This is a genomic window from Pseudoalteromonas luteoviolacea S2607 (assembly GCF_001625575.1).
Lineage (GTDB): Bacteria > Pseudomonadota > Gammaproteobacteria > Enterobacterales > Alteromonadaceae > Pseudoalteromonas > Pseudoalteromonas luteoviolacea_E.
In genome coordinates, this window is record NZ_AUXV01000034.1 from 115,344 (window position 1) to 173,014 (window position 57,671).

The 57,671-nt window shown below is 43.3% G+C and carries 57 protein-coding genes, 5 tRNA genes and 1 riboswitch (2 of these 63 cut by a window edge); of the genes, 11 read left to right on the forward strand and 51 right to left on the reverse strand.

Annotated elements, in window-relative coordinates:
* The 19 genes from dnaB to orn all read right to left on the reverse strand — a co-directional run.
* On the reverse strand, positions 1-1,220 hold the 5' portion of the coding sequence (gene dnaB / locus N480_RS15500; RefSeq protein ID WP_063373383.1) for a replicative DNA helicase. Its footprint begins 160 nt before the window's first position; 1,220 of the gene's 1,380 nt are visible here — the first part of the coding sequence; the start codon lies at positions 1,218-1,220; the stop codon falls past the left edge of the window.
* Between the two features lie 128 nt (positions 1,221-1,348).
* The gene (locus N480_RS15505) at positions 1,349-2,290 is read right to left on the reverse strand and encodes a DUF4097 family beta strand repeat-containing protein (protein ID WP_155732871.1); all 942 of its coding nucleotides are present in this window, start codon (positions 2,288-2,290) and stop codon (positions 1,349-1,351) included.
* 25 nt (positions 2,291-2,315) lie between these two features.
* Positions 2,316-2,822, reverse strand: a complete 507-nt coding sequence (locus tag N480_RS15510; protein ID WP_063373502.1) for a hypothetical protein — start codon at positions 2,820-2,822, stop codon at positions 2,316-2,318.
* A complete protein-coding gene (locus N480_RS15515; RefSeq protein ID WP_063373385.1) occupies positions 2,815-3,366 on the reverse strand; it encodes an RNA polymerase sigma factor in 552 nt (183 codons plus the stop codon). The genes N480_RS15510 and N480_RS15515 overlap by 8 nt, the downstream gene beginning before the upstream one ends.
* A 263-nt stretch (positions 3,367-3,629) precedes the next feature.
* Positions 3,630-5,444, reverse strand: coding sequence for a DUF7305 domain-containing protein (locus tag N480_RS15520; protein ID WP_063373386.1), 1,815 nt, complete (start codon positions 5,442-5,444; stop codon positions 3,630-3,632).
* Positions 5,445-5,456: 12 nt separating this feature from the next.
* Positions 5,457-6,020 carry a PilW family protein gene (locus N480_RS15525; RefSeq protein WP_063373387.1) on the reverse strand — a complete coding sequence of 188 codons (564 nt, stop codon included), beginning with the start codon at positions 6,018-6,020 and terminating at the stop codon, positions 5,457-5,459.
* Complete coding sequence (locus N480_RS15530; RefSeq protein ID WP_231101432.1) at positions 5,968-6,432, reverse strand: type IV pilus modification PilV family protein; 465 nt, start codon at positions 6,430-6,432, stop codon at positions 5,968-5,970. The genes N480_RS15525 and N480_RS15530 overlap by 53 nt, the downstream gene beginning before the upstream one ends.
* Entirely contained in the window at positions 6,432-6,893 is a 462-nt protein-coding gene (locus N480_RS15535; protein WP_063373389.1) for a GspH/FimT family pseudopilin, read from the reverse strand. The genes N480_RS15530 and N480_RS15535 overlap by 1 nt, the downstream gene beginning before the upstream one ends.
* Positions 6,880-7,299: a type IV pilin protein gene (locus tag N480_RS15540; protein ID WP_063373390.1), complete on the reverse strand. Its 420-nt coding sequence runs from the start codon at positions 7,297-7,299 to the stop codon at positions 6,880-6,882. The genes N480_RS15535 and N480_RS15540 overlap by 14 nt, the downstream gene beginning before the upstream one ends.
* 352 nt (positions 7,300-7,651) lie before the next feature.
* A complete protein-coding gene (gene rplI / locus N480_RS15545) occupies positions 7,652-8,104 on the reverse strand; it encodes a 50S ribosomal protein L9 (protein WP_063373391.1) in 453 nt (150 codons plus the stop codon).
* 36 nt (positions 8,105-8,140) lie between these two features.
* On the reverse strand, positions 8,141-8,368 hold the full coding sequence (gene rpsR, locus N480_RS15550; RefSeq protein ID WP_005493466.1) for a 30S ribosomal protein S18: 228 nt from the start codon (positions 8,366-8,368) through the stop codon (positions 8,141-8,143).
* Positions 8,369-8,379: 11 nt separating this feature from the next.
* Positions 8,380-8,709 carry a primosomal replication protein N gene (gene priB, locus N480_RS15555; protein ID WP_063373392.1) on the reverse strand — a complete coding sequence of 110 codons (330 nt, stop codon included), beginning with the start codon at positions 8,707-8,709 and terminating at the stop codon, positions 8,380-8,382.
* A 37-nt stretch (positions 8,710-8,746) separates the two neighbouring features.
* Positions 8,747-9,088, reverse strand: a complete 342-nt coding sequence (gene rpsF / locus N480_RS15560) for a 30S ribosomal protein S6 (RefSeq protein ID WP_023400735.1) — start codon at positions 9,086-9,088, stop codon at positions 8,747-8,749.
* A 197-nt stretch (positions 9,089-9,285) separates the two neighbouring features.
* Positions 9,286-9,361, reverse strand: a tRNA-Gly gene (locus tag N480_RS15565).
* 123 nt (positions 9,362-9,484) lie between these two features.
* Positions 9,485-9,560 (reverse strand) — tRNA-Gly (locus tag N480_RS15570).
* A gap of 47 nt (positions 9,561-9,607) precedes the next feature.
* Positions 9,608-9,683: transfer RNA gene (locus N480_RS15575), tRNA-Gly, on the reverse strand.
* Between the two features lie 46 nt (positions 9,684-9,729).
* Positions 9,730-9,805 (reverse strand) — tRNA-Gly (locus tag N480_RS15580).
* 174 nt (positions 9,806-9,979) lie between these two features.
* Positions 9,980-10,055 (reverse strand) — tRNA-Gly (locus tag N480_RS15585).
* Positions 10,056-10,228: 173 nt separating this feature from the next.
* Positions 10,229-10,774: an oligoribonuclease gene (gene orn / locus N480_RS15590; RefSeq protein ID WP_063373393.1), complete on the reverse strand. Its 546-nt coding sequence runs from the start codon at positions 10,772-10,774 to the stop codon at positions 10,229-10,231.
* Between the two features lie 174 nt (positions 10,775-10,948).
* Between orn and rsgA the strand changes: the two genes are divergently transcribed.
* Positions 10,949-12,001: a small ribosomal subunit biogenesis GTPase RsgA gene (gene rsgA / locus N480_RS15595; protein ID WP_063373503.1), complete on the forward strand. Its 1,053-nt coding sequence runs from the start codon at positions 10,949-10,951 to the stop codon at positions 11,999-12,001.
* 91 nt (positions 12,002-12,092) lie between these two features.
* A complete protein-coding gene (gene asd, locus N480_RS15600) occupies positions 12,093-12,959 on the forward strand; it encodes an archaetidylserine decarboxylase (RefSeq protein ID WP_063373394.1) in 867 nt (288 codons plus the stop codon).
* Between the two features lie 43 nt (positions 12,960-13,002).
* On the opposite strand, the gene N480_RS15605 is transcribed toward asd, so the two are convergent.
* The 8 genes from N480_RS15605 to N480_RS15640 all read right to left on the reverse strand — a co-directional run bounded on the left by N480_RS15605 (position 13,003) and on the right by N480_RS15640 (position 20,494).
* A complete protein-coding gene (locus tag N480_RS15605) occupies positions 13,003-13,758 on the reverse strand; it encodes a HesA/MoeB/ThiF family protein (RefSeq protein ID WP_063373395.1) in 756 nt (251 codons plus the stop codon).
* The gene (gene thiD, locus N480_RS15610) at positions 13,748-15,268 is read right to left on the reverse strand and encodes a bifunctional hydroxymethylpyrimidine kinase/phosphomethylpyrimidine kinase (protein WP_063373396.1); all 1,521 of its coding nucleotides are present in this window, start codon (positions 15,266-15,268) and stop codon (positions 13,748-13,750) included. The genes N480_RS15605 and thiD overlap by 11 nt, the downstream gene beginning before the upstream one ends.
* A gap of 18 nt (positions 15,269-15,286) precedes the next feature.
* The gene (locus N480_RS15615) at positions 15,287-16,069 is read right to left on the reverse strand and encodes a thiazole synthase (protein WP_063373397.1); all 783 of its coding nucleotides are present in this window, start codon (positions 16,067-16,069) and stop codon (positions 15,287-15,289) included.
* A complete protein-coding gene (gene thiS / locus N480_RS15620) occupies positions 16,070-16,267 on the reverse strand; it encodes a sulfur carrier protein ThiS (RefSeq protein WP_063373398.1) in 198 nt (65 codons plus the stop codon).
* Positions 16,264-17,286: an FAD-dependent oxidoreductase gene (locus N480_RS15625; protein WP_063373399.1), complete on the reverse strand. Its 1,023-nt coding sequence runs from the start codon at positions 17,284-17,286 to the stop codon at positions 16,264-16,266. Before N480_RS15625 ends, thiS begins: the two co-directional genes overlap by 4 nt.
* A 51-nt stretch (positions 17,287-17,337) precedes the next feature.
* The gene (thiC, locus tag N480_RS15630; protein WP_063373400.1) at positions 17,338-19,290 is read right to left on the reverse strand and encodes a phosphomethylpyrimidine synthase ThiC; all 1,953 of its coding nucleotides are present in this window, start codon (positions 19,288-19,290) and stop codon (positions 17,338-17,340) included.
* 174 nt (positions 19,291-19,464) lie between these two features.
* Positions 19,465-19,566, reverse strand: a riboswitch (TPP riboswitch).
* Positions 19,567-19,598: 32 nt separating this feature from the next.
* A complete protein-coding gene (locus N480_RS15635; RefSeq protein WP_063373401.1) occupies positions 19,599-20,006 on the reverse strand; it encodes an META domain-containing protein in 408 nt (135 codons plus the stop codon).
* A gap of 98 nt (positions 20,007-20,104) precedes the next feature.
* Complete coding sequence (locus N480_RS15640; RefSeq protein WP_063373402.1) at positions 20,105-20,494, reverse strand: acyl-CoA thioesterase; 390 nt, start codon at positions 20,492-20,494, stop codon at positions 20,105-20,107.
* Between the two features lie 107 nt (positions 20,495-20,601).
* Between N480_RS15640 and N480_RS15645 the strand changes: the two genes are divergently transcribed.
* Positions 20,602-22,716, forward strand: coding sequence for a TonB-dependent receptor (locus N480_RS15645; protein ID WP_063373403.1), 2,115 nt, complete (start codon positions 20,602-20,604; stop codon positions 22,714-22,716).
* Positions 22,717-22,760: 44 nt separating this feature from the next.
* On the opposite strand, the gene speD is transcribed toward N480_RS15645, so the two are convergent.
* The 8 genes from speD to N480_RS15685 form a co-directional block, all read right to left on the reverse strand.
* Complete coding sequence (speD, locus tag N480_RS15650; protein ID WP_063356831.1) at positions 22,761-23,570, reverse strand: adenosylmethionine decarboxylase; 810 nt, start codon at positions 23,568-23,570, stop codon at positions 22,761-22,763.
* 86 nt (positions 23,571-23,656) lie between these two features.
* Complete coding sequence (locus N480_RS15655; RefSeq protein ID WP_063373404.1) at positions 23,657-24,070, reverse strand: OsmC family protein; 414 nt, start codon at positions 24,068-24,070, stop codon at positions 23,657-23,659.
* A gap of 69 nt (positions 24,071-24,139) precedes the next feature.
* The gene (locus N480_RS15660) at positions 24,140-24,478 is read right to left on the reverse strand and encodes a DUF3802 family protein (RefSeq protein WP_172642397.1); all 339 of its coding nucleotides are present in this window, start codon (positions 24,476-24,478) and stop codon (positions 24,140-24,142) included.
* A 195-nt stretch (positions 24,479-24,673) separates the two neighbouring features.
* The gene (gene astD, locus N480_RS15665; protein WP_063373405.1) at positions 24,674-26,146 is read right to left on the reverse strand and encodes a succinylglutamate-semialdehyde dehydrogenase; all 1,473 of its coding nucleotides are present in this window, start codon (positions 26,144-26,146) and stop codon (positions 24,674-24,676) included.
* A gap of 13 nt (positions 26,147-26,159) precedes the next feature.
* Entirely contained in the window at positions 26,160-27,185 is a 1,026-nt protein-coding gene (astA, locus tag N480_RS15670) for an arginine N-succinyltransferase (protein ID WP_063373406.1), read from the reverse strand.
* Positions 27,186-27,274: 89 nt separating this feature from the next.
* Entirely contained in the window at positions 27,275-28,486 is a 1,212-nt protein-coding gene (locus tag N480_RS15675) for an aspartate aminotransferase family protein (RefSeq protein ID WP_063373407.1), read from the reverse strand.
* Positions 28,487-28,809: 323 nt separating this feature from the next.
* On the reverse strand, positions 28,810-29,985 hold the full coding sequence (locus N480_RS15680) for an HDOD domain-containing protein (protein WP_063373408.1): 1,176 nt from the start codon (positions 29,983-29,985) through the stop codon (positions 28,810-28,812).
* 44 nt (positions 29,986-30,029) lie between these two features.
* Positions 30,030-30,611: an anthranilate synthase component II gene (locus tag N480_RS15685; RefSeq protein WP_063373409.1), complete on the reverse strand. Its 582-nt coding sequence runs from the start codon at positions 30,609-30,611 to the stop codon at positions 30,030-30,032.
* A gap of 281 nt (positions 30,612-30,892) precedes the next feature.
* On the opposite strand from N480_RS15685, the gene N480_RS25395 reads away from it, so the two are divergent.
* On the forward strand, positions 30,893-31,042 hold the full coding sequence (locus N480_RS25395) for a hypothetical protein (protein ID WP_155732867.1): 150 nt from the start codon (positions 30,893-30,895) through the stop codon (positions 31,040-31,042).
* 48 nt (positions 31,043-31,090) lie between these two features.
* On the opposite strand, the gene N480_RS15690 is transcribed toward N480_RS25395, so the two are convergent.
* The 4 genes from N480_RS15690 to N480_RS15705 all read right to left on the reverse strand — a co-directional run bounded on the left by N480_RS15690 (position 31,091) and on the right by N480_RS15705 (position 34,129).
* Positions 31,091-31,606, reverse strand: coding sequence for a DUF2489 domain-containing protein (locus tag N480_RS15690; protein ID WP_063373410.1), 516 nt, complete (start codon positions 31,604-31,606; stop codon positions 31,091-31,093).
* Complete coding sequence (yihI, locus tag N480_RS15695) at positions 31,603-32,181, reverse strand: Der GTPase-activating protein YihI (protein ID WP_063373411.1); 579 nt, start codon at positions 32,179-32,181, stop codon at positions 31,603-31,605. Before yihI ends, N480_RS15690 begins: the two co-directional genes overlap by 4 nt.
* A 27-nt stretch (positions 32,182-32,208) precedes the next feature.
* Positions 32,209-32,859 (reverse strand): class I SAM-dependent methyltransferase, encoded by a 651-nt coding sequence (locus N480_RS15700; protein ID WP_063373412.1) that lies wholly within the window; start codon positions 32,857-32,859, stop codon positions 32,209-32,211.
* 637 nt (positions 32,860-33,496) lie between these two features.
* Positions 33,497-34,129 (reverse strand): c-type cytochrome, encoded by a 633-nt coding sequence (locus N480_RS15705; RefSeq protein WP_063373413.1) that lies wholly within the window; start codon positions 34,127-34,129, stop codon positions 33,497-33,499.
* Positions 34,130-34,494: 365 nt separating this feature from the next.
* Between N480_RS15705 and yihA the strand changes: the two genes are divergently transcribed.
* The gene (gene yihA / locus N480_RS15710) at positions 34,495-35,133 is read left to right on the forward strand and encodes a ribosome biogenesis GTP-binding protein YihA/YsxC (RefSeq protein ID WP_063373414.1); all 639 of its coding nucleotides are present in this window, start codon (positions 34,495-34,497) and stop codon (positions 35,131-35,133) included.
* Here the strand turns inward: yihA and N480_RS15715 are convergent.
* The 3 genes from N480_RS15715 to polA all read right to left on the reverse strand — a co-directional run bounded on the left by N480_RS15715 (position 35,130) and on the right by polA (position 39,446).
* Positions 35,130-35,669, reverse strand: coding sequence for a DUF1285 domain-containing protein (locus N480_RS15715; protein WP_063373415.1), 540 nt, complete (start codon positions 35,667-35,669; stop codon positions 35,130-35,132). The genes yihA and N480_RS15715 overlap by 4 nt on opposite strands.
* Positions 35,662-36,225 carry a YceI family protein gene (locus tag N480_RS15720; RefSeq protein WP_063373416.1) on the reverse strand — a complete coding sequence of 188 codons (564 nt, stop codon included), beginning with the start codon at positions 36,223-36,225 and terminating at the stop codon, positions 35,662-35,664. Before N480_RS15720 ends, N480_RS15715 begins: the two co-directional genes overlap by 8 nt.
* A gap of 470 nt (positions 36,226-36,695) precedes the next feature.
* Entirely contained in the window at positions 36,696-39,446 is a 2,751-nt protein-coding gene (polA, locus tag N480_RS15725) for a DNA polymerase I (RefSeq protein WP_063373417.1), read from the reverse strand.
* A gap of 421 nt (positions 39,447-39,867) precedes the next feature.
* On the opposite strand from polA, the gene elbB reads away from it, so the two are divergent.
* The 3 genes from elbB (at position 39,868) to N480_RS15740 (ending at position 43,838) form a co-directional block, all read left to right on the forward strand.
* Entirely contained in the window at positions 39,868-40,521 is a 654-nt protein-coding gene (gene elbB / locus N480_RS15730) for an isoprenoid biosynthesis glyoxalase ElbB (protein ID WP_063373418.1), read from the forward strand.
* 194 nt (positions 40,522-40,715) lie between these two features.
* Positions 40,716-41,105 carry a c-type cytochrome gene (locus N480_RS15735; RefSeq protein ID WP_063373419.1) on the forward strand — a complete coding sequence of 130 codons (390 nt, stop codon included), beginning with the start codon at positions 40,716-40,718 and terminating at the stop codon, positions 41,103-41,105.
* Between the two features lie 159 nt (positions 41,106-41,264).
* Positions 41,265-43,838, forward strand: coding sequence for a diguanylate cyclase domain-containing protein (locus N480_RS15740; protein ID WP_063373420.1), 2,574 nt, complete (start codon positions 41,265-41,267; stop codon positions 43,836-43,838).
* Here the strand turns inward: N480_RS15740 and rep are convergent.
* Positions 43,827-45,839 carry a DNA helicase Rep gene (gene rep / locus N480_RS15745; protein WP_063373421.1) on the reverse strand — a complete coding sequence of 671 codons (2,013 nt, stop codon included), beginning with the start codon at positions 45,837-45,839 and terminating at the stop codon, positions 43,827-43,829. The two genes, N480_RS15740 and rep, sit on opposite strands and share 12 nt — an antisense overlap.
* A gap of 193 nt (positions 45,840-46,032) precedes the next feature.
* On the opposite strand from rep, the gene ubiK reads away from it, so the two are divergent.
* Entirely contained in the window at positions 46,033-46,299 is a 267-nt protein-coding gene (gene ubiK / locus N480_RS15750) for a ubiquinone biosynthesis accessory factor UbiK (RefSeq protein ID WP_063373422.1), read from the forward strand.
* Positions 46,300-46,378: 79 nt separating this feature from the next.
* On the opposite strand, the gene can is transcribed toward ubiK, so the two are convergent.
* From can to ilvG, 8 genes are all read right to left on the reverse strand, one after another.
* Positions 46,379-47,059, reverse strand: a complete 681-nt coding sequence (gene can / locus N480_RS15755; RefSeq protein WP_063373423.1) for a carbonate dehydratase — start codon at positions 47,057-47,059, stop codon at positions 46,379-46,381.
* A 19-nt stretch (positions 47,060-47,078) separates the two neighbouring features.
* On the reverse strand, positions 47,079-48,260 hold the full coding sequence (locus N480_RS15760) for a methyltransferase (RefSeq protein WP_063373424.1): 1,182 nt from the start codon (positions 48,258-48,260) through the stop codon (positions 47,079-47,081).
* A 95-nt stretch (positions 48,261-48,355) separates the two neighbouring features.
* Positions 48,356-49,408: an ABC transporter substrate-binding protein gene (locus N480_RS15765; protein WP_063373425.1), complete on the reverse strand. Its 1,053-nt coding sequence runs from the start codon at positions 49,406-49,408 to the stop codon at positions 48,356-48,358.
* 61 nt (positions 49,409-49,469) lie between these two features.
* A complete protein-coding gene (ilvA, locus tag N480_RS15770) occupies positions 49,470-51,011 on the reverse strand; it encodes a threonine ammonia-lyase, biosynthetic (protein ID WP_063373426.1) in 1,542 nt (513 codons plus the stop codon).
* Positions 51,012-51,013: 2 nt separating this feature from the next.
* Complete coding sequence (gene ilvD / locus N480_RS15775) at positions 51,014-52,870, reverse strand: dihydroxy-acid dehydratase (protein ID WP_063373427.1); 1,857 nt, start codon at positions 52,868-52,870, stop codon at positions 51,014-51,016.
* 76 nt (positions 52,871-52,946) lie between these two features.
* Complete coding sequence (locus tag N480_RS15780) at positions 52,947-53,870, reverse strand: branched-chain amino acid transaminase (protein WP_063373428.1); 924 nt, start codon at positions 53,868-53,870, stop codon at positions 52,947-52,949.
* A 21-nt stretch (positions 53,871-53,891) separates the two neighbouring features.
* Positions 53,892-54,134, reverse strand: coding sequence for an acetolactate synthase 2 small subunit (ilvM, locus tag N480_RS15785; RefSeq protein ID WP_063373429.1), 243 nt, complete (start codon positions 54,132-54,134; stop codon positions 53,892-53,894).
* Positions 54,131-55,780 carry an acetolactate synthase 2 catalytic subunit gene (gene ilvG / locus N480_RS15790; RefSeq protein ID WP_063373430.1) on the reverse strand — a complete coding sequence of 550 codons (1,650 nt, stop codon included), beginning with the start codon at positions 55,778-55,780 and terminating at the stop codon, positions 54,131-54,133. Before ilvG ends, ilvM begins: the two co-directional genes overlap by 4 nt.
* 516 nt (positions 55,781-56,296) lie before the next feature.
* Here ilvG and N480_RS15795 point away from each other — a divergent pair.
* The gene (locus N480_RS15795) at positions 56,297-57,175 is read left to right on the forward strand and encodes a TraB/GumN family protein (protein WP_231102268.1); all 879 of its coding nucleotides are present in this window, start codon (positions 56,297-56,299) and stop codon (positions 57,173-57,175) included.
* 128 nt (positions 57,176-57,303) lie between these two features.
* Positions 57,304-57,671, forward strand: partial view of a hypothetical protein gene (locus tag N480_RS15800; protein WP_063373431.1) — the 5' portion only. Its footprint extends 244 nt past the window's final position; the window shows 368 of its 612 coding nt (coding positions 1-368); its start codon is at positions 57,304-57,306; its stop codon lies off the right edge, out of view.

A 57,671-nucleotide genomic window follows, 5' to 3' on the forward strand; every position in this document is an offset into this window, starting at 1 on the left:
CGATAAATAAACATGATCAAATCGGCATCCTGCTCGATTGAACCGGATTCCCTCAAGTCAGAGTTTACTGGTCGCTTATCAGCACGTTGCTCTAGCGTACGGTTTAGCTGGGACAACGCAATAACAGGACACTCAAGCTCTTTTGCTAGGGCTTTCAATGAACGTGATATTTCCGCAATTTCTAAGGTACGGTTATCCGATAGACTTGGCACTCGCATGAGCTGCAAATAGTCCACCATGATCATACTAATACCACCATGGTCTCGCGCAATACGACGTGCTCTCGAGCGCACATCTGTTGGCGTTAGGCCTGATGCATCATCAATATACATCTGGCCTTTCTCCATCAATAACCCCATAGTGGATGAAAGCCTTGCCCAATCATCATCATCCAATTGGCCAGTTCTCACTTTGGTCTGGTTGATGCGACCCAAAGATGCCAACATCCTCATCATAATCTGTTCCGAGGGCATCTCTAATGAGTAAATGAGTACAGGCTTGTCTTGTGTCATCGCCGCATGCTCTGCCAAGTTCATCGCAAACGTGGTTTTACCCATTGAAGGACGCGCAGCAACGATTATGAGATCCGAAGGCTGCAAGCCCGCCGTCATTTTGTCCAAATCTGAATAACCCGAACTCACCCCAGTCACTCCATCCTGCGGAGACTGATAAAGCTCTTCAATTTTATCAATGGTTTTTTCCAAAATACTGTGAATATTTTGAGGACCTTCGGTGCTTTTACTGCGCTGTTCAGCAATCTTAAATACTTTACTCTCTGCTAAATCTAACAAATCGTGACTGGTGCGCCCCTCAGGATTAAAACCAGCCTCTGCGATTTCATTGGCAACAGAGATCATCTCTCTTACTACCGCCCTTTCACGCACAATACTTGCGTAGGCGTCAATGTTTGCGGCGCTGGGGGTATTTTTTGCTATCTCAGCTAAGTAGGCAAAACCACCGATTGAATCCAGTTGATTGTTCTTTTCAAGGTTCTCTGAAATAGTTATCAGATCGATTGGTTGACCAAGCTCAACGAGTTTAGTCATGGCCTCAAAAATCAGCTTATGTGTACGGGTGTAAAAGTCTTGAGCAACCACCAGCTCAGCAACACGGTCAAATGCTTGATTATCGAGCATTAAACCACCCAAAACAGACTGCTCTGCTTCGATTGAATGTGGAGGAACTTTTAGTGTATCGACTTGTTGATCAGGTTTGGCCATATTACGACAAAAACAAATGAGTGGATTTGTTATTGTAACCCTAAATCAAAAAAAACTGAATGCTGTTTGAGTGACAAGCTTTAAACAAAGAAAAGCAACAGCTCGGTTATTCGAGCTGTTGCTTAATTCTAATTCTTTTTCAGAGTAATACGACCGCTGACAGTATCAATCTCAATATCCGCATCACCACCCGCAACATTAAACTCCAGCTCGCGCGATGGGCCATACTTGGCTTTTTTCACTTCGTCACTGCTTAATTCATTGATAATTTTTCCGCCAGCATGGGCATCAATATCAAAACGCGCCGAAATATCACTCGGAAAGTATAAATCGACATCACCGCTGACAGACTCAAGATTGAGTCTCGCCCCTGGTAGTAATTTTTTTGTGCGGACTTCTATTTCACCATTAACCGTGTTGAGTCGCAGCTCTTGAAGTGCGGCAATATCAAATTCAACTTCACCATTCACGTTCTCCAAGCGAATCTCTTGAGCTAGAGTCTTACTTTCTATAGAGCCATTCACAGCATTGAAGCGTAATTTTCCGGCTGAGCCCACATCTTCTATGTCACCATTGACTGTTTCATAGCGAACACGCCCACTTAAATCGGTACCATCAATGTCACCATTGACCGTTTCTAGTCTCACTTTGCCATCGATCTGGCTGGCCTTAATGTCGCCATTAACCGTTTTAATAGACGCGCCAGCGAATAACTGAGAAGCCTCTACATCAACCTGAACGCCTTCAAAGACAAGTTCACTCTGCTTAGGCATAAATATAGTTAATTCAGAGCCTTCATGCTGGCGACCCCACCCTTTAACTCGAGAGGGCATCTCAACAATGAATTCTGTTTTGCTTCCTTTGCTAGCAAGCTTATACCCTTTTGCAGCATCGTCGAGTTCACCTTCAACTTTAAACTTGGCTTGATCCCAAGTTTTAATCACAACGCGCCCACGTTGGTTTTCAATAAAAACTTTACCATCTTTTGGAATGTCGATTTCTTTATCTATTTTTTCTCCAGCGAGTACCATGGCTGGCAGCATTGCCAAACTCAATACGATTGGGCTCAATACGCTTGCTTTCATCCTACTTCTCCTAAATCTGTTGCCAACGGGGTTGGTGTACCCGGTTAATTAAATCTAATTGCTGTTGATAAACCTGTGCGAGCATTTGCAACAATGCGGCATTTTCTGGGTCATTCTCAAGGGCTGTTTTAATGGCTTGTTCCGCTTGTTCAAGCTCTTGCAGCTGTACTTGCCAATCATTTGTCAATGCAGGCTGTGAGCCATATTGCACGAGTAAGGTTTGCTTTTGCTGCTCGAAATAGTTACTCATTTGCATCACAGGGCTCTGCGTAGCAGGCTGTATGCTAAAATACACGGCACACATGCCCACAATGGTTGATGCGGCAATCGCCGTTGCTTGGCGCCATACACTCATTCTATGCTGTTGACTCGCCGGTGAGGCATTTGCAGGTGGCTCTGAGTTTATTGCCCGCTCTACTCCGGACCAGAGCTCCTTTTGAGGCTGAGGCATATGCTCTGGACTGTCACTTTGCTCTATGTTTTTTGCTAAAAACTCATCAAAACTTGGTTTAGTCATTTTCATACCACTCCTGTAACAGCTTTTTTGCTCTGTGATACTGAGATTTACTCGACCCTACCGCCATGCCTAACATAGTGGCAATTTCTTCGTGTCGATACCCTTCTACCGCATGTAGCACGAATACGAGTCGCGCCCGCTCTGGCAATTTCAAGATCAGCTTATCCAGACCATTTAAGTCCCCACATAGCGATATGCTCGCTTCATCCATACCGCTGCTCTCAAAACTCACAACTTTAGTCAGCCAATTTTTTTGCTTTCGTAAATAACTAATAGCGATATTTGACGTCACACTGTGCAGCCAAGTGGTAAACTTTGATTGTCCATTAAATTGCGATACCTTATGCCACAATTGTACGAATACCTCTTGGCAAGCATCTTCAGCATGTGCTTGATCAGCAAGTAACCTTAAACACAGCGCGTATACTCGCTGGTGGCACTGTTCATATAACGCAGCAAAGGCAACTTGATCCCCTTGTTTAGTGCGCTGTACTAGCTCATCAAGTGCATCGTCTGTAAATGCGTCTCGTGCATCAACTAACATAATTAAATTCCTTTACTGCAAGGCAAAGATGATGACACATCTCTTTCAGAAAAAAAGCAATAACCAAATAAAATCAACGTTTAATCTAGTCGCTTTTTTAATATTAGGTCGAGTATTTACTCGCCCGTACAGTGTTTTATTTAATGATTAAGACGCAGGGACTGCAAAAAAGGTTTAAAGGAGGTTAGTTAATTTTTTATGAGTACAAATAATGGGAGTTGGGCAAACTGCAAACATGAATTCCGTCAAACGCAAAGCCAGTTTTACTGAGTATCACCCGCTCCTTCGTTGTCAGTGTCACTAAACGCTTCAGGGTGCTTATAACGCCAACCATCAAAAACTAACTTAGCTGGGGTCTTTACTGTGCCGCCACTACCTATTTTTAAGTCTTTAAGCGCTTCATCAAAATGTACACCACTGCCACCATGCGCTTCGATCGTCGCACCACGAACAGTACCAAAAAACTGCCCGCTCCCTGTCATTGAAATTGAAGTCATGGGCGCATAAATCACGGCATAGAGTGAAGAGGTACCACTCACCTTAACACCGGGTTTGTTTCTTTGACTCGGATCATTGGGGTCTGCTCGGTATGAAGAAAAGATACTAAATGTTCCCCAACCACTTTTTGTGATCCCTGGTTTCTCAGTAACAACCTGTGCACTGGCTCCTAAATTAACTTTACCCGTGACAAAAATGGTTAAGCTAGACTTGTCTTTGATATTCAGTCGGCTGTTTCCGCCCATGGTAAAATCGCCATCGATAAGCCAAATAACATCGCCACCATTAATGCCCCCATCAATATTCACAACACCATCGCTGCCAATATTGACATTCTTCATACCAAAGGCATATTCGGTGTCTTCGTTATTGGTTCTGCCATGATTTTGCTTATTGATATCAAATAAATAGATATTAGTTTCCGTTGAGTTGAGCTCCTTGCCCTGACCTTGTGTAAATTCACCTACATGAGGTGTAAAGTCGAACACTTGCTGAGCCCCGACTTTAAAATCCGAGTAATTGTTATTTTCATCAATAACATTTGGCATGTTCGCAGGCAGTGCGAGTGGGTCACACTCCTTATCCGGATTTGCGGGGTCATAATCTGGCGAGTTTGGATCGTACACTCTTACCGCTTCAACATTCGGGTTCACATTAAACTTTTCTGCGGAATAGTAAATACCATCTTGTGAGTGCTCAGTCGCCACTTCAAATTTACCGGTTCCACCATATTGAATATCAAGCGCCTCTTTCTGCTCATTTAATATATCAGCACCCCATAGCATTTCTACATTGCCGTTGGCACGCACAACTCCTGATATGTCACCACCACGATGAATCACAAAGCCCTGTGTCAACACATTGCCTTTCACACGCAACCCACCGCCATGTGAAATGTCTATCCCTGTATTAGATTGCACATCCCCTATCACTGGTGACGATCCTTTGAGATATAAAATACCGGATGCTTTAACGTCCCCTTCAATTGGTGAATGACCCGACAGCACAACATCCGCGTCACCAATCACAGTATTTACATCACCATTGCTAGATTTTGTTTGTTCATAAGTGCCTTCTCTAGAGTCGTAGCTGTCCACGAGGCCACTCCCAGACAAGTTAACACCTTTACAGCCCGTCACCGCATTTTTAAAAATGGGTTCGTAAACGGCTTCTGTATATTTGAACATAGCAACCATATTATTGGCTGCATCCAGCCCATATTTTTGGCCGAGGCTTGCTACTTCTATACTTACAGTGCCATCTGCATTGGTAACTTTTGAATGTTGAGTTGCGTACTGACCGTCAGCATGTGTGCCATGGTTTAACCCCGGCTTCGCTATAAGCAGTTGGTCTGGAGTCGCTCCAGTATTGGCATTGACGTAGTCATTGAGGTCATCCGCGCTGGCAAACACGCCTTTTTCAGCTTGCAATCGCGAATTGAGATCCTTTTGAAAATTGCCACTAAGGCGCTCTTGCACAAGCGTATCTTTCATTGACGTAAATACCACGACACTCGCCATAGTGCTTAACAACATGACTTTAACAAGGGTAAAACCTGATTGTCGTACAGAACTCGTCATAGCATATCCGCCCTAGGTTGGCTTTCGCCACATGGCTTTATCAAGTACCAAGCGACTTGCCGCAATATCAATCTGAATCTTACCGTCAAATTGTTTTGGTAAGTTATCAGGAGTTACAAAGATACTGATCAAGATCCCTGAATTATCAAATGTCAGCGCCTGTAACCCACGCAACAGTTGCACCGGTCCATTACCAATATCACAAGTTAAAAACCCATTCGTTAAAGTATATGTCTCCCAATACTCCACGGTGGGAATACTGCCATCGCAGGCTAATAACCCCGCCTGTTGATGAACGCGTAAAACTGATTTTTCGTTTATCACTTCTGGTAACTTGCTTGTTTGTTTTATGCTTCGCGTCATAGTTTGACTGGTATAGCGCACCACTTCTTGTGCGTGAGAAAGCTCTTTACTTGCCACCACGGTGCTTTTAATTGCGGTGTATGACATGGCTACGCCGGACAATAAAAACAGACCAGCCGCCATAGCAACAAGGAGCTCAATTAAGGTATAGCCACTTACTCTACGGCATATTGTGAGCACATTTACCTGTTGTTTGATCTGGAGCTGGAACATATACATAACTTGCTACTAAAGTAATTTGGTTTAAAGCACTATTGTTGCTGACACGACTGTCTTGCCAACTCACTTCAAATTTTACATCTCGTCTTTCTGAAGTTAGTTGCGTAAAATTTTTATCATTGTATCTGTCAGGCTGTATTTTCAACGTAAAGCGCGTATCTGTCGGCTGTAAATGAGCTACTCGAGGGTTGTCTTTCAATAACAGACTTTGATTGGTGTGCTCAAAATAGCAGAGCTCATTCCACATTCGTTCAATGGCATTTTGGCCGTTTACCAATGCAACAGTGTAATAGAAACTATTATTAGCAAATTGCAGTGATTTCAATTGTGCACCCGCCAAGCCCAATAGCGCAACGCCGGCAATCACAATAGACACCATCACCTCAATCAGTGAAAACCCCTTCACTATGCGCAATTTTCAGCAGCCTCACTTACCCAACTTTGCCCACTGCGCAAAATGCACAATCGATAGTCTTGCGTACTACTGTCATTGTCTCCCACCAATATATTGCTCATTAGATTTAATTCGCCGGTAGATCTTACCTCACGATCGACCAAGTCGACATGGACAGATTGGTGTTCAATTGTAAACGTACGTAAAACAGTTTCTTGTCCAGCAATGAGCGTTGTAACATGCCAGTTGGAGTTTTCCTTTACTAACCTAACCGTTTGCTCTCTTTTTACCGCTTCACTGCGCGCGTACTGATATACGCTGTTAAGCTGATGAACGTTAGAATCTACCCTATCTTGTTTAATGTAGGTGATCACAGAAGGCATTGCCAAACTTGCCAAAACGGCAACCAAGGCTACGCATATTAATAATTCAATCAGTGTAACGCCCTGTTCTTTAGACTTACCAACAATCATTATTTTGCCCCTGTGAAGACTCTTTGCTCTGCTCATCGAGCGTTAATACACCACATACATCTGAAGCTTGGGTTGAATTAGCTACTGGTGTAGCAGTTATCTCAAATCCTAAATTTCTGTAATTTCCCGCCGCGCCATCTGGCTTTTTACGCGGAATATAGGCCAATGTGTAATAACTCGATTTTTGTGTCGGAGTATGTGTATCTGGGTAGCCACCATTTCTTGAGTAGATACGCTCAAGGACAACTGCCTCTTGATACATTAGCTGTTGAACATCAGCTCGATTTCCCTTGCGTAGATATTCCATATAATTTGGCAGTGCAAGGCTTGCAAGAATGGCAACCAAAGCTACAACCATTAATACTTCAATCAATGTGAATCCACGCACAAAACGATTATTAAACATTCTTCTCCTAATCTAAATGATAACGCTGTCATCACTTACAAATAACACTGTATGATAATTAGACAGCAAAAAAAAGTACCTAGTACAAAAGAGTTAACTAAATTATCACAAATAAAACTTATATAAAATGGGTACACTATTACAAGTGATGGCTAGAGTATATATCCATCTAAAATATAAAACGGTTAACTGCCCAGTTTTGTGATTTAGATTAATTTTCCAACTTGTGTGATGAATCTTCCGTGAGCAACCGTGCTAAAAACCGATTTTCTACTCTGAAAGTTTGTGTCGTTGTTATTTTTCAGGGGAGGGATAAAACCGCACACTGAGTGTGCGGTTTAGGCTTAATAAATTAAGCTTCTGCGATAACGATAACTTTGATAGTTGCCGTTACGTCAGAGTGAACTTGAATAGCTACGTCGAATTCACCAGTCTCACGGATAGTACCTAGAGGTAGGCGAACTTCAGCTTTAGCTACTTCAACACCAACTGCAGAAATCGCGTCAGCGATGTCACGAGTGCCGATAGAGCCGAATAGCTTACCTTCGTCACCTGCTTTAGAAACTAGAGTAACTTCAGCTAGTGCTTCAAGTTTTTCAGCACGCGCTTGAGAAGCTGCTAGCTCTTCTGCGATTTTTGCTTCAAGCTCAGCACGGCGAGCTTCGAAAGTTTCGATGTTAGCTTTGTTTGCAGGTACTGCTTTACCCTTAGGGAATAAGAAGTTACGTGCGAAGCCAGATTTTACAGAAACCTGGTCACCTAGGTTACCTAGGTTAGCGATCTTGTCTAGTAGAATAACTTGCATGTCTCTACACCTTTTAAAAACTATTAATCAGCCGGCTTACTTATGTAAGTCAGTGTACGGAAGAAGGGCTAGGTAGCGAGCACGCTTGATAGCTGCTGCTAGCTGACGCTGGTACTTAGCGCTTGTACCTGTGATACGGCTAGGTACGATTTTGCCACTTTCAGTTACATAGTTTTTAAGAGTAGCTAGATCTTTGTAATCGATTTGTTGTACGCCTTCTGCTTTAAAACGGCAGAACTTACGACGTCTGAAATAACGTGCCATGAGTAATTTCCTCAATTAATTCTTTCAATATGTTGTGCGTGAAGTACAAGTTGACTCAAACCATTTCGGCTTTCGTGACGATTTAAAAAACCGCGTACTTGTAACCCTTGCCCAACGTATAAATGCTCTAGTTGAGTTCGGAATTTGTCTCCGCTGGCAACCACCTGAATACGAACATAGCTGTTACGATTTAGGTCGGCTTCTATTTGCATCGATTTGTGCTCTAAAACAAAAATACAATGCGTGATCCCAGCTGGACTTTGACTATATTTCGGTGTTTTACAAACAACCCCAGACAAAACAAATTGATTTGTATACAGGTCTGTTTGAGTTTGCACCATAACCTCTAAAGGTGAGTCAAATCCGAATCAATAACGATTAAGCAGATGCTGCTTCTTTTTTCTCTTCTTTTGCAAGAGGAGAAGCTTCAGTTACAGCGTTCTTAGTACGCATAACTAGGTTACGTAGCACTGCATCGTTGTAGCGGAAAGAAGTTTCAAGCTCGTTGATTACTTCAGTTGGCGCTTCAACGTTCAAAAGAACATAGTGTGCTTTGTGAAGCTTTTCGATTGGGTAAGCCAGTTGACGACGACCCCAGTCTTCTAAACGGTGGATAGTACCGCCAGCTTCAGTGATAGAACCAGTATAACGCTCGATCATACCTGGAACTTGCTCACTTTGGTCTGGGTGAACCATGAATACGATTTCGTAATGACGCATGGATATTCCTTACGGTTAGTATAGCCTTGTCCCGTTTCGGCCGGCCGGGTTAAGGCAAGGAACGACTAATATGGCCGAAAGAGCGCGTATTTTACGCATAGCGCTAAAAATAAGCAATGTTTTTATGCGATAATTCAGGATTAATAGAGAAAACAGTTATAAAGAATTGATATAAGGAAATTTTAGGAAAGAAAGATTGGAGCGGCACACGAGGTTCGAACTCGTGACCTCGACCTTGGCAAGGTCGCGCTCTACCAGCTGAGCTAGTGCCGCTTCATAGGTTTGCTCTACTTTGTCCGCTGGAGCGCGACAGGTCGCGTCTAACGTTTTAGCAGCTGAGCTAACGCCGCTTCATAGGTTTATTCGTTATTTTATCAGTTGAATAAAACTGAAAGTTGGAGCGGCACACGAGGTTCGAACTCGTGACCTCGACCTTGGCAAGGTCGCGCTCTACCAGCTGAGCTAGTGCCGCTTCATAGGTTTATTCGTTATTTTGTCAGTTGAATAAAACTGAAAATTTGGAGCGGCACACGAGGTTCGAACTCGTGACCTCGACCTTGGCAAGGTCGCGCTCTACCAGCTGAGCTAGTGCCGCTTCATAGGTTTATTCGTTATTTTGTCAGTTGAATAAAACTGAAATTTGGAGCGGCACACGAGGTTCGAACTCGTGACCTCGACCTTGGCAAGGTCGCGCTCTACCAGCTGAGCTAGTGCCGCTTCATAGGTTTGCTCTAATTTGTCCGCTGGGCGCGACAGGTCGCGTCTAACGTTTTAGCAGCTGAGCTAGTGCCGCTTCATAGGTTTGCTCTAATTTGTCCGCTGGGCGCGACAGGTCGCGTCTAACGTTACAGAGCTATTCGTTATTTTGTCAGTTGAATAAAACTGAAAGTTTGGAGCGGCACACGAGGTTCGAACTCGTGACCTCGACCTTGGCAAGGTCGCGCTCTACCAGCTGAGCTAGTGCCGCTTCATAGGTTGCTCTAATTTTTCCGCTGAAGCGCGACAGGTCGCGTCTAACGTTTTAACAGCTGAGCATGTGCTGCTTACACCCGCTTAAAAACTCGCTCAATAGCAACTGAGCTTGTCCTTTCAAGCGGGGCAGGATTCTACAAGATACGAAAAGCTTTGCAAGTACTTTTTTTAAATTTTGAAGAATTTTTGCTGATACACCTTCAATTCCATAATGGAATCTTTGATATCATCCAACGCCAAATGTGAGCTTTTCTTTTGAATATCATTCAAAAGCTCAGGCCTCCAACGTCGCGCCAATTCTTTTATCGTACTTACATCTAAGTTTCGGTAATGGAAGTAGGCTTCTAATTCAGGCATATACTTGTGTAAAAAGCGGCGGTCTTGACCAATTGAGTTGCCACACATAGGAGATTTACCAGGTGGGACCCATTGTTTCAAGAAGTCGAGCGTTTCTTTAACGGCATACTCTTCATCAAAAGAGCTTGCTTTACATCGCGCAGTTAAACCAGAACGACCATGTTGGTTTGTACACCATTCGTCCATATTGTCTAGCAGATCATCACTCTGATGGATAGCTATTACAGGGCCTTCCGCCAACACATTGAGATCAACATCGGTGATCACGGTCGCGATTTCGAGTATTTTATCTGTTTTAGGTTCTAGCCCTGTCATCTCTAGGTCGAGCCATACCAAATTTGATTCATGAAAAGACATACACTACCTTAGCGGTACTTTCCTTTAGATCCAATGCAATTAGATATATCATATTAGCTTCATCACTCGACCAAAAGCTTTTTTTTACAAAGCGGGGCAATTTTATTGAGTTATAGCCTATGAATGGCTTATACACCAATCATTCGCAATAATTCGTCTCGTGAGTTTATTGATATGGCAAAACGTAAAAAACTCAGTCATGGCCAATCCCGTAGGATTAAGGCCAACCAACAAAAGCGTTTGGCTAAAGCCAAACACAATGAAAGCCCTGAATTGCAATGGCAATCGGACAACTTAGGCCCGACAGAAAATGCGACTGTAGTTAGTCGCTTTGGTCAACATGCGGACGTTGAAACCCAAGAAGGCGAAGTCTTACGCTGTAATATTAGACGTACTGTCAGCAGCCTAGTCTGTGGCGATAATGTTATATTTCGCCGTGCCAAAGTAAGTGAAGGCGATCTAGCAGGCGTAATTGAAGTAGTAGAAGAGCGTCGCTCGCAACTAACTCGTCCTGATTTTTATGACGGAGTCAAAGTTGTCGCTGCCAATATAGATCAGATCTTGATGGTTTCCGCGGTAGTACCTGAATTCACTCCACAAATCATTGACAGATACCTAGTCGCTTGCGAAGACATGGGCATCGAACCGATCCTAATCCTTAACAAAATAGACCTATTGGATGAAGAAGGCTTAGAGTACGTGAATGACGTCCTCGATATTTATCGTGATCTCGGTTATCAAGTCTTACTCGTCAGTAATAAGTCGGGCGAAGGAATCGAAGAGCTAAAATCCCTGTTGGTCGATAAAAACAATATCTTTGTTGGTCAATCAGGAGTAGGAAAATCAACACTCGTTAATACTGTACTGCCAGATGCGGGCATTTTAACGCAGGAAGTATCTGAAAACAGCGGCCTCGGGCAACACACTACAACAGTTTCTAAGCTCCATCACTTACCTACTGGAGGCAACCTGATTGATAGCCCAGGGATCCGTGAATTTGGACTCTGGCACTTAGAAGTAGAACGCGTAACCTGGTGCTTTAAAGAATTTCGAGAATTTATTGGTGGTTGCCGATTTAGAGACTGCAAACATTTAAATGATCCTGGCTGCTTAATTTTAGAAGCGGTTGAAGAAGGTAAAATTAGTGAACTGCGCTTTGATAGCTATCATCGCATTTTAGAATCTATGGCCGATGGCCGTGCAGGTGCACGGGCACCGAGAGTTTGATACTATTCTTTACCGGTTTTAGATAATTACGATTAAAATAAGCCAAACATTGTCATTTCAATGTTCGGCACATATAACTCAGGAAAATAATGTGAACTTGGATAAAATCAAAATTGCATTGCAATATGCGCTCCCAAAACATGCTGTTTCACGTTTGGTTGGTAAGTTAGCAGCTGCACAAGCGGGTGCCCTAACCACGCAGTTGATTAAGCTGTTTATCAAGCAATATAAGATTGATATGAGCGAAGCACTGTATGAAGATCCCGCGCATTACAAAACCTTTAATGAGTTCTTCACTCGCCCACTAAAACCTGGGATCCGTCCACTCGCAAGCGAAGAGCATATTTTGGCTCATCCTGTAGATGGTGCTATCAGCCAACTTGGTGATGTTGTTGATGGACAAATCATTCAAGCCAAAGGGCATGACTACAGCTTACAAACTCTGCTTGGCGGTAATGAGCAGGACGTGTCGCCTTACCTTGGTGGTAAATTTGCTACCATCTATCTGGCGCCGAAAGACTATCACCGCATCCATATGCCTGTAGACGGTGTCCTGAGAAAAATGATCTATGTACCTGGTGACTTATTTTCAGTTAACCCACTCACTGCACAAAACGTACCTAACCTTTTTGCTCGCAATGAACGCGTAGTTGCTATTTTTGATACTGATATTGGCCCTCTCTCGATGGTTTTAGTGGGCGCAACGATCGTAGCAAGCATCGAGACCATCTGGGCAGGCACAGTGACACCTCCAGCAGGTAAAGACATCTTTACTTGGCACTATCCAGCGGATGGTGACAATGCCATCAAGCTTAAAAAAGGTGACGAAATGGGTCGCTTTAAACTAGGCTCAACTGTCATCTTGGCATGGGGTGCTGATAAAGCTGACTTTTTGGCAGATCAACAACCAGAAACAGTTACAAGAATGGGAACGCCGTTTGCGACAATCGCAAAATAATATTTTCAATTTAAAAGGGGCCCATATGGGCCCCTTTTAAATTTTATCCATTGCACACAGAACAGCTTGGATCTTTAGTCAACTGAAAACGCCTCTGTGCCAGCGACAGAGCATCAATCGTTACAAAAAAGCTCTCCCCTTGTTGTAGTCCCAAAATACCATTACATACAGCCTGAGCCTGCATTGAGCCAACAATACCAAGCAGCGGACTCATAACCCCAGCATTTTGACAATTCAGTACAGAGCTACTTTGCAAGTTTTCTGGGAACAAACAAGCGTAACACGCGCTTGTCTCACGATAATCAAAAAAGCCAAACTGACCATTCGTACCTTGTGCCGCGCCAGATATCAAGACCTTTTGATTGCGGTAGCAATACGCGTTGAGCAAGTAACGGGTTGCGAAGTTGTCACTACAATCGACAACCCAGAGCACGTCAGACAGCATTGCTGCGATATTGTCAGCACTCAATCTCACGTTATTTGGCACAAGCTCGATATCGTTATTCAGACTCGCAAGCACCTTTTTTGCAGCATGGCTTTTTTCCTGCCCTAGGTGATTCACTTTGTACAAGATCTGCCGCTGTAGATTAGAAAGCTCGACTTTATCATCATCAAAAAAAGACAGCTTGCCGACCCCACTCGCTGCTAAATAAAATAGCACGGGGCTGCCCAAGCCACCGCAACCGATTACAGCAACATGGGCGGATTTAAGTTGTTTCTGACCCGTTTCTGACACTTTATCCAACAATAGGTGGCGACTGTATCTCAATCGCTCTCTATCACTTAGTTCATTGTTCATTGATAGCCTGTTTTAGTTCAATGATGGCTTGTTCAGGAGAACTAGCTTCAGTAATCGCGCGAACGACTGCAACACTCCCTACTCCGGTTTGCGCCACTTCACCAGCGCGTGACAAATCAATGCCCCCTATGGCAACAGTTGGGTAATGTGCATTCATCAAAGGCACAAAGTGTCTTAATTTTTCTAGTCCTTGAATCTGTCCTGTCATATCTTTTGTTGTTGTCGGATAAATAGCGCCGAATGCAAGATAACTAGGGCGATAGTTATGAGCTCGCAGCATTTCATAAAAGCCATGTGTAGATAAACCCAAGCGAAGTCCTGCTTTTTGAATAGCAGTCAAATCAGCCACATTCAAATCTTCTTGGCCCAAATGTACGCCATACGCCCCATGCTTGATAGCTAATTCCCAGTGGTCATTGATAAACACACGGCCTTCAAATTGTTTACCCAGTAGAACCGCTTTTTCAATATCTTGCTCTAATGTAGGCGATTGAGCATCCTTAACCCTAAGCTGTACGGTCTTAACACCATTTTTTAGGCATTGCTCCACCCACTCTATGGTGTCGACAACCGCATATAGGCCCAAGTCATCTTCAATAGGTGCAAACCCAGCTGCGTAGTTGTACTCGTCAGGTACCATAAAATCGAGTTCATCACCCAACCAACTACCAGCCTCAATCACTTGTGGGTAATCTTCTAGCTGGTGAGGAAATGCAGTATGAGCAACAGGACCAATCCCTTCACCAAAGCGGACCGCTGCTTTTAGCCCCTTGTTGATGTAGGCCTTACCCAAAATAAAGGCATCTTTTAATGGGTAGCCTTTAGACAAACAGGCCGCGATAACAGATGATAAGCTACAGCCGGTACCGTGCGAATGCGGGGTATTGATGGCTTCATTACCAAGCCAATACTCTTCATCGTCATGCCAGCAATAGTCGATGCAATAGCCTTTCGGGTAATCCCAATGACCACCCTTTATAACAACCGACTTGGCACCAAATGCGCGTAATTTTTGCCCGGCTTCTTTCACCGCGTCTGGGCCAATTAAATATACACCCGTCAGAATTTGCGTTTCGTGTGTGTTGGGCGTAATCACATCCACCAGCGGTAGCAAATGTGTCTTGATCGCATCAACCGTGTCTTCCTCAGTCAAAGCATCGCCACTGGTTGCAATTGCAACTGGGTCATACACGATTTTGGGTGGCATTTCCCAATGACTTTTGTATCGTGTGATATGCTCCGCTACTAGCTGGATCTGCTGCACGTTGGCAAGCATGCCAATTTTTATTACCGATGCTTTCATGTCTGCTTCTAAAGCCTGAAGTTGAGATTCAATTACCTCAGTCGACACAGCATTGATTGCCTCTACACCCAAGCTATTTTGCGCGGTTAAAGCTGTAACAGCCGTACAAGCATGTACACCAAAGCTTTGCATCGCTTTTAAATCTGCCTGTATACCCGCGCCACCGCCTGAGTCGGAACCGGCAATACTCCATACAACGTTAGACACATTGACTCCTAAAATTTTTTAATTCTGATGCCAAAAAGGCATCCCCATAGTGGGGGTAGATGGTGCTGCGACGTCTTTTTCTGGCATCGCTTGTGCCTGATAGCTCATTCGCCCAGCAGTCACCGCATGTGCGAAAGCACTTGCCATCGCAACCGGGTCACCCGCCCCCGCTACTGCACTATTTAGCAAAACGGCATCATAACCTAACTCCAAAGCCTGACAAGCGTGAGAGGGTAACCCCAATCCAGCATCGACTATCAAAGTTTGTTCAGGTAACCGCTCTCTAATCGTTTTTAAATTGTATGGATTAATGAGACCTTTGCCAGTGCCTATTGGTGCGCCCCATGGCATCAACACTTCACAGCCAAGTTCGGCTAAGCGCTGACATAACACGAGGTCATCAGTGCAATACGGGAGTACTTTAAAACCGTCTTTCAATAAAATCTCTGTGGCTTCTAACAAGCCAATCGGATCAGGCTGCAAATTATATTCATCACCGATCAATTCCAGCTTTATCCAGTCCGTTTGAAAAACTTCACGGCACATTTGTGCCAGTGTGACAACTTCTTTCACACTGTGACATCCCGCTGTATTTGGCAAAACTCTTAGGCCAGTGTCTTTGATCAATTGCCAAAAATCTTCACCAGCTGCAACCGAGTTTTGGCGCCGTAATGACACGGTCACAATATCAGCACCGGAGCTGTTAATCGCGTCTTGCATGATCTGTGGTGATGGATACAGAGCAGAACCGATAAGTAACCGGCTGTCAAAACGCTCACCGTAAATTGTCAGCTTATCCATTTAACCCCCTTGGATTGGAGACAAAACTTCGACGCTATCCCCATTCTTAGGTTTGGTTTCGGGCAATAGCCCCGCTGGCACAAATTGCCCATTCAGGGCGACAGCAAACGGTGGAATAGCCCCTTTGCTAACGATGATTTGCTGTAATGATAAATGGCCATCCACTTGGATGTCTTCACCGTTGTATATTAAATTCATAATAGACCCTCACAAAGTGCTTGCTGGACTACAACAGGCGCTAGCAGGTAGCCATGCCTATATAACCCATTAATTGCAATCACGTTGTCTTTTTTCTCAATACGTGGGTGGTTATCAACAAAAGCGGGACGCAGTCCAGCATTTAAGGACAATACCCGACCTTCTGCAAACCCGCTATGTACCGTGTAAGCAGCTGACAGTAACTCTAATGTTGAACGTACGGTAATAGTGGCATCGTCTTGAGATTCAATTTCAGTTGCACCGATAACAAATTGGTGATTTGGTTTAGGTGCAATATAGATGGGGTATCTAGGATGCATCAATCTTACAGGGCGCTGTAGAGCAACTTCAGGTGCGTAAATACGCGCTACTTCGCCTCGCACACCACGCAACTGAGGGTTATCGGCTTTAGCCCCTACGCCTCTGCAATCAATAATCCAGTCATAGGCCTGTTCATTAACACATCCTTTAGCGATAACCGCCTCACAACCATAGTTAAACTTCACACCACGGCGTTGCAACGTATGATAACTGGCTTTAAAAAAGCCCAAATTATCAAGCTGTCCTTCACAGGGTAAAAATAAACCATGGGTAAAGCGCCCCCCAAGTTCTGGCTCTAACTCGGTGAGCATGCGCTGATCTGCAGAAAACGGGTGATGACCATCAAGCGGTTTTAATCGCTGGGCAAAGCTTTGTAAGTCTCCTCTGTCTTGTTGATGTGCAACAATAAGACTACCCGCTTGTTGAAAAAACACCTCAGAGTCTAGTTTTGCCAATATTTTTGGCCACATCGCTATAGACTCTAGTCCTTGCTCTGCCAAAGCTTTTGAGCAAATCACAGACTCAGCCAGTGGTGCTAACATCGCAGCCGCCAGCGTCCCAGCACCCGTTTGCGCATCTTGTCGGTCTTTTTCAAAGACCGTGATGTCATAGTGCTCCATTAACTCTAACGCAGCGATCCGACCAATTAAGCCAAATCCGACAATCGCCACGCGAGGCTTTTTACCAAGTTCTGACATAAGATACCCTAAAAAACACACCATTTGCCTTAGCAAATGGTGTGAGCTGGATTAAATAGCTTTGTGATAAATCTCTGAGCCGCTACTTTTAAACTCTTCTGACTTGGCTTTCATTTCAGCTTCAACATCGATCATTTTGATCTCGATAGCATCGCCCACGTTATTCGGATCAATACCACGTGCTTCAAGCTCTTTAGCATAGTCCCTAACGTCTTGAGTGATTTTCATTGAGCAGAACTTAGGACCACACATAGAGCAGAAGTGAGCCACTTTACCTGACTCTTGTGGTAGCGTCTCATCATGGTATGAAAGCGCCCTTTCTGGATCTAGGCTCAAGTTGAACTGATCATGCCAGCGGAATTCAAAACGCGCCTTAGACAAGGCATTGTCTCGGATCTGCGCGCCGCGATGACCCTTTGCAAGGTCAGCTGCATGGGCTGCAATTTTGTAAGTAATTAGACCTTCTTTAACGTCTTCCTTGTTCGGTAGACCTAAGTGTTCTTTCGGTGTCACATAACATAGCATGGCTGTTCCATACCAAGCGATTTGCGCAGCACCAATGCCCGATGTAAAGTGATCATAGCCAGGTGCAATATCAGTTGTTAATGGACCCAGTGTATAAAAAGGTGCTTCATGACAATGCTTAAGCTGCTCGTCCATATTTTCTTTGATCATATGCATTGGCACGTGACCTGGGCCTTCAATAAAGACCTGAACATCATGTTCCCATGCAATCTTAGTCAACTCACCCAAGGTACGCAGCTCTGATAATTGCGCGTCATCATTCGCGTCTGCAATTGAACCTGGGCGTAGACCATCACCTAATGAGAAACAAACATCATATTGCTTCATGATCTCACAGATATCTTCAAAGTGTGTATAAAGGAAGTTTTCTTTATGATGCGCAAGACACCACTTCGCCATAATCGACCCACCACGAGATACAATGCCCGTAACGCGCTTTGCAGTCATTGGCACATACCTCAACAGTACACCCGCGTGGATTGTAAAGTAGTCCACACCTTGTTCTGCCTGTTCAATAAGTGTATCGCGGAAGATTTCCCAAGTTAGGTCTTCTGCAACACCATTTACTTTTTCAAGTGCCTGATAAATTGGTACTGTACCGATTGGTACTGGAGAGTTACGTACAACCCACTCTCGAGTTTCATGGATATAGCGACCCGTAGATAAATCCATTACGGTATCCGCACCCCAACGAGTAGACCATACAAGTTTTTCAACCTCTTCCTCAATAGAAGATGTGACCGATGAATTGCCGATATTAGCATTGACCTTAACTAAAAAGTTACGGCCAACAATCATAGGCTCAGATTCTGGGTGATTGATGTTATTAGGAATAATTGCTCGACCACGAGCAACTTCGGAGCGGACAAACTCAGGCGTAATAAAATCAGGGATTTCAGCCCCAAAAGATTGGCCTTCATGTTGTTGTGCTAACAACTCTTCACGGATCTTTGCACGTCCCATATTTTCGCGGATCGCAACAAACTCCATTTCAGGCGTTACGATGCCATGGCGAGCATAGTGCATTTGCGTGACATTTTTGCCTGGTTTCGCGCGGCGAATCTTGGGTAAGTTCTCAAAACGAATGTGGTCTAAGCCTTCATCAGCCATACGCTGTTGAGAGAATTGAGACGTTACCGAGTTTAATAACTCTGTGTCATCACGGTCAACAATCCAGTTCTCTCTGTACTTTGGTAAGCCTTCACGCACATTTAACGTGAATTCAGGATCAGTATAAGGGCCTGACGTATCATAGACTCTGACCGGCTCGTTCTTTTCAAAAACAGGCTCTTCTTCTGTGCCACCCACGAAAGAGTCGCTCAATGAGATCTCTCTCATTCCTACACGAACACCTTCTTGCTCACCATCTACATAAATCTTTTTAGAATTAGGGAATGGTTGGCCCTTTAGGTTATAAATAAATTCCGAAGCCGCTTCGCGTGACTCGCGACGTGACAACTTGCTACTGTTATTTGACATGACGTGCCTCATTTTTAGTTAAGGTGTCTTGTCAGAATTCCGAAAAGGAAGAGATTGGGTTCATACACGTTCTCGCCATTGATCAAACCAATAACGATATTAAGTGCAGATGTTGGTGGATAACTTATTAGCACGACGCTAATAAATTGCAGCTTAGGTACTCATTTGGTGATGCACACTAAGCAGCTTGTTCCCTACGCAGGCATTAACCTGATCAGGTCCACGGATCCCGCAATACAGCGATCTCAGCCCAAAAGGGCACTCCGACAAGTAACGAATTGAGACAAAGTCTACTGAATGTCAGCGAATTAGTCAAAGCGCCTTTCAACTGGTCCGAAATGCCAGTTTGCATCACCTCGCAATACTAATTCATCTGCTGTCTGCTCTATCGGGGCTCCGATTTGTAGCATATTCAAAAATGCCTGCTCCTTTGCATTCGCCTCCGGCTCACAGAGTTTGCGCGTCATGCCAATATTCGACACGAATAGTTGCCCATTTCTGATCTCACCTTGACCAAAAAAGCGATTACATCCAGCGTATCCATTTACTCTGAATGCATCTAAAAACTCTATTGTAATGGCGTCCTGCGCTGCTACTTCAGCTGGCGCTTTTAACTGCCAACTAGAATATTTGAGCGAATGAGCGTTTACCGTCCCTGTACTTTTACAGCCAATAAGCACCAAGCTCATTAGACAAAATAAAAAGGTCTTTTTCATTGGTAAACCAAACGTTTAAAAATTAAATTTAATTATAACGCTTGGTCGCACAGAATAGGCAGTAAAAATGTGTAATAAATTACCTTTTTGTACAAAAATTAAGAAAATAGCAGTTCAATTTCCTGAGGTAGGAACGGACGACCTCGTTCATTGACCGACGTCCCAGTCACAATTGCATCTAACATTAATTTTTGATCATGCTTTCTTATTACCTTTTGATGGAAAGCAAATTTTAACTTACTGACTTTTTGCGCTTCAACTTCAACATAAAACTCGTCAGCCGGTTTCAATGAATCTTTGTAGTTCATTTCTGAACGGATCACTACCAGATTGATTTTTTGTTCAGCCAAAGCGGCAAAATCAATGCCTTTATAAGCTAAAAATTCATGTCGTGCATGTTCTAAATAATTAAAGTACACACTATTGTTAACGATCCCCTGTAGATCGCACTCATAATCTCTTACTTTAAAGTCAACTTTAAACGTCATAGTTCGTCCTCTGATTAGAATGCGAAAGTTTATATCATAAATATTCAGTTATGTGGTCGGGCTTTTGCTAAACTAGAGCGCAACTAACACGGGACTATAAATAACAAATGAAGCTAAAACTCTCATTGCTCGCTACCAGTTTATTAGTAGCACTTTCAAATACAGCGATTGCTGAACAAACACCTTCAAACCAAGACATCGAAACGATTCAAGTGACGGGAGACTTTCAACAAGAGTCAATACTTACATTAAGTGCCAGCGCATCCGTTTTCGATGAATCAGAAATCCAAACTCGTGGTGCCAGCTATTTAGATGAAATCTTAAACAGCGCAGCCAATGTTAACTTTACAGCTGGCGCGTCACGCGGCCGTTTCGTGCAGATCCGCGGAGTCGGATTGCGCTCCCAATTTGTCGATCCGATAACACCGAGCGTGGGTGTTTTAATAGACAATATTAACTATTCTGGCTTGGGCGGAAGTGCATTGTTATTTGATGCGGACCACGTGGCCATTTACCGCGGCCCTCAGGGCACTAAATTTGGTGCAGACGCTATGGGTGGGATCATAGACATTCACTCAAATTCACCAACTCAATCGCCCAGTGTTAACCTCAAGCTGGGTGCGGCCAATTACGGAACGCATGAAGCAGGAGTTGCCGTTGGAGCTGGGTTAACAGATGCTATTGCTGCGCGCGCGAGTATTTATCAAAAGCAATCTGATGGTTTTGTCGATAACGTCTATTTAAATGAGGATACTCAGGACTTAGATGAAAGTGTTGCAAGGTTTAAACTTAGCTATGCCGCCAACGATGACTTAAATCTTGGCTTTGTATATCACCATATCGATATTGACAATGGCTACGATGGTTTTACCTTAGACAATACCCGCCAAAGTGTTGCCAGCCAACCGGGTAAAGACACTCAAGAAAGTGACGCATTCTCCCTGACAGCAGACTACACAGGTATGTCGTCTGTCGATATTGAAATACTCGCAAGTGGCCTGCAGGCAGATACCGAGTACAGCTATGACGAAGACTGGGTCTGTGCCGATACTGCCCAACCAGTGCTATGTGAGGCAGGTCTACACCCAGATCATATCGCTTATTATGGGCAATACTTTGATGCCTACGTACGAGACCATGAAAGGGGCTCAGCTGAAGTAAGAGTTAAAAGTAAAGATAAGTCTTGGGTCATTGGCGCTTTTAGCCGCAGACACGATGTCATCCTAGACCGCCAAAGAGGTAAGCATGGCGACCTGCCTGCTCAGTTCAAATCCAACTTTGAAACACAAAACCATGCGCTATTTGCACATAAAGTCACTCAGGTAAAAGAAGACGTTAAATTAATCACTGGTATACGTATTGAGTCCTATTCGAGTGACTACTTAGATAGTAATGCATTTGACCTAGACACTGATGACACTATGGTGGGAGGTAAGATCGCGCTTGAATACCAAGTAGTGCCCCAGACGATGATTTACACAAGCTTAAATCGTGGTTACAAAGTGGGTGGTGTCAACGGCGAAGCACTGGCAAAAGCCAAAGATGATGGTATCACCATTCCGCAATCAGGCTTCACATTCGACCCTGAGTACCTTTGGAACCTTGAGTTTGGTGTCAAAGGCCAATCGAGAGATAAGCGTCATACTTTACACCTCACTGCATTTTATATGCACAGAGAAGACATGCAATTAAAGCAATGGCAATTAGAAGGCGTGCAATTTGCTGGCTTTATTAGTAATGCGGGTAAAGGAAGAAATTATGGCCTTGAAATAGAGGGTACCAGCCAAATACTCAATGCACTCTCATTGCAATACAGTTTAGGGTACCTAGATACTAAGATTGAGGACTTTGTTACCGTCAATGGTGATGATTTCGATGGTCGTGAACAAGCACAATCGCCTAAATACCAATATGCATTTACATTTGTCTATGACGTCACTGACAACATCAGTGCGCAATTAGGATTCGAAGGCAAAGATGACTATTTTTTCTCTGATAGTCATCACGCTCAAGCACCAAATCAGAATCTCATCAATGCCAGTGTTTCATACTTCAGCGATAGCTGGAGTCTAACAGCATGGGGCAGAAACTTAGCAGACACAGATGTGCCTGTACGTGGCTTCCAATTTGGCAATGATCCAAGAAATGGCTGGGCAACCGATACCTATGTGCAATATGCAGAGCCTAGAGTATACGGCTTAACGTTTAACTATACACTTTAATTAAAAACGGCGCCTAGAGCGCCGTTTTACTTCTACCAAAAAGCTTATTCCGGATCTGGCAAATTTCTGCCGTAAAACACTTCTTGGATTTCACGATTTAGCTTATTACGGATTTCTTCTTCTTCTTCGTCAGTGAGTTCATCCGTCGTAATACCGAATAGATACGTATTTAAATCGGTTTCCTTCAGCATCATCTTCGTGTGAAACAAGTTTTCCTGATAAACATTCACATCTACCATTTGATAGGCGTCTTTAGTGTCGTCCGTCATAAAGTTTTGGATAGAGTGAATTGGATGATCAATATAGTGTTTTACGCCATTCACATCACGTGTAAATCCACGCACACGATAATCTATTGTCACCACATCAGACTCTAGAGAGTGAATTAAAAAGTTCAGCGCTTTGAGTGGTGAAATGATACCACACGTTGATACTTCAATGTCTGCACGGAAAGTACAGATACCATCATGCGGGTGCGCTTCAGGGTATGTATGCACACAAATATGGCTTTTATCTAAGTGCGCAACCACTGAATCAGGTAATGGGCCTGGTGTTTCTTGGCTGTGTGGCACGGTGCCTTCAACAGGTTCTTCGGAAACCAAAATCGTTACACTGGCACCTTGCGGATCATAATCCTGGCGAGCGATGTTCAAGACATTTGCACCGATGATATCGACAACTTCTTTTAAAATATCAGTTAGACGATCTGCACTGTACTGCTCATCAATATATTCAATGTACTCTTTTCGCTGTTGCTCAGTTTTAGCGTAGCAAATATCGTAGATACTAAAGCTTAAACTCTTTGTTAAGTTGTTAAAGCCATGGAGTTTAATTTTATTAAAGGGCTTGTTCACGATAGACCCACCTTAAAACAAGAAAATCTGCGCTGCAGAACTAAAAGTTCGCGGATTTTATACGAAAAATAGCCGCCGAAAAAGCGTTATTTTTCTTCGCTTTGTACAACCTCATGGGTATGTGTAATTTCCACTGCTTTTTCAAGCATTAAGGCCACTGAGCAATACTTTTCCGCAGACAAATTAACAGCTCGAGCAAGGTGCTTTTCAGACACGTTATCACCCGTAACTACAAAGTGTAGATTGATTTTGGTAAATACTCTAGGCGCTGACTCTGCACGCTCAGCAGAAAGCTTTACTTCTACATCATGCACGATTTGTTTGGCCTTTTTCAAAATACTCACTACATCCACAGACGCACAAGCACCGGCGGACATTAATACCATTTCCATAGGACTGGGCGCTGCACTGTCACTACCGGCATCAAATACCACGTTATGACCCGAGTTAGAACGTCCTAAAAACGTATCACCTTCAACCCACTTTACACTTGCTTGCATATATTACCTTCTCAAAACGAATAACACCGCCATTGGGCGGTGTTAGCTTCTTAAAATCTTTTTCTCAACTCACTGAATAGCTGAATCAAATAAGTTTTTGACTAAACCAGCAAACTCTTCGATAAACTCTTGTTGTTCTTCAGTTACGCGTTGATCAACAACGCTAGATAACACTTCCTGTAGGTCATACACAATGCCATCGACTTCTCTAACAATCAAGCTACGCTGCTCAGTCGACAACCCTGTATGCTGCTCACACAAACGGATCACATGTTCAGCAATGACATCTTCAATTAATTCAACAACCTTAGGTGCATTAGGCTTTACTACACCCGGCTTTTCAAACAAGGCTAAATTTTGTGTCAGATACATGACTAACTCATCATATCCTTGTTTATCTAAAACCATATATTGCCCACCTGAGTTTACCAACGACATCTCCTATTGATTTAAGCAGAAACTTGATCTGATTGCTACTTTTCAGCGCCCCAGAAAAATAAAAAAGCAGCGAATGCTGCTTTTTTAAGAATAAAGCGTGAGATAAATTCAGTGCAAAATAATATTGCGTCACGCGTTATTATAAATTACCTATTGGAGGTAATTTTAATCTAATGATAGGCCCGGACTCAAGCTTCCTGGTAATGTAACTTTTTCAAGTTCAACAGATGCCACTGGGTATGCACAGTAATCCGCCGCGTAGTAAGCACTCGCGCGATGGTTACCTGATGCACCAATACCACCGAATGGTGCAGCACTTGAAGCACCTGTGATTGGACGGTTCCAGTTAACAATACCTGCACGGATGCGACGTAGGAAGTGATCGTAATCCGCTTCATTGTCACTCAATAGACCAGCTGACAGACCAAAACTCGTGTCGTTTGCAAGTTCAATTGCTGCATCAAAGTCTGTATAACGGAACACTTTTAATAGTGGACCAAAATGCTCATCATCTGGGAAATCGGTTACGTTAGTACATTCAATAATCCCCGGCGTTACAAAGCCAGTACCTTGAGTATGCGTCAGTTCTAACAGACTCTCGCCGCCTAACTCAACAAGCTGTTGCTGTGCAGCAACCATACCCGCCGCCGCAGCTTCTGAGATCATCGAACCCATAAATGGTTGGTCTTCATCATCAAAGTTACCAATCTTGATAGCTTTAGTCGCACGCAATAATTGCGCAAGGATGGCATCACCCTGCTCACCTTGCGGTAAAAATAACTTACGAGCACAAGTACAACGCTGACCACTTGAGATAAATGCTGACTGGATAATGTCATGCACAACCGCTTTTGTGTCTGTAACGTCTTTCACGATCAGTGGATTGTTACCACCCATCTCTAATGCCAAGATTTTACCAGGCTGACCCGCAAACTGCTCATGTAGGAAGTGACCTGTACGAGAAGATCCTGTGAAGAATAAGCCGTCAATACCTTTGTGTGAAGCGAGTGCTTTACCAGTCTCGACTTCACCTTGAACTAGGTTGATCACGCCTGCTGGTAAGCCCGCTTTTTCCCATAGTTGTAAAGTTAACTCTGCAACATATGGCGTCATTTCTGAAGGCTTAAATACAACAGTGTTACCAGCAAGCAGTGCTGGAACAATGTGACCATTTGGCAGGTGACCTGGGAAATTGTAAGGACCAAATACTGCAACTACACCATGTGCTTTATGGCGGATCACAGCACGGCCTACAGGCATCGCATTTTCTACTACACCGGTACGTTCGTGGTATGCTTTTTCAGAGATAGCAATTTTACCCACCATTGCACCTGCTTCAGTACGAGTTTCCCAAAGTGGCTTACCCGTTTCTTTTGCAATTGCAATTGCAAGCTCTTCGCTATGCTCTTTTAATACTTCTGCAAAGCGCTTGACGATGTCTAAGCGCGCTTCAAAAGTTAGGTCACTCCACAGATAGTACGCTTCACGTGCAGATTTTACTGCACTGTCTACTTGTTCTGCGGTCGCAGCATTTGCCGACCAGATTTGTTCATTATTTGCTGGGTTCACAGACGCAAATTCTGCACCTTCACCAGCTAACCATTTACCATTGATAAATTGTGCTGCATGTGTTGTCATAATTCTTTCCCAATTAAAGAGTTGCGATACTAACGGTGTCGCCATCAGTTACCAGAAGCGCACTTGCAAGTTCTGCCGAAATAGCGATTTCATCGCCTTGAGGCATCTCTAGCTCAATTGCCGTCGCACGATAACCTGCTAGTTTATCATTTGCAATAAGTACTGGGGAACCACCAGTTTGCGACTTCGCTGCCGCATCAATACGTACTTTAAAAAACTCTGTCGCGCGAATTGTACGGATATTGTCCACTTTAGCTTCAACAGTCGGACCAGCATCGAAAATATCGACGTAACCATTGAATGTAAAGCCTTCGCTTTTCAGTAGTTCTATAGCAGGACGTGTATTATCGTGTACTTCGCCAACAACAGCTTGCGCTTCTTCACTCAATAAATTGACGTAAATTGGGTATTTAGGCATAAGTTCAGCAATAAATACCTTTTGACCAATGCCTGTTAGGTAATCGGCCGTTGGAAAGTCCATTGAGAAAAAGTGCTCTTCTAGCCACTGCCAAAATGGGCTGCTACCATTCTCGTCTGATACACCACGCATTTCTGCAATCACAGTTTCAGCAAAACGCGTTCTATGTTGGTTAATAAACATAAAACGAGACTTTGACAATAACTTGCCATTTAAGCCTTTGCGATACTTATCTTTTAAGAACAGAGTACAAAGTTCTGTTGCACCAGTGTAATCGTTACATAGCGTAAGAATATCCACTGCTTTGTAAACATTCAGAGTGCGAGACGAATGGATAACTTTACTTAAATGATAGTGATAAAACGCGTCATCAAGTCCTACAGCAGCTTCAATTGCGCTGGTCCCAACAACTTCTCCCGTCTCTGTATCCTCTAGCACAAACAAATACCCTTCATCGAATGGGACATCCGTTTCTTTGCCAAAAGACGTCATAGAACGTTCAATCTTGTTTTGTAACAACTCTTCATTTAGAGGCAATGAAGTAAAACCATGCCCCGACTCTTGGGCAATGTTCAAAAGCGCTGGATAATCGCTTTTTTGGATTGGGCGAAGGATCATCATGAGCCCGCTTACTCCTCAATAAACCTTTAGACAGGCGGTGCACATAAAGCGCACCGCATTGGTTATAACACTTAAATTAGTGTGATAACTTAAGCGTTGTTTTCAACAACGCGCGCAACTGCTTTTTCAAAGCGTGCTAGACCTTCACGGATATCCGCTTCAGGAATCACCAAAGATGGTGTAAAACGAACCACGTTTGCACCAGCAACCAGTGACATCACACCTTCTTTAACACCTTCAACTAAGAATTCTTTTGCTTTACCAGCGTACTTCTCAGTTACCACACCACCAAGAAGGAGACCTTTACCACGGATTTCAGTGAATACGTCGTACTTGTCATTAATTGCAGTTAATAGTTCACGGAATAGTGCTTCTTTCTCTTTCACACCTGAAAGAACTTCTGGCGTATTCACTGTGTCGAATGCTGCTTCTGCAACCGCACACGCTAGCGGGTTACCACCGTATGTAGAACCGTGAGTACCAATCTTTAAATGCTGAGCAATTTCAGCTGTTGTGATCATACCGCCGATTGGGAAACCGCCGCCAAGCGCTTTTGCCGTTGTTAAGATGTCTGGTGTGACATCAAGACCTTGATAAGCATAAAGCTCACCAGTACGACCAACACCCGTTTGTACTTCATCAAAGATAAGTAACGCGTTGTGCTTGTCACACAATTCGCGTACACCTTTAACAAAATCAGCTTCAGGAGAAACGATACCACCTTCACCTTGAAGTGGCTCCATCATAACTGCACACGTGTTATCAGAGATTAGCGCTTCAAAAGCAGCAAGGTCATTGTAATCACAATGAACGATGTCGCCTGGTTTTGGACCAAAACCGTCAGAGTAAGCCGCTTGACCACCAACAGTTACGGTGAAGAATGTACGACCGTGGAAGCCTTTATTGAATGCAATGATCTGAGACTTTTCTGCACCGAATTTATCAAGAGCCCAACGACGTGCTAGCTTCAATGCTGCTTCATTCGCTTCTGCACCTGAGTTAGCAAAGTAAACTTTATCAGCAAACGTTGCATCAGTAAGCTTCTTCGCTAGTCTTAGTGCTGGTTCATTGGTCATGACATTGGATAAGTGCCAGATTTTTTCGCCTTGTTCTTTTAAAGCAGATACGAGTGCTGGGTGACAATGACCCAAACAGTTTACAGCGATACCACCAGCAAAATCGATGTATTCGCGACCTTCTTGGTCCCAAACTCGAGAGCCTTCACCTTTAACAGGAATAACAGCAGAAGGTGAATAGTTAGGTACCATTACTTGATCGAATAATTCACGATTAATAGTCATTTTAAATCCTCATTTTAGCGAGTTCAGCACTGAAAATTGAGCGCTCGGCTTTAACAACAATTACCTTCAACCGTCATGTAAAAGATCCGAATTTACCCAAATCGGTGCAAATTTCATACGCACATTATTCCAAAAAATTACCTTAATGTCTCATAGAAAGCATTCCTGCAGGCCTTAATATTCAAGGCGTTAGTATAATTTTTCAAGAACAGTGAATAACTATCAGCGATTGGTTTGGATACGCCCCCACCATATAAGGATTTTAGTCGATCTCTGGCGGTGGGGCGAATGAATGAATAAGCGAGAAAAAATTTCCAGTTTTTTTACAAAATTGTGAGTTGCAGGCTCTGTAGAGAGGTTTTTGACAATAAATCTTGCTCTTGTTTTGTCAATTCAAGGTGAGCGAACCAGTACTTTGCCTCTTCGTCTTCTATTAGGTGGCTGTCTTTTAACAATTGATATTGAGCGTAGCCATATGCTTTTTTTATCACCTGAGTTAAGGGCAATAATTCTTCTAGATTTTTATTCATATTTGGCAGATAACTTTGCGCAACCTCTGTTACAGCAGCATTGAACGGTAGATACTTAAATGCCATTTGCTCAATCAAGCGCTGAGAAACGGTGGGCGCATGCTCTAAAAGTAGGTTTCGTAAAAATAACGGATCAGGCCCTAACTCTAACAAAGCGGTATGTAGATCTTTTTGGTTTTTATCTCGGGCTATTTTAATTTTTCCCTGCCATACACGATCAAAAGTTCTTAAATAGAGACGCGTTAGTGCAATCTTGCCAAGATCAGCTAACATCCCCAGCGTGAATGCATGTTGCTCTTTAACATCATATAAAGGCGCAATCGCTTTAGCAGCAATGGCGGTTGCCATGCTGATATCACGCAACTTTCTTTTTAGTAGTGGAAATGGCTCAGTTGAGTGCGGCATCCAGTGACGCACAGCAAAAGTAGGAATGACCATTTGCAAGTTTTCAAGCCCAAGGTAACGCAATGCCAGTGCTGGTGTATCCACTTTCACCGAAGTGCCCTTGCTATTTACTTTGCGGTATTGGGGCAAGTTAACCAGTGACACTAAGTCGCGGCCTAACCAAGATAGATCATTTACAAGCGGCTCCAACCGGCTCACTGAGGCCGATTTTACACCAAGAATATCCAAAATCGTTGGTACAGCGTCCTGAATACCGACGACCTCAGAGTAGATAGAATCCAAATCGCTTAATTGCATTTCAATGCCTGATTCAATCACTTGATGTAAGTGATTGCTGGCCTTAGCAATATACTTATGATGACTTGTACTTTTTTCTTGTCGTTTGGCTGCGGCTGCTAATTCTACTTCTAGCATCGTTCTCTGCGGAACTGACTCGCCAAAGTTCATATCAAATGTATGAATATAACCAATTTGCTGCTGTGCAAAGTTGTGGCTAATTAGAACGTCATGCGCACGTTGTGCAATTGCCTGTGCAATATGTGACTGCCTAATGTCTTGTGTCATCAATTATAATCTTTTTTGGTATATTAGAAATTGCTCTTTAAAGGTTAGAAGCGAGCAATAAAGTTATCAAGTAGTCTTAACCCATACTCCGTTAAGATGGCCTCTGGATGGAATTGTACCCCTTCTAGCGCGCGCTCAGTATGACATAAACCCATCACTTCATCTAGCTCCCCAGATGTACTCTCAGTCCAAGCTGTAAGCGCTAATTCAGGGGGGAGCGTCGTAATATCTACTGCTAAAGAATGATATCTGCACACGTTAAAGCTGCTGGGCAGCCCATTAAATACGCCCTTATTATTATGATGCAGTTTTGAAACTTTGCCATGCATAACTTGCTTAGCACGCCCCACTCGCGCCCCTAAAACTTGCGCAATGGTTTGATGCCCAAGACAAACCCCCAGTATTGGAAAGTCGCCTTGCAATTGTTCCACTACTTGCAAAGAAATACCCGCCTCGTTTGGCGTACAAGGGCCTGGAGAGATGACTATATGTTCAGGGTTGAGTTGCTTGATTTGCGCGATGGTAAGTTCATCATTGCGCTTTACCAAGACCTCTATGTCTAACTTTTGAAAATATTGGACGAGGTTAAACGTGAAAGAATCGTAATTATCGATCATTAATAACATTCAATCTTTACCTCAAAACTATTACGACTTGCCATACTTACTACCACAGCACAAAACCAAAAACCTTCACATCCGAAACTCGCCGACCGAGTAATATGTTGAACATAGCTAGAGGCGGCATACTACCACACTTATCCCTTGAACTAACATCAGCGCCAAAAAGTATACGACTTGTCAGTGCACTTGACGTTGGAAATATATTCTTACAGACGATTAGTCGTCAGCGAACCGAATATAGGTAAAGATGATTACCGCACTATTGATAAATGTTAAGGAAAAATATGAAACTCACAATGAAGAAGAAAAGCATCAAAAAACTAACAGCCACACCGTCACTCAATGTAGATAAAACCATTCACATCGCAGCGGGTGCCGCGCCTGTCATATTTAAAGACTTCTCGAGTGGCCCTTACACATGTAAGACACAATAGTAAAAAACGATAGGGTCATCATTAAGATGACCCTAATTGATGTCTTTTCTATTGGAAAACAACGTTTTCGCTGCCCGGTAACGCTTTAAATTCACTTAAAAGCTTGTCACAGTCTTTTAATATCTGCGACTCCAAACGCTCTTCAGCACGCCAACGCTTTGTATCCATTTTGAAAATTTCTTTCTTTGAATACTTTTTACGCGCATCATGCGTAGGCATCTCTTTGACTTCATCATACATCTCGTAGACACCTGGATAAGCCGTTTCAAGAGACACTTCTTCATCAAAGCTATACTGAGAAATAAGCACCCAAACTCGTAAACATCCCTCTGAATATTCACACTGCTTTTGCTTCATCGCCTTAGCAATTAAATTAATGCTATCAGCTAGTTTGCCATTACGCTCTTGCCTCGACTTTTCTAACTTTTCAGTTTGCTCAGCCTGCAGCTTTGCAATGGTTTCTTTTTGCACTTTAAGTTGCCATAACAACTTACCAGCATAAAAAGCGAGACCTGCAACTATCAACGCGCCAACCAACAGCGCAATGATCCACAATGTACTCATTTATCGTCCTCGTCATCACTTAACCACTCGTCTGCTAAGTCATTACTGACAAAGTCAGCCAATGGATCAGCATCAATCATGTCTTCTTCTTCGAACTCATCGTCAATACCTAGCAATTCACATAGCTCCTGATGGCGGGCAATGGCGCGATTGAAGAATTTCGCGTCCTTACCAGTCAATAACTCGCCACGCTCATGTAATTCAAGCAACTTCATTAAACGCTCATCGTTTTCTAATTGCTGAAGTTCTTCTTCCAATGTTAACTCCGGCTCATGCGCTTTCGTTAAACTTGCCTGAGGTTTCAAATGACGATTCATTTGTGGTGCCTTGGGCTGCAGATTTTGCTCTGGGGTCAGAGCTATTTTTTTCTTACTGCCAGCACGAGGGTCTGTTGTTGTCCCCGAATTTGTCGAAAGCTCCACTTTAGCTTCTTGCGCATTACGAGTACCAGCTTTATTGCCCTTTTTCTTTTTCACGCGCTGCTCTTTCATTGCGCGCAATTCTCTTAACTTCTCTTTGCTCAATCGAGGTGAACCATTTTCACCAAGCTTGCGTGATTTCTTCTTTCTCGTCATGTTTCTCTACCACTTACCTATGCCGAATCAACGTTTAGTGAGAATGATCACATCATTGCCAATAAACTCAATGTCGGTGTTGAATTGCTCTGCTATATATTCAAATGTTTCGCGACTAAAAAATGAAATATGTGTTTGATCATTTTTATAATGCCAAGACGCAAAACGCGCTTTATCTATTACCAGCTTCGTCATCATCGCCAATGGCGACCCCGGCTTTAACATTGCCATTAATCGAGTTAATATCTCGCCCGGCTGCGCCAAATGTTCAATCACTTCTGTACACGTGATGAAATCATACTCGCAATCAAGCACTGACGTATCATTGGCATAATATAGATCATAGATCGCCATCTTATGCCCTACTTCAGAAAACATTTTTGCGAGTAAAGGTCCCGGCCCACAGCCAAAGTCTAAACCACGCTTGGTTCCATCTAAACGCGTAGTCACAGGCTCAAATACACGCGATAAAAAACGCCTGTAACCTTGGTCATTGAGATCATTGTCATGACTATCGTAAATGGCTTTTTCTGCTTGGGGTGAAAGTCTATGCCACTTCGCCACACTTACCAACTTGCAACGCTGACACTGCCAGTAGTCACGAAATTTATCTTGATGGTAATGCTCGAGTTGCTCTCCGCCACAGAGGCCACACTGAAGTGTTTGAGGATTTTGCAAAGATGATGAACCAAACGTACTGAAAAGGGGGTATTGTACCAGCAATTAAAAAGTGTACAAATAAAAAGACGGCAGAGATTACTCTCTACCGCCTGCTAATCTGAGCGTCACAATTCGGACACTTCTCCCTTCGACTTTTTAGTCTTTTATTATTTTTCTTATTTATCTTCCGTTTTGTTTTTATTTTACTTCCGTGGGTCTTTCCATATTGTTATTGTTATCAAACTTCCATTGCTTTTTTTATTTTCGGTCTTCCTAACACTTTATTATTCATCCATTTATGTGGTATCCAAATGAATACCTAAATCCTGTCGCCTCAGCTTCCTACCGAATTGTCCCTGTTTTTGTATTGTCTTGACGACACGGATTAATCTACGCTGATTTTAAACAGTTACAACTAATCAATAACAAAATTATTACCTCTGCAACAGAGAAAAAAACAAAATACAAATAAATACATAAACTTATAAATTTAATAAAATTCATTTTGCGTTAATGCTTACATTTTTATTTAGCTATACTCTTACAAAGACTTTGAGACATATCTCACAAGCAACAGATCAAAAAAAGGCAACTATTAAGCTGCCTTTTTATATACTTTGAGTTTACTCTAGGTCGATTAAAGTTACATACAACTTTAGTGTAATCCACCTAAATACTTTGACAATATTTCAATGTCTTTGTCCGTTAATTTGGTGGCAATATCTCTCATCATACCATTTGCATCATTCTCACGCGCACCATCACGAAACTTTTCGAGTTGAGCCTTGATATATTCAGGGTGCTGGAATGATATCTTCGGAAATTTAGCCAAAGACGTCCCATTACCACGAGGCCCGTGACATGCCATACATGAGGGTATTCCGCGCTCAGCATCACCTGCACGATATAGCTTCTGACCGGCAGCAATCACATCTTCAGGTGTTGTCCCCGAACTCATTGGCATAGCTGCAAAGTACGCAGATAAGTCTTTCATATCTTGATCTGAAAGCGGCATTGCCATACCACTCATCACAGGATCCATGCGGCCTTCTTTACCACCTGAGGTCATCCCAAGTTTAAATTCTTTTAGTTGCTTATAAATATAGTCTGCATGCTGCCCCGCTATTTTGGGGTACATAGTCACAGGGGCGTTGCCATTTGGTCCATGACATGCAGCACAAGTTGCCGCTTTTGCCTTTCCAGCCTCTGCGTCGCCATCGAATGCTGCAACGTTGTTAATTGACAACGTACCTAGCAGCATAGTTAAAGATAATGCTATTTTTTTCATGGTAAATTCTCTGTTTCGACCCTGTAACTCTCAACCCAAACGAAATACGCTAATTTTCGCAATACTGGGTAGAGACTAATCATATGCATATTGACTTAATTGCTTAAGTGACGCTCAATATACCCACGCTTTACGCTGCAATTTTTACATAGTACACGATAAAAAATTCTGCGATATATTTTCTACTCAGATTAAACCTATAATTTATATGGCTTTGACATAGATTAAACTTAGTCCAGAAATTCTTTTGGCGCCGCTAAAATTTGTAGACTTTCTTTGCTTTTGCAAAGCGGGCCAGATGTAATAAAATACGATAAAATCAAAGAATCAGATTTCGGAATCATACAATCCGCTTAGGAGTAAGAGTGTTAAAATCTCGTATGCCATATAACCGCGCCACTTTCGTGACCAGCGCACCTGATATTTCCCGCCTTCCCGCAGACAGTGGCATAGAGGTGGCTTTTGCTGGACGCTCTAACGCTGGCAAATCGAGTGCTTTAAATGCACTTACAGATCAAAAACTTGCACGAACCAGTAAAACACCTGGTCGTACTCAATTGATCAATACTTTCGCATTGGATGACGATAAAAGACTTATCGACTTACCAGGTTACGGCTTTGCTAAAGTACCAATTGAGATGAAGAAAAAGTGGCAAAAGTCTCTGGGTGAGTATTTACAAAAACGTCAAAGTTTAAAGGGCATTGTTGTTTTAATGGACATCCGCCACCCATTGAAAGATCTCGATATGGATTTAATCAATTGGGCAGTAGGGAGTGACATTCCAGTCTTGGCGCTACTTACAAAAGCCGACAAATTAAAACAAGGCAAGCGTAAAGCAGAAGTTTTACAAGTGCGTAAAGCTTTATCTGAGCTTGACGGTGACATCACGGTGCACGCGTTTTCTTCGCTTAAAGGGCTTGGACTAAAAGAGCTTGCGTGGCAGTTAGATGATTGGTTTTTAGGCCCTTATGTAAAAGAAGAAGCCGAACCTGAAGAAGGTTAATTCAGGATAAAAACCTCACCTGCAGAGTGTAGTAACATTGCTTCTTCAACGTCGCTGTACTCTGCCAGCTCCACCCACTGGTAAAATACATTACGCTCAATACGTGCACATAAACCATAATTTAGCTTTAGATGGGGTATGCTCTGGCCTTTATACATTGCCATATAAAGTGGAAACTGCCCACAAACTGGCCAATATCGACCCAAATTGTCTTCACAAATAATCACTTTTTCAAACCCGTATTGCATTGCATCTGGACATATGTGCCACGCAACAATCACCAAAGGTGTCGCTTCGACAGAGACCGTGCATGTTTCACCTGGCGTTTTGAGGAGATACCGTTTGCCATCATAGCTCAGAACGCTGGCAAACAAGCGTGCCAGCGGCAAGCGCTTGATTTCATCACCTTGATGAAACCAGCGCCCATTGCAATCAATACGGAAATCTCCCACACCACACTCACCCGCCTGCCAATGTTCCGTTGGCGCATGATGCGAGAGGTACTCCTGCAGTAACAGGGATAATTTATCAGTCATTGAACACTAAATTAAAAGTAACAGGTACACTCTGAGAAATACTGTCTAACCCAGCTATTTTTCGCAGTGATTCAATACCATCTTGCAAACCAAAATCACGGCTATTAATCAATACCGCACGCTGTGTTGTCACCTGCAATACCTTACTCGCCTTATTAACAACCAAGTCTAAATTAAGTACAACACTTTTACCGTGCAGGTTTAGCGTGACTGGCAACGCTTTAACTACTTGTACACCTTCGCTTAGCTGACCCAGCCATGGTTTCAAATCTGCTGTTACAGTCGCCGTACCGTATTTTTCAACATTGAACAGCATCTTCTTCATGCGCTCATTACGAATTGGAATCAGTGACTCAATGCTCGTTAAGTCTAGTTCTAGACGCAATTGACCAGATTTTGAAATCTCACCCGAGAGTTTTTCAAAGTGATGATTCTCTGCGATGCTATTTAGCTTCACGGAAGTAAAGCTTAAATCACTCAAATCATTATCTAACTGCCAAGCGGAAACAAGCTGTGACGTGAAACATAAAGTACCTAATAGTAGGGGCTTAAGCATGACGTATTCCTTTTTAAATATTTCTGGCATTTTATCAAAAAAGCAGCGCTAAAGTCAGCCGATGAGCTAGGTATAAACATGAGTTAATCAAAGTGACATAATCAAACCGCAAAAACAGAATAATCAAAGAATGAGATACGCTGGAAGAGAAAAATCGGCTCGTATAAACCTTTTACGAGCCGTTATAGCAATCTGGGGAGAAGCTATCAATACACAGTATCCTCTTACGAGAGATACATCATCAACAGGATGTCCTACAGGATGAGGACGGCGCGAACTGTACCAAATAGCCATCTAGAAATAAACAGCGCAAAGCAAATAATGCGCCAATTTGATATTTTGTACACAAAAAGATTAATGTTTTTACCGTAGATTTACAGAATGCAAGGTAAATCGGGCCAACAGACGAGGCTCAGGGGGAAACCTGAAAAGCCAGTTCCCCTTACTTTTCAGGTTGCGGAAATACACGGTTAGTGCGCTTGTTCCCAGTTTTCGCCGTAATCAGCTTCAACCAGTAGCGGCACATCCAGCTCAGCCGCTTCACTCATCAGCGCGCAAATATGCTCACGGAAGGCCTCTGCTTTATCAGCTTTAACTTCAAACACCAATTCATCGTGTACTTGCATGAGCAATTTCACATCATCCGTACTTTGCTGTACTAGCCATTGATGCACTTTGATCATTGCTTTTTTGATTATATCAGCAGCGGTCCCTTGCATCGGAGCATTGATTGCAGCACGCTCAGCAGCTTTACGACGAGCGCCATTACGCGCTTTAATATCTGGTAAATATAGACGACGCCCGAATAGAGTTTCTACATACCCTTGCTCAGCGGCCTTCTCTCGTGTGCTTTCCATATACTCTAAGACACCAGGAAAACGCTCAAAGTATTTATCCATATAGTGCTGGGCTTCATTTCTAGGGATGTCTAGCTGACGTGACAGGCCAAATGCACTCATGCCATAAATTAACCCAAAGTTGACCGCTTTTGCTTTACGACGCATATCTGAGGTCACATCATCCAGCGGCACGGAAAATACTTCTGATGCAGTCGCACTGTGTACATCTTTGCCTTCAGCAAAGGCACTCAGCAATCCTTTGTCTTGAGAAAGATGCGCCATGATACGTAATTCGATTTGGCTGTAATCCGCAGCTAAGATCACATGATCTGTATCTGCTAAAAAAGCTTGGCGGATACGACGCCCGGCTTCATTACGAATTGGAATATTCTGTAAATTAGGATCGCTCGAGCTCAAACGCCCAGTTGCAGTCACGGCTTGATGATAAGAAGTATGAACACGCTGTGTTTCTTCATTTACCAATTTAGGTAATTTATCTGTATACGTCGACTTTAGCTTTGCTAAACCTCGGTGCTCAATGATCAGCTTAGGAAGCGGATAATCATGCGCCAGCTCTTGTAGCACCTCTTCCGCTGTAGACGGCGCTCCTTTTGGTGTTTTTTTCAAAATCGGTAATTCGAGCTTTTCAAACAAGATAGCTTGGAGTTGCTTAGTAGAACTCAGATTAAACTCTTCTCCTGCTAGGTCAAAAGCTTCTTGCTCAAGTTCGGCCAAGCGCTTTTCAATCTCAAGGCTCTGCTCTGCGAGCATCCCACCATCTATTCTGACACCTGTTCGCTCAATGTCTGATAACACGTTGACCAATGGCAACTCAATTTCATTGAACACATTCAGCAATGAGGGCTCTTTTTCAAGTAATGGCCATAAATGCAGATGAAGTCGTAATGTGATATCAGCATCTTCTGCGGCATAAGGTGCAGCTTTGTCTAACTCAATTTGGTTAAAAGTTAGTTGCTTTTTGCCTTTGCCCGCAATGTCTTCGAAGCTAATCGCTTTGTGTCCAAGGTATTTCAGTGCCAATGAATCCATATCATGGCGAGTACCCACACTGTTAAATACATAAGACTCTAACATGGTATCAAAAGCAATGCCGTTCAATGTAATGCCAGCGCGCGCCAAAACACTCTTATCATACTTGAGGTTTTGACCTACTTTCTTAATGGTGTCATCCTCAAGAATCGGTTTCATGTGTGAAAACACCAACTCTTTATCTAACTGCTCAGGTGCACCTAAATAGTCATGCGTCAACGGTAAATATGCAGCCTCTCCCGCCTCAACAGCGAAACTCATCCCCACTAAATCAGCCTGCATATAATCAAGGCTCGTAGTTTCAGTATCAAAGGCAACGACTTCTGCCGTTTTTAGCTTTTCAACCCAAGCCATTAATTGTGATTCTGTTAGGATAGTTTCGTAGTTACCTTCCACCGCAGCCGGTGCACTCACTTCTACTGCATTTTGCTTGTCAGCACTTGAAGCCTTGCCATCTAGTAGCTCAGCCAACCAACGTTTAAACTCACACTGGCCATAAAGTTCAACCAAGCGATCTTTATCCATCGGTTGGATCTTAAAGGTTTCTAAATCTTGTTCGACTTCACAATCAAGCTTGATCGTCGCCAGCTCATAAGAAAGCGTTAACTGTTCTTTATGCTCTTCTAGCTTTTTCGCCATCCCCTTTGAGCCTCTAAACCCAAGCGGCGCAATTTGGTCTAAGTTTTCATATAGCGATTCTATCGAGCCTAGACCTTGCAACATTGCCAGTGCCGTTTTTTCCCCAACGCCAGGTACGCCGGGGATATTGTCGACTTTGTCACCCATCAGAGCTAAGAAATCAATGATTAGCTCAGGTCCAACCCCAAACTTTTCAACTACACCAGCGGGGTCAAGTACGGTGTCTGTCATTGTATTAATCAGTGTGACATGCTCGTTGACCAGCTGTGCCATGTCTTTATCGCCAGTACTAATCAAAACATGTCGTTGCTGCTGGGCGGCAATACGAGAAAAAGTACCAATAACATCATCAGCTTCAACGCCACTAATGCTCACCAAAGGAAGTCCCATCGCCTTGATGATATTGTGTATAGGCTCAATTTGAGTCCTTAAATCATCAGGCATTGGGGGTCTGTTCGCCTTATATTCAGAATACATATCATTTCTAAATGTCGGCCCTTTCGCGTCAAAGACAACGACCATGTGACTAGGATCAAATTGCTTTAACAAGCTTTTTAGCATGTTAATAACGCCATATATTGCGCCTGTCGCCTCTCCTTGAGAATTAGTTAAATGCGGTGGCGCATGGTATGCACGAAACAAGTAGGAAGAACCGTCCACCAAAATTAAGGGGTTTTCTGGGATCTGAGGCATAATATTTGGGATCCTAATTATAAATATTTAAAAACTCGCTAAGAATGCCACAAGGCTTAGCATAAAACGAGAGGAGTGCAACGTTACTTATCGAGGAAAAACTGTGGATAACTCTGTAGATAAACATAAGGATGCCGTGAGCCAAATATGCTAAGCCCCTAAAATTTTACAGCAAGTTATTGAAAAACAATAAAAAACTAAAGATAGATATTTTTTATTTTTAATTAGACATTTGTGGAAATGTCGTTCCTAATGTATTTTTCTCACAATTATAGTGGTGAGAAAACAACCTGATTTTTTCAGGCGGAGGCGTATACTAACACAAACGATCAAAGATCAAAGCAGATCCTTTATATTTTTTTTCACACTCAACATTATTACTTTGAATATAGCAGGCATAACAAGCCTCAGGAGACAAAACATGAAACAAGTTGCGATCATTTTTAGTGGTTGTGGCGTTTTTGATGGCGCTGAAATTCACGAATCTGTACTGACGATGTTGCATTTAGAACGCCATGGCATCACGTACAAGTGTTTTGCACCAAATATAGAGCAACATCACGTTATCAATCACCTGACTGGTGAAGAGCAAAATGAAACTCGCAATGTGCTTACTGAAGCTGCAAGAATTGCTCGCGGTGATATCAAAGATTTAACTCAGTTAAACCCTGAAGACTTCTCGGCTTTAGTCATCCCGGGTGGGTTTGGCGTCGCTAAAAACCTATCGGACTTTGCGTTCAAAGGTGCTGAGTCGCAGGTAATCGAAACCCTTAAAGATACGTGTCAGCAATTTAATCAGCAACAAAAACCAATCGTATACCTCTGTATTGCACCAGCACTTATTGGCCATATTCACCAACAAGGTACATTGGCAACGATAGGGACAGATCCAGATACAGCCGCCGCTGTAACTGCGATTGGCGCTGAGCATGTGAACTGTGAAGTAACTGACATTGTTGTAGATGAACAACAGCTAGTGATCAGCACACCAGCATACATGCTCGCGACAAATATTAGCGAGGCGTCTGCTGGTATCGAAAAAGCAATTGCCCGCTTAGCCAAATTTATAAACTAATTTCGATTAAAAATTACTTGGTTTTAAGCACAAAATGCCAAATCTTTGCCCTAACGCAATAAAAGTTGTTTTTTATACGCTTAAGATCAAGGTTACATTTTTGATTAATTAGTTGGTGACGTTATACTCAATTTGGAACCGTCATCCGTCGTGCTTCGTGATCGAAGACATTAAATTTGAAGTGAGCAAGGTAAATGAAGAAACTGTCAGCAGCACTCTTAATGCTATCCACGGCCGCCGTCGCACAGCCGTATGATAATTCTCTAACCGAAGAAGCCATTAAAAAGCGCTTAGAACCTATTGGTTCTGTGTATTTAGCTGGCGCAGAAGATACAGCAGCTGCCGCACCTACAGGACCACGTTCTGGCGAGCAAGTATATCAAGCTTCTTGTTTTGCATGTCACGGTACCGGGGCGCTGGGTGCACCGAAAACGGCTGATGATTGGGCTGCAAGACTGACAAAAGGTTCTGATGTGTTACTTGATCACGCAATCAATGGCTTTAATGCGATGCCACCAAAAGGCACCTGCATGGACTGTAGTGATGAGGAAATTGCTGCCGCAATTGAGTTTATGATCAAATAAATTTTGTACAGATAAGCGAGACAAGCGCTCGCTTATTTCTTTTAGATCAGGCAAAATATTGGACTCGAAACTTTATTAATATTTTACACTTGACCCTCCATGTCAAAAATGAAAATATAAAGTTTAATAAATAAACAATAATAGCCTTTGGTTTAATCATTGGAAGATCAAAACGACGTTGCAATTCGCAAGTTAACTCGAAAGAATCGCCGCTTAGAGTCCTTGTTGAAAAAATACAAACAAAACTATCACTTGCAACATGCCCTGATCCAGCTCTCTGAACAGGCGAGTACTGTTGCCGAGCTAACTCTCCTATACCCTGCAATCCACAGCATTTTAGAACAACATTTGCCTAGTAAAAGCTTTTATGTGGTACTGCAAAATCAATTCACACAAACTCTAGAGCTTTCTTATTTTGTCGATGAAAAAGATGGTATATCGGTTCCTTTGCACGAATCTCACCATTTTGATCAAGGGGTTACGGGCTACGTTTTTGAAAATAAAAAAGTGTTGTATTTAACAAAAAAACAAATGCAACAAATGATCAATGAAGAAAAATTTAAAGCGCTGGGCAGCCCTGCTGAGCACTGGGTTGGCGTTCCCATCTTCAGAGATGACAACATCATTGGCGTCATGGTGTCACAAAGCTATCAAGCAGAACAAGCGTATAGCGAACATCAAATAGAGCTACTTGAAGTGATGTCTCTCTATTTGGCAACGGCAATTGAACGTGTGAAAAAGCGTGAATTACTCGAGTCAGAAGTAAAGATCCGTACACGCGCACTAATGCAAAGTAATGATGCACTAAATAAAGAGATTGAACAGCGCAAGCGCGCGCTCGAGAGACAGCAAATCCTGTTTAAAATCTCCGAGTTGGCAACGCAATTTAGTGATATTGATGACGTGTATAAACAAGTACACAAAATTATTCGCTCTATCACGTTTGCCAACAATCTATATATTGCACTCCATGACAAAAGCTCAAACTGGCTCAGCTTTCCTTATTGTGTCGATGAAGTGACGGAGTACCGACCTAGGCCTTTTGCGAAAGGGTATAGCGAACTTGTTATTACCACAGAGCGCAGCCAGCTTATAGATACCAAACGAGCAGGTGTATTGATAGAAGGTGGCGTTGTTAAACGACCGCCAGACTATAATCATTTAGAAACGGCCACCAGCTGGCTTGGTGCGCCATTAAAAACGGCTCAAGGTGTAATTGGTTTAATTGCTTGCCAAGCATACAACCATGAATATGAATATAACCATGATGACGTGGAACTCATTTCATTTGTCTCTAATCAAATCGCATCCGTATTACAGACTCACCTCGCAAACCAAGCATTAAAAGCCAGTAACCAAGAACTAGAGCACCGTGTTGCCGAAAAAACCAAAGCGCTGAGACAAACAAACCTGCATTTGCAGATGCAGATTGAAGAACGGAAAAAAATTGAGCAACAGCTTTATCATGACGCACACCATGATCCTTTAACCAGTTTGCCAAACCGAAGTTTGTTTTTGACTCAGCTCGAAAAAACACTGCAAAAGTATCAACGCTACCCAGAGCATAACTTTGCTGTTTTATTTATCGACTTAGATAAGTTTAAAGTCATCAATGACGAGCTAGGTCATCAAGCTGGCGACCAGTTTTTAATTTGGGTAAGTAAGGCATTTTCTGAGTGTATTCGCGAACATGATTTACTTGCTCGTTTGGCTGGTGATGAATTTGTGATCTTATTAGATCATTTAACAGATAAACAGCAAGCTGAAGATGTTGCTAAGCGACTTATTAGAGTCATGCAACAACCTTTTTGTATGAAAGGTGTGTGCATGCAAAGCGGTGCCAGTATTGGTATCACCTATAGCAATAAAAATTATATAAACACTGATGAAATCATTCGCGATGCAGATGCAGCAATGTACTACGCAAAAAATGCAGGCCGGGGGCGCTATGAGTTTTACCACCCATTACTCACAGCTTCAACAAGCAGTACAAATAAACAGACAGAACGTCATCATTTAACCGCGTTGCCAACACACTTTAGAAGTACGGAAATTGTCGATTTTAGTAATCACTCTCAGCAAATTGTCACTCTTGAAGCTTTTGGTGAGCACCCAGTATTAGGTAGCACCAGCTTTGATATTTTGAAGAAGTTTGCTGCCGCACAAGACGAACACTTAGACATTGAGCTTGATCTATTAAGCAAAGCACAAGAGATTGCAGCTAATTATCAGCAAGATGTACTTTTTGCCTGCTCAACTATCATACTTGAGTCCTCCGCATTTAATATGCTCAAACAACGTCTAAACCAGCGCAATTCGCAACTGTGTTTGGTCTTTGATGAAAATGAAGTGCGTTACGCATCCAGCGTTCAAATTGAAAACCTTAAAGAGCTGGCACAGCTAGGCGTGAATATTGGGCTAAATGACTTTGCAAAAGATCGTTGTGACTTGGCTTTTTTAAGTAGTATCGACTTCAAATACGTGTTGTTAAGCTCGGTATTCAGTAAGCGTGTTTTACAGCAAAATAGTTATGACATTCAGCTCCAAGGTATCTTAGCAATCACTCATTTAAAGTCCATTCAAGTGATTGCCAAAGGTCCCGCGATTCTAAACTTCAGAAGCTTGCTTGAGAAGCATGGGTTACAGCTGTTTTTTGGTAAACAGCAAAACCTCAAAAGCACGCTAAAGAGTGACAACAAAGCCGATACGACTCAAGAAACATTAACGTTTTAGCATTGCGCGAAGGTTGGCAACTCTAGCCTGACCTTTTTCCATTCGTTCTGATTGTGAAACAACGGCTTTTTTGCCTTCAAATTCTAAGTCGTCTTGGGGGAGCTCTTGCACAAAGCGACTTAGCTCAGGTGTAATTTGTTCACCAAATTGACGGCGACTTTTCGCATAGGTCAAAGTCAGCGTCTGTTGAGCGCGCGTGATCCCGACATAAGCAAGACGTCGCTCTTCTTCTACATTGTCTTCATCAATACTGGTTTGGTGAGGCAATAATCCCTCTTCCATGCCTACCATAAACACGTGAGGATACTCCAAGCCTTTTGAAGCATGTAATGTCAGTAGCTGCACAGCGTCACTTTCATCTTCTTCTTCGTTGCGCTCCATCATATCTCTGAGCGTTAACTTGGTGACTACCTCTGCCAAAGTCATCGGTGGGTTATCCGCATCACCAGTCAACATGTCGCTTATCCAACGATATAGTTCTGAGACATTTTTCATCCGCATTTCCGCAGCTTTGGCACTGGTAGAAGACTCATAAAGATAGGTTTCGTAGTTGATCTCCCTGATCATATCCTTCACAGCTTCTAATGTGTCACCGCGGGTCGCTCTATCACTCAGCTCTACCACCCAACGACCAAAACCAGCCAATGCATTAAACCCTTTACCCGTTAAACGTTGTGTTAAATCAGGGTCAAAACAAGCTTCAAATAAACTAATATGCTTGTCATTCGCAAGACTGCCCAGCTTTTCCAATGTTACTGGTCCAATTTCGCGTCTCGGCGTATTCACGATACGAATAAATGCATTGTCATCATCTTGGTTAACCAACAACCGTAAGTAAGCCATGATGTCCTTAATTTCGCTTCGAGCAAAAAACGACATGCCGCCGCTAATTTTATAGGGAATACGGTTCGCCATCAGTGACTTTTCAAACACACGCGCTTGGTGATTGCCGCGATAGAGAATTGCATAATCTTTATAGCTAGTGCGCTTCATAAACTTATGAGAGATGATCTCTGCAACCACGCGCTCTGACTCATGTTCTTCATCCCGAGTTGCAATAACTCTCAACGGGTCACCATAACCCAGTTCACTGAATAACTTCTTATCAAACTCATGAGGGTTATTGGCAATTAATATATTGGCCGATTTTAGAATTCGACCCGCGCTTCGGTAGTTCTGTTCTAGCTTGATTAACCTAAGTCCCGGAAAGTCCTTACTCAGAAGCACTAGGTTTTGAGGTTTTGCGCCACGCCAAGAGTAGATAGACTGATCATCGTCACCTACTACAGTAAAGCGCGCTCGCTCTCCGACCAAAAGCTTTACGAGCTGATATTGACTGGTATTGGTATCTTGATACTCATCTACCAGTAAATATCTAAACTGATTCTGCCAACGTTCTCGCACATCTGCTGAACTTCCCAGCAATAGCGTCGGGATCATTATCAAGTCGTCAAAGTCTAGTGCATTGTACGCTCGAAGCTGGGTTTGATAACGCGCGTATAGCTGCGCAAAAAGGGCTTTTTGCGGCTCTCTCGCTTCTCTAATTGCACGTTCTGGCAAAATCAGATCATTCTTCCAATTGCCAATTTGCATTTTTAACAGGTTGAGTAAATCTTTGTCTCTTTCGAGCTCTTTTTCCGTCAGTTCAGCCAGCAACTGACCAGTGTCTTGATCATCAAACAGCGAAAAACCGGGTTTGTAGCCCAGTGTTTTCACCTCTTTTTTTATGATGTTTAAACCCAGCGTATGGAATGTAGAGATCCATAACCCCTTCGCATCTTGTTTACCAAGGGTCTGTGAAACACGTTCACGCATTTCTTTTGCCGCTTTGTTGGTGAAGGTCACGGCCGCAATATTACGTGCTTTGTATTCACAGTGCTGGACCAGATAAGCTATCTTGTTTGTAATTACACGCGTTTTACCTGAGCCTGCGCCTGCCAATACGAGGCAAGGGCCGCTAATATATTTAACCGCTTCATCTTGCTTGGGATTAAGTTTCATAAAAAGGTGTGCACTCTGACTAACTGAGCCGCTTAGTTTATCGTATAAAGTCCGTAATACCAATTGCGATGAAGAGGCCATTTATTATCGGTGTTACATTGTGAAATTGCGGCCTACAGTTCATGAAAAGGCGTTTAATGGTTAATGACTTTGCGGTAAGATACAGACTATCAACTAGCTACGAGGCCCACTCATGATAAACCCTGCAAAAATAGAAGAGATTGCGAAACAAATCTCAAGCAATATGCCGCAAGGCGTACGCAATTTAGCAGAAACGTTCGAAACAAGAACCAAGCAAGCCATTCAAGCAAAGCTGACGGAAATGGATTTTGTAAGTCGTGAAGAGTTTGATATCCAGAGTAAAGTGTTGATCAGAACACGTGAAAAAATGACGGAGCTTGAAGCAAAAGTCGCTGAGTTGGAAGCGAAATTAGCAAAGCAAAGCGATTCTGAAGAGTAACATTTCCTGACGAGGCAAAGCGCATTACAACGAGCAAGCTAAATCTCAGTCCCTCAGCTTGCTCAGTGCTTTCTGGTGCTTACTTAATGCGTTGTTCACTGCGCGTAAGCAATGACAACATGGCTTGTTCATACTTTGAAGATAACTCGTCTTCAGAACCAACAGCTTGAATCAATTCATGTAGTAAGCCATCCGCCAGTCCATAAACCCACCCATGTACTTTCAGCGTTTGCTCTCTATCCCATGCATCTTGGACGATTGCAGTTCGACACACATTGCGAACTTGTTCAATGACATTTAACTCACACAATACGTCACTGCGCTGTGATTCCATGACTTCACGTAGAACTGCTTGATGCTTTTCTTTTATATCAACCACATGCCTTAGCCAGTTGTCGATTAGACCAAACTTGGCACCGTCCAGTGCTGCCTTAACACCACCACACCCGTAATGACCCACAACCATAATATGCTTGACCTTGAGTACCTCAACTGCATATTGCATCACAGACAAGCAGTTGTGATCAGTATGAACTACCACGTTTGCAACATTTCGGTGTACAAATAACTCTCCGGGTAGTAAGTCCACTATCTCATTGGCAGGTACTCGGGAATCGGAGCAGCCAATCCATAAATAATCTGGATTTTGTTGCCTAGATAAAGTTTTAAAAAACTCAGGATCACGAGCCTGCGTGCGCTGTGCCCATTGTCGATTATTATTGAACAGGTGTTCTAAGTGACTTTTTTCCTGTTGGCACATTGCTCTCTCCCATTATGTGTTAGCGCTTTACAGCTTGGATCAACAAGTTCCTTGGTGTTAGAGATTTTTCACAGAACTGCTTAAGAGTCACATCATACCCAGCAGTCTGCAAATATAAAACCCTGTCTAATACTAACCACATTTCGATTGCACGTCTAAATGCATGGCGCACAAGCTCTATACGTTCTGTGATTTGTTGTCTTTGTCCCGCTGAATCTAGATATGTCGCATAGTCGATTTGCTTTGGTAAGTTAATCCCTTTTTGCTGTGCTGCCCATTGGCAAAACTCATCAAACTCTCCAGAAAATATCGCCTTGTTGACTGAAGGCACACTGACATATTCATCACTGCCGGTAACATCACGACGCAGAGCATCAAATGCTAAACGCCAAAGTACTTCTTTCTTACGCACCTTTGCAACACGTGAAGGGGCTGTAACGGTCTCTTGCAATGCTAATTTCATATCGTTGTGCGTGAGGGTTATTAAGCTTTGCTTCGCTACATCACTCATCGGCTCATACTGTGTAGGCGTGAACAGGTGATAACAGCAAGGAGACAAACTAATTTTTTCACACCCAGCTTTTGACGCTTCACTCATGAAATTTTGATGTAACTTACCGCATGCATGCAGTGCAACAGCATGTTGCTTTGGCTTAAAATAGTGGGCAACAGGATCTTGTAGTACATCCGCGCAGTGAAAGGTCATAGCTAAATCTTGTTGCTGGGCATTCTTTGCCCCCTGCGCGCATAAATGCGCTTGCAGCTCGACGCTATCGACATGCGGCACACCCGTGAATGCCATAAGACGTCCTAAATGCCCCTTACCGGCACACCACTCCAATACTGGTAGATGATGTTCGTCTAGCGCGCCAACAAAATCTTGCAGTTGGTTTACCTTTCGACCCTTAATGCCATTACTTAACCAAAAAGGTAATACAGGCCTTTGAGGTTGTAGCTCATCCACTTCGACCAACTTCGCAATTTCGCTCAGTTGTGGGATATAGTTTGCAAGTGTTCGCTGAAGTGCACTTTGATCCATATCTAACGCACTTAAATTTAAGTCACTCAACTGGGATAAGTAGTCGTCTAATTCTGGCCACGGCGTACTGAGATGATCAAAGGCCAATAACTGCCAGTATTGGCGGGTTTCATAAAGTAATTGGTCTAGGACCTGAAAGTGAGAAACAAAATTAGAAGTCATAAGTCAGAAGCGTTACTACATTTAGACACACATTGTAATTCATTCATTTGTTATTGGAAAACTTCACCCAGACCTTTACCGCTATTGTCTCGACTCTAGTTGATCATAAAGCGCTTTTTCTTGAACAAGACGAGGTGAATATACATTGGAATGCACAACAGGCTGAGGGCAACGGCCAAAGAAAGCATCCAAGACCAACTCAACTCTCCTTCACTGTCATCAGAGTATAGAAAGACGTTTTTATGCTCATGAAAACCCGCCACATCTAGGTGATATAGTTGAGCGATCCACTGCCATCGCGCCACAGACATATTGCCAAGCGGAATACCTGGAGCCTTAATAAAGGGCAGTAATTTGTCAGCTTCATTAGCCAACTCTTCAAAGCTTTTTTCTGTTGCAAAATATTTGGTTACTTGCAACGCTTCATCTAGATTGGCCAGTGCATAGCGCCAACCCCTTAAACTGGCGCTGCGGAACTTTGCCACCATTTCTGGCCGATATTTATAGACATCTTCTGATGTAAATAAAATGTCTGCATAAACATTGATGCCGTAATGCTTTGGGCAGATCTGCCGGGTTGCCACCCCTTGTTGAGACATTTTGTAAGGCTCGTTAGAAACATAGACCTGCAAAGCATCAAATTTGCCTGCCTTAAAATCAGTTAAAGGCTCAAGCCCCGAGTAAATTGGTAGTTTTTCAATATCAATACCTGCTCGCTCTAGCATTAACACTAACTCGGCCCCCTCACTACGTCCAAGGTGGCTAATTCGTTTGTTTTGAAAGTCTTTTGGCAGATAAATATCACTGTCAGCATTTACCATCCAGCAATAGGGAGATGATTGAAATATGGCCGCCAAAGCCACTAAAGGCTTACCCTGTAGTCGTTGTTCTAAAATACCGGAATGGGTAACACCAAATTGTGCTTGCCCCGAAAGCACCTTAAACTGTTCATCTGGATTATGTTTTTGTGCTGGTACAATGTTCACATCTAGCCCAGCTTCTCGATAAAAGCCTTTTTGTTTCGCAAGGTAATACCCCGCAAACTGAAATTGGTGTACCCACTTTAATTGTAAAGTAACAGGTTCGAGTGCATAGGCATTCGCACTTAGAAAAATGAACACAACAAATGGAAGGAAACGGTGTTTCATAGGCAGTCCCTTGAATACATAACCACACTATAGAAGTCGAAACACCGATTGAAAAGTAGGCTTACCCTACTTTACGGGTATATTCCTCATTAGACTGTAAATACTGAGAGAAACAGGGGTTGTTTGTCTCATCTTGATAGTAATACCCCAATCGTTCGAGGTGCTCTTCAAATTTAGCATATTCTTGTGGCCCAAGTTCAAACCCCGCCAAAACCTGACCCTTTGCCGCACCATGATTACGGTAATGGAACAAAGTAATATTCCACTCGCAACCTAAGGTTTCAAGAAACTTTAATAAGGCACCTGGGTACTCTGGAAACTCAAAACGCAGCAACCGTTCTTCTATCGCAACAGGGGGCTTACCGCCAACCATATAGCGTATGTGAAGCTTAGCGAGTTCATTGTCGGACAAATCGGTGAACATATACCCATTTTCAGAGAGGGTATTTTGTAATTCACACAATTCAGCTTCTCCATCGCGCAACCCGACCCCAACAAATATTTGAGCTTCCCTACCACCTGCATAGCGATAGTTAAATTCCGTAATGGAGCGACCGCCTAAAGTTTGGCAAAACTGTTTAAAACTGCCTTTTTGCTCATCGATCGTCACTCCAAATAGTGCTTCGCTTTTGGCACCTAGCGCCGTTCGTTCGGCAATATAGCGTAATCTATCAAAGTTTAGATTTGCACCAGACAAAACCGCTGCCAAAGACAAACCTTGTGCAGTATGAGTCTCGCACCATCGCTTCAGGCCAGCCAAGGCAACCGCACCAGATGGTTCAGCTATTGCGCGAGTCTCTACAAAGATATCTTGCACGGCTGCGCAGATCTCATCGGTCGAGACCACCACTACCTCGTCACAGTATGTCTGAGCCAAACGAAAGGTCTCTTCACCAATTTTTTTAACTGCAATACCATCTGCAAAACTACCCACTTGCTCAAGCGCTACAGGTTTCCCTTTCTCCATCGCAGCATGTAAGCAGGCACTTTCTGTCGCTTCTACCCCTATGACTCGAATATCTGGGCGCAATGATTTGATGTAAACAGCCATTCCAGCCAACAACCCCCCACCCCCAACAGGAATGAATACAGCATCAAGCTTATCAAGCTGTTGCATCATTTCTCGCGCTACAGTCCCTTGCCCCACAATCACATCTTTGTCATCAAAGGGCGGTACAAACACGCCATTTTCGCGCTCACACAGTTCTTTTGCATGACTATTTGCAGCATCAAAGTGATGGCCGTGCAAAACCACATGTCCACCCAGATTACGTACTGCATTTACTTTAATTTCGGGCGTAGTCACCGGCATCACTATCGTGGCTTTGTGGCCAAGGTGTGCGGCACTCAGCGCAACACCTTGTGCATGGTTGCCAGCTGAAGCTGTCACAACATGCGAATGCTTTGGCAATTTACTCAGCTTGTTAAATGCGCCACGCAATTTGAACGAGTATACAGGTTGCTGATCTTCTCGCTTAAGCCAAATTTGGTTTGCTAATCTTTTAGACAGTCCAGTTAAACTACTTACTTCCGTATGTCTTACCAAAGGTGCCATATTCGCTTGGATTATGGCTCTAAAATAGTCTAGCTCCTGTGCCACCATAGCTAACTGAGCTCCTCTAATTTTGCGAGATCGCGAACAGCGCCTTTGTCTGCGCTCGTTGCAAGAAGTGCATAGGCTTTTAAAGCAGAAGAAACAACACGCTCCCGATCGAGTGGTTTAAACGCGTCTTTGCCTCTTGCCAATTGTTTTTCTTTACGCAGATTTAATTCAGTTTCATCCAGCAGTACATCAATTGAACGCGCGTGGATATCTATCGCAACCAAATCACCATTTTCAATCAATGCTAACGTGCCGCCACTTGCCGCTTCTGGAGAAGCGTGGCCGATTGACAAACCTGACGTACCACCCGAAAAACGCCCATCGGTCAGCAGTGCACAGTCTTTATCTAGCCCCATTGATTTTAAGTAACTGGTCGGATAGAGCATCTCTTGCATACCAGGTCCGCCTTTCGGCCCCTCATAGCGGATGATAACAACATCACCTTTTTTGACTTCGCCGCCTAAGATACCTTCCACGGCATCATCCTGTGATTCATATACCACCGCAGGGCCAGTGAATTGTAACATTTCATCTACCACGCCAGCACTCTTTACAATACAACCATCAGGAGCTAGGTTGCCTGTCAGAACTGCCAACCCACCATCTTGACGAAAAGCGTGCTCAACACTGCGAATACATCCACCTTCACGATCCAAATCTAGTTCATCCCAGCGGCACTCTTGGCTCATCGCTTGGGTTGTGCGAATACCCGCAGGACCTGCTCGATAAAAAGTTTGTGCGCGCTGATTATTGCTATCAGACGCGTCCCATCGGCTGATCACCTCTCCCAATGTGCCACCGGCAACATGACCGACACTCAAATCAAGTTTATCGGCCTTAGCCAATTCATTAAGAATTGCCATGATACCGCCTGCACGGTGAACGTCCTCTATGTGGTATTGTTGGGTAGCAGGCGCCACCTTACACAAGAAAGGCGTTTGACGAGACAATTGGTCGATGTCGTCCATATCAAAATCAACCCCTGCCTCTTGAGCCGCAGCGAGTATATGCAATACGGTGTTAGATGACCCACCCATCGCAATGTCGAGCGTCATAGCATTGGTAAACGCTGCTTTATTGGCAATATTGCGTGGCAACACAGCATCATTGTCTTTACGATAATATTCATCGCACAACGCCATGATACGCTTAGCTGCACCATCATATAACTGACGACGGTCTTTGTGCGTCGCCAAAGTTGTACCATTTCCAGGCAACGCCAACCCTAATGATTCTAATAAGCAATTCATTGAATTCGCTGTGAACATGCCCGAGCAAGAACCACATGTCGGGCATGCCGAACGCTCTACTTGGTCTGAGTCTTCATCACTTACTGTAGGATCGGCACCTTTAACCATGGCATCAACCAAGTCTAATTTCAGTTCTATGTCGGCAAGGCGTGTTTTACCCGCTTCCATAGGGCCACCCGAAACGAAAATAGCCGGAATATTAAGTCGCAGCGCAGCTAAAAGCATCCCTGGGGTGATTTTGTCACAGTTTGAAATACACACCATCGCATCAGCGCAATGGGCATTGACCATGTATTCTGTCGAGTCAGCAATCAGGTCTCGAGAAGGCAACGAGTACAACATGCCTCCGTGGCCCATTGCAATCCCATCATCGATGGCTATGGTATTAAACTCTCTTGGTACACCGCCGGCTTCACTAATTGCTTCAGCCATCAGTTCGCTTAACTGGTTAAGGTGAACATGGCCTGGTACAAACTGTGTGTATGAATTCACGACTGCAATAATCGGCTTATGAAAGTCCTCGTCTGTCATTCCCGTTGCACGCCATAACGCACGTGCCCCTGCACGTTGACGACCTTCTGTTGTAGTTTTACTGCGTAACTTAGCCATGTTGACCCCTTAACCTGTTTTTAGCCGCTAACCGGCATTACCTCATTCCCAAAAATATCGATACCGTGTGTGCTGATTATTCGTTGACGAAAGCTAACCAGCCATTAGGATCATCAGCTTGACCCTTTACTAAATCAAAATAGGCTTGCTGAAGTTCTGTTGTAATTGGTCCTCGCTTGCCTTCGCCAACCTGGATTTGATCAACACTGCGAACGGGCACAACTTCAGCGGCTGTACCTACCATAAAGAATTCATCAGCCAGGTACAGTGCTTCTCTCGCGATTGGCTCTTCACGCACTTCATAGCCACGCTCTTTGGCTAGATGAATAATTGTGTCGCGCGTTAAGCCTGGTAAAATGCACGCTGTTGTCGGTGGCGTGTATAGCACACCTTTTCTAACAACAAACAAGTTCTCTCCAGCCCCTTCACTGAGGTAACCATTGACGTCAAGTGCAATCCCTTCAACATAGCCGTTGCGTTTTGCTTCACCAGAAATTAGTTGAGAAGATAAGTAATTTCCACCAGCTTTCGCAGCCGTTGGCATAGTATTCGGCGCTAATCGACTCCAAGAAGAGACACATACGTCAACGCCTTGTGCTAGGCTTTCATCCCCTAAATATGCCCCCCATTCCATCGCAGCTACAGTGACATCAGCCAGATGTGATTTCGGATTGAGACCAAGCCCAACATGACCTAAAAATGCAAACGGACGTAAATAAGCGTTTGTGAAACCATTTTCTTTTACCGCCTGCTTACACGCCGCCATGATCTCTTCTTTAGAGTAAGGAATTTCCATACGGTAAATTTTGGCTGAATCGAATAGTCGCTGAATATGGTCATCCAATCTAAATATAGCTGGTCCATTTGGCGTATCGTAAGCACGGATCCCTTCAAAGACTGAGCTACCATAATGTAAAGCATGACTTAATACGTGTGTCGTAGCCTGTTGGTAAGGGATCATTTCACCGTTGTGCCAAATAAATTCTGAAGTTTGTGTCATTATTTTAAAACCTTAATATTGTTATATTGCCTGCTGCTGTAATGTGTGCAAATCAACCGATTGCACATCCACTAGCTTATTTAATTGTGATGTTAATAGATAGATCGGCTTGTCACTGTCCACTGTCATTTTGACGTGAAACAATTCATCTTGCCCTTCCAGTTGCAAATGCATAAGACGAAACCCTCTATGACGTGCCACACGTAGAAAACGCTCTACAGCGACGCTCTGATTTTTTACAGCCACAGTTAATTGATGTTTCATTGTGTGTTCTCCGTTATCATTTCATCATTTGCCGCACCTGGCGGGACTAGAGGCCAAACATTTTCTTTATCATCAATACAGGCATGTAAAATGTAAGGTCCTTCGCTGGATACTAAATTATCAATTGCCTCATCGACTTCTGAAGCATGTGTAATCGTCTGACCTGGGATCCCAAACACTGCGGCTAGTTGCACAAAGTCTGGGTTGTCAGATAAATTTGTCTCGCTATATCGTCCGGCAAAAAATAGCTCTTGCCACTGTCTAACCATGCCTAATCTTTGGTTGTCTAAAATGACAATTTTGATCGGTAAGTTATTTCGGCGAATTGTTGCCAGCTCTTGGATATTCATCATGATAGAGCCGTCACCTGAGACCGTGATCACTGTATCTTGTGGCCGCGCAATTTGAGCACCAATGGCCGCCGGCAAACCAAAGCCCATAGTGCCTGCTCCACCACTACTTAAGTGGTTACTTGGGTGGTCAAATTTCATGTGCTGTGCAACCCACATCTGATGCTGGCCCACATCACAACATACGACGGTTTGCTTGGGCATGTCGCGGCTTAATTTGTTTAATAGGTAAGGCGCAAAGACCTTTTCTCCTGGGTAGTCATAACGCCACGCATAATCACGCTTCATTTGACTCACATGTTCGCGCCATTCTTCAGCGGTTAAGCTGCCTTCAAGTTGTGGTAAGGACACTTTTAGATCTGCGATAAGCGATGCCGCAGCAGGTTTGCGCTTGCCCACTTCCGCTGCGTCTATATCTAGGTGGATCACTTGGGCTTTGGCGGCAAACTTTGCTAAATTACCAGTCACCCTGTCGTCAAACCTTGCGCCAATGCAAACCAATAAGTCACATTCTTGCACAGCTAAATTGGCAGCTTTGGTACCATGCATACCCAACATACCCAACTCATATTCATACTCAGGTAATACGCTGCCAAGTGCTTTAAGTGTTGACACCGCCGGCATTTGAGTTCGAGCGAGAAATGCCATTAGCTCGTCTTGCGCATCGGCACTTTGAACACCTCCCCCTACGTAGGCTATAGGCCTTTTAGCATTGTTTAAAAGGGTATTTGCAGCGTCTAACTCTTGCATTGAGCAGACGTCACAATCTTGCGTATCTGCAAGCCAAGGCGTATACGGCACTTGCCCTTGCTGGATATCCTTGGGGATATCAACAAGGACAGGACCTGGCCTACCAGATGTCGCTAAATGCATCGCTTGTTGCAATACCTCGGCTAAGTCCTCTACGCGCTCTACCATAAAACTGTGTTTGGTGCAGGAGAGAGACATACCTAATACATCAACTTCTTGAAATGCATCAGAACCGATAGCGGCCGTTGGAACTTGTCCAGTGATAGCCAAAAGGGGAACTGAGTCCATCATGGCATCAGCCAATGAAGTCACTAAATTTGTTGCTCCGGGCCCTGAGGTTGCAAAACACACGCCCAATTTGCCTGTGCTACGTGCATAGCCGACAGCTGCAAATCCAGCACCTTGCTCATGGCGTGTCAAATAGTGTTTGAGTGGCGCACCGTACAACGCATCGTAAATCGGCATAATCGCGCCACCGGGATACCCGAATACGTCTGTAACACCTTGTTTTACAAGAATGTCTATTACCATTTGTGCGCCTGTCATTGTTTTGCTCATTGCCCTTTGCTCTGTTTTTTAGCCCTAAAACGAAAGAGCCCCCCGAACTTTTCAGTGCGGGGGGCTCTTAGCTGTTATTTTCTTACAGCACTAACCAGCCCCCGCGGTAATAATAATCACCACGTTGATAATCACGACTAGTAGAGTTGCTGTATGTAACATAAATTCTTTAACCTAATTTCTGGTTTGTACTGCTAAACAATTTTTGGGCGTAAAAACCTGTCTGCCCGTTCTTTATTCTATTAGTAACCCGCGTGTGCCACCAAGTCAACTATAAAATCTATGCTTTATTGAATCACCAAACCCAAACAAAAGAATCAAAAATCCCAAAATAACAACATTAAAGAAATATATTTCCAAATTGAATTAAAAAGTATGTCCTTATGTCAATTCGGTACTGAATAAAAAACAACTTTATGCGTGGCATTTTTGATTATTAAATTTTTGTGATTTACATCCTCCTGTGACTATGATGTTCATTCAGAACTCGATAAGGAACCTAGTGTGAAACTAAAAATAGCCATTGTGCAGAGTTTATTTCTCTTCTTAGCACTCTTTCTCAGTACATTAAGCCAAGCCACGCCAGCTCTGTGGAGTGCAGAAAAAAACGGGGTGACCTCTTATTTATTCGGTACCGTGCATGTAGGTGATGCAAGTATGAATGGCCTACCACATAAGGTGAAAAGTGCGATTAATCGTTCAAAATACACTGTCGTTGAACTGGATATGAGTACCTTGTCGCCTTTAGATATACAACGTAAACTGGCTAGCTTTGTTGCTAGCACAGAGGTTAAACCACTCCAAGAAGCGCTTTCCCCGCCAGTATACAATCAACTAAAAAGCTACTTTGCTAAACGAGACATCAACATTGAATTGTTTCGTGGACAACCCGTTTGGATGGTTATGCTTACGATTATTCAACTGGAATATCAAAAAGCAGGTTACAGTGAAGCCTTTGGCATCGATAAACAAGTGATTGCCCACGCTAAGCAACTTAATAAGCCCATAAAACCACTTGAAACATTTGAACAGCAGCTAGCTATGTTTAGCAATATCGCCCAAATGGGCGATGAAATGATGGGGCAGACTTTATCGCAAATGGAGGATGTAAAAACCTTTATTCATGACATGATCTCGGCATGGAAAACTGGTGACGAAGCACGTTTAAATAGTTATTACCACTTGAGTTTTGATGAAACCAAGTACGCCCAACTGGCAGAGCAAACCTTATTAATAGAGCGCAACCATGCGTGGATTGAAAGCCTTGCGCCTGCCATGACTAAGGAGCCACACTTCATTGCAGTTGGAGCATTACATTTACCGCTTGAACATGGTCTAATCACCCTCTTAAAAGCACAGGGGTTCACAGTAAAACGGTTATGACTCCCGCGCTAGACGCGTTTTTCTAGCGCGTCTTTGCCTTCTCCTTGCCAATACCGACTTTCTTTTTTTAAACCTTTTTAGCGCGCACTGCGACCAATAAATATATCAACAAATGAATGGAAACTATTATGAAAAGATTATATTGGTTGCCCCTATCTTTGAGTGTTATGTGGCAAGCACATGCAGCTCAATCTCACACAATTAAGCAGCAGTTTTCGACCACATCAAGTCAAGCTTTGGAAATTACTTTTCCTATTGGCAAACTAAATATTGAAACTTACCAAGGGGATTCGGTTCAAGTGAATATTGAATTGGTGGAAAAAGAACAGAGTTGGTTAGGTAAGACCGACTTAAGTACCATTAAGCTTGAACAAAGGCAGCATGGTAATGAAATCTACCTCACTATCGACGAAGACACAGTAGAGCAGATTTGGCATGTTAAAGTCCCGTTATCCTTGGTTTTAGAAGCTGAAGTTGGTGTGGGGAATGTCAGTAT

What these genes read in the sequence shown, in the direction of transcription:
- N480_RS15510 (WP_063373502.1), bottom strand. Translation starts at nt 2,822, where the DNA reads ATGACTAAACCAAGTTTTGATGAGTTTTTAGCAAAAAACATAGAGCAA.
- N480_RS15515 (WP_063373385.1), bottom strand. Translation starts at nt 3,366, where the DNA reads ATGTTAGTTGATGCACGAGACGCATTTACAGACGATGCACTTGATGAG.
- N480_RS15520 (WP_063373386.1), bottom strand. Translation starts at nt 5,444, where the DNA reads ATGACGAGTTCTGTACGACAATCAGGTTTTACCCTTGTTAAAGTCATG.
- N480_RS15525 (WP_063373387.1), bottom strand. Translation starts at nt 6,020, where the DNA reads ATGTTCCAGCTCCAGATCAAACAACAGGTAAATGTGCTCACAATATGC.
- N480_RS15535 (WP_063373389.1), bottom strand. Translation starts at nt 6,893, where the DNA reads ATGATTGTTGGTAAGTCTAAAGAACAGGGCGTTACACTGATTGAATTA.
- N480_RS15540 (WP_063373390.1), bottom strand. Translation starts at nt 7,299, where the DNA reads ATGTTTAATAATCGTTTTGTGCGTGGATTCACATTGATTGAAGTATTA.
- rplI (WP_063373391.1), bottom strand. Translation starts at nt 8,104, where the DNA reads ATGCAAGTTATTCTACTAGACAAGATCGCTAACCTAGGTAACCTAGGT.
- rpsR (WP_005493466.1), bottom strand. Translation starts at nt 8,368, where the DNA reads ATGGCACGTTATTTCAGACGTCGTAAGTTCTGCCGTTTTAAAGCAGAA.
- priB (WP_063373392.1), bottom strand. Translation starts at nt 8,709, where the DNA reads ATGGTGCAAACTCAAACAGACCTGTATACAAATCAATTTGTTTTGTCT.
- rpsF (WP_023400735.1), bottom strand. Translation starts at nt 9,088, where the DNA reads ATGCGTCATTACGAAATCGTATTCATGGTTCACCCAGACCAAAGTGAG.
- orn (WP_063373393.1), bottom strand. Translation starts at nt 10,774, where the DNA reads ATGTCTTTTCATGAATCAAATTTGGTATGGCTCGACCTAGAGATGACA.
- rsgA (WP_063373503.1), top strand. Translation starts at nt 10,949, where the DNA reads ATGGCAAAACGTAAAAAACTCAGTCATGGCCAATCCCGTAGGATTAAG.
- N480_RS15605 (WP_063373395.1), bottom strand. Translation starts at nt 13,758, where the DNA reads ATGAACAATGAACTAAGTGATAGAGAGCGATTGAGATACAGTCGCCAC.
- N480_RS15615 (WP_063373397.1), bottom strand. Translation starts at nt 16,069, where the DNA reads ATGGATAAGCTGACAATTTACGGTGAGCGTTTTGACAGCCGGTTACTT.
- thiS (WP_063373398.1), bottom strand. Translation starts at nt 16,267, where the DNA reads ATGAATTTAATATACAACGGTGAAGACATCCAAGTGGATGGCCATTTA.
- N480_RS15625 (WP_063373399.1), bottom strand. Translation starts at nt 17,286, where the DNA reads ATGTCAGAACTTGGTAAAAAGCCTCGCGTGGCGATTGTCGGATTTGGC.
- thiC (WP_063373400.1), bottom strand. Translation starts at nt 19,290, where the DNA reads ATGTCAAATAACAGTAGCAAGTTGTCACGTCGCGAGTCACGCGAAGCG.
- N480_RS15635 (WP_063373401.1), bottom strand. Translation starts at nt 20,006, where the DNA reads ATGAAAAAGACCTTTTTATTTTGTCTAATGAGCTTGGTGCTTATTGGC.
- N480_RS15640 (WP_063373402.1), bottom strand. Translation starts at nt 20,494, where the DNA reads ATGACGTTTAAAGTTGACTTTAAAGTAAGAGATTATGAGTGCGATCTA.
- N480_RS15645 (WP_063373403.1), top strand. Translation starts at nt 20,602, where the DNA reads ATGAAGCTAAAACTCTCATTGCTCGCTACCAGTTTATTAGTAGCACTT.
- N480_RS15655 (WP_063373404.1), bottom strand. Translation starts at nt 24,070, where the DNA reads ATGCAAGCAAGTGTAAAGTGGGTTGAAGGTGATACGTTTTTAGGACGT.
- N480_RS15660 (WP_172642397.1), bottom strand. Translation starts at nt 24,478, where the DNA reads ATGGTTTTAGATAAACAAGGATATGATGAGTTAGTCATGTATCTGACA.
- astD (WP_063373405.1), bottom strand. Translation starts at nt 26,146, where the DNA reads ATGACAACACATGCAGCACAATTTATCAATGGTAAATGGTTAGCTGGT.
- astA (WP_063373406.1), bottom strand. Translation starts at nt 27,185, where the DNA reads ATGATGATCCTTCGCCCAATCCAAAAAAGCGATTATCCAGCGCTTTTG.
- N480_RS15675 (WP_063373407.1), bottom strand. Translation starts at nt 28,486, where the DNA reads ATGACTATTAATCGTGAATTATTCGATCAAGTAATGGTACCTAACTAT.
- N480_RS15680 (WP_063373408.1), bottom strand. Translation starts at nt 29,985, where the DNA reads ATGACACAAGACATTAGGCAGTCACATATTGCACAGGCAATTGCACAA.
- N480_RS15685 (WP_063373409.1), bottom strand. Translation starts at nt 30,611, where the DNA reads ATGTTATTAATGATCGATAATTACGATTCTTTCACGTTTAACCTCGTC.
- N480_RS25395 (WP_155732867.1), top strand. Translation starts at nt 30,893, where the DNA reads ATGAAACTCACAATGAAGAAGAAAAGCATCAAAAAACTAACAGCCACA.
- N480_RS15690 (WP_063373410.1), bottom strand. Translation starts at nt 31,606, where the DNA reads ATGAGTACATTGTGGATCATTGCGCTGTTGGTTGGCGCGTTGATAGTT.
- yihI (WP_063373411.1), bottom strand. Translation starts at nt 32,181, where the DNA reads ATGACGAGAAAGAAGAAATCACGCAAGCTTGGTGAAAATGGTTCACCT.
- N480_RS15705 (WP_063373413.1), bottom strand. Translation starts at nt 34,129, where the DNA reads ATGAAAAAAATAGCATTATCTTTAACTATGCTGCTAGGTACGTTGTCA.
- N480_RS15715 (WP_063373415.1), bottom strand. Translation starts at nt 35,669, where the DNA reads ATGACTGATAAATTATCCCTGTTACTGCAGGAGTACCTCTCGCATCAT.
- N480_RS15720 (WP_063373416.1), bottom strand. Translation starts at nt 36,225, where the DNA reads ATGCTTAAGCCCCTACTATTAGGTACTTTATGTTTCACGTCACAGCTT.
- polA (WP_063373417.1), bottom strand. Translation starts at nt 39,446, where the DNA reads ATGCCTCAGATCCCAGAAAACCCCTTAATTTTGGTGGACGGTTCTTCC.
- elbB (WP_063373418.1), top strand. Translation starts at nt 39,868, where the DNA reads ATGAAACAAGTTGCGATCATTTTTAGTGGTTGTGGCGTTTTTGATGGC.
- N480_RS15735 (WP_063373419.1), top strand. Translation starts at nt 40,716, where the DNA reads ATGAAGAAACTGTCAGCAGCACTCTTAATGCTATCCACGGCCGCCGTC.
- rep (WP_063373421.1), bottom strand. Translation starts at nt 45,839, where the DNA reads ATGAAACTTAATCCCAAGCAAGATGAAGCGGTTAAATATATTAGCGGC.
- ubiK (WP_063373422.1), top strand. Translation starts at nt 46,033, where the DNA reads ATGATAAACCCTGCAAAAATAGAAGAGATTGCGAAACAAATCTCAAGC.
- can (WP_063373423.1), bottom strand. Translation starts at nt 47,059, where the DNA reads ATGTGCCAACAGGAAAAAAGTCACTTAGAACACCTGTTCAATAATAAT.
- N480_RS15760 (WP_063373424.1), bottom strand. Translation starts at nt 48,260, where the DNA reads ATGACTTCTAATTTTGTTTCTCACTTTCAGGTCCTAGACCAATTACTT.
- N480_RS15765 (WP_063373425.1), bottom strand. Translation starts at nt 49,408, where the DNA reads ATGAAACACCGTTTCCTTCCATTTGTTGTGTTCATTTTTCTAAGTGCG.
- ilvA (WP_063373426.1), bottom strand. Translation starts at nt 51,011, where the DNA reads ATGGTGGCACAGGAGCTAGACTATTTTAGAGCCATAATCCAAGCGAAT.
- ilvD (WP_063373427.1), bottom strand. Translation starts at nt 52,870, where the DNA reads ATGGCTAAGTTACGCAGTAAAACTACAACAGAAGGTCGTCAACGTGCA.
- N480_RS15780 (WP_063373428.1), bottom strand. Translation starts at nt 53,870, where the DNA reads ATGACACAAACTTCAGAATTTATTTGGCACAACGGTGAAATGATCCCT.
- ilvM (WP_063373429.1), bottom strand. Translation starts at nt 54,134, where the DNA reads ATGAAACATCAATTAACTGTGGCTGTAAAAAATCAGAGCGTCGCTGTA.
- ilvG (WP_063373430.1), bottom strand. Translation starts at nt 55,780, where the DNA reads ATGACAGGCGCACAAATGGTAATAGACATTCTTGTAAAACAAGGTGTT.